Below are 57318 nucleotides of genomic sequence, written 5' to 3'. Positions count from 1 at the left end.
CGATCCCGGAGAACCAGCGCCGTCGTCTTTTCGAATTGGCCCGGGTTTTATCTGACGTCGCTTGAGTTTACCGATCCGCTGCGCTAGCCCCTGAGGCATGGCGCAGCGGAAAGGAAGCGCGACTTGGACAAGACCGACACAACGCAGATCATTAACGTGGCGCACGCGATGGCTGATGCCGCGCGCGATGCGATCTTGCCCTATTTCCGCCAGGCCGGGCTGGCGGCCACTAATAAACTGGAGGACGGGTTTGATCCCGTCACCGAGGCCGACAAGGCCGCCGAACGCGCCATGCGCGCCGTTCTGGCAGAGCATCGTCCAAAGGACGGCATCTTTGGCGAAGAGTACGGTCAGTCCGACGGTACCAGTGGTCTGACATGGGTGCTTGACCCGATCGACGGCACCCGCGCTTTTATCAGTGGCACGCCCACCTGGGGTGTTCTGATTGCCCTGTCTGATGCAAAGGGTCCGATCTTTGGCATTGTTGACCAACCTTTCATCCAAGAGCGTTTTCTTGGCGGCTTTGGCGTGGCAGAGGTACAGGGGCCGCATGGCACGTATCAGCTGAAGACATCGCCTATCTCATCCCTCGAGGATGCCACAATCTTTACCACTTTCCCCGAAGTCGGCACCCCCGAGGAGCGGGCCGGGTTCGAGGCTGTTGCGGGGCAAACCAAGCTGACCCGCTATGGCATGGATTGCTACGCCTATGCGCTGGTGGCCGCCGGACAGGTTGAACTGGTGGTCGAGGCGGGTCTGAATGCCTATGATATCCAGGGCCCGATGGCCGTGGTTCAGGCTGCAGGGGGGGTTGTCACGGACTGGCAGGGCGGGCCAGCCCATCAGGGCGGGCGTGTGATTGCCGCGGCAAATGCCGAAGTACACGCCGCTGCATTGGAAATTTTGCGCCGGTATTGATCCGTTGGCGGGCTGCGGATAAACTCATCAGCGCGTCGAGTCCTTTGCCCGCTTTCTGTCGGCGCATTTCACACTTCAACCGAATCGGGCCACATGAAGTGTGAAAGGACGACTGCATGTCGGAAATACTTATCAAGAACGCCAGCCATGTTTTGACCATGGACGACACGCGCCGAGAGTTGGCCGGGGCGGATATCCGGTTGAAAGAGGGTGTCATCGCCGAGATTGGCCAGGGGCTGACAAGCGACGGAGAGGTGGTGAATGCCGCCGGTTGCGTCGTAACTCCGGGATTGGTGAACACGCATCACCACCTATACCAAACCCTGACCCGTGCGGTTCCCGGTGGGCAGGATGCCTTGCTGTTCGGCTGGTTGCAGACGCTCTATCCAATCTGGTCGCGCTTTGGGCCGGAAGAGATGTTCACCTCGGCGCAGGTCGGGTTGGCCGAATTGATGATGTCAGGGTGCACGCTGACGTCGGATCACCTGTACCTTTTTCCCAATGGGTCGACGCTGGACGACACGATCCATGCCGCCGCCGAGATTGGCATGCGATTTCACCCCACGCGCGGTGCCATGAGTATCGGCGAAAGCGACGGGGGGCTGCCGCCGGACAGTTTGGTAGAGCGCGAAGAAGATATCCTGAATGACGCCATCCGGTTGATCGACCGCTTCCATGACGCCAGCGAAGGGTCCATGTGCCGGGTGGGGGTGGCCCCCTGTTCGCCGTTCTCGGTCAGTCGCGAGTTGATGCGCGATGCCGCCATTCTGGCGCGGGACAAGGGCGTGATGCTGCACACCCACCTGGCGGAAAATGACGAGGACATCGCCTATAGCCTTGAGAAATTCGGCTGCCGTCCGGGGCAATATGCCGAAGACCTCGGCTGGACCGGGGAGGACGTCTGGCACGCCCATTGCGTCAAGCTGGACGGTGAAGAGATCGACCTGTTTGCGCGGTCTCGCACGGGCGTTGCCCATTGTCCCTGTTCAAACTGTCGACTTGGCAGCGGCATTGCACCGGTGCGTGACATGCGGGATGCGGGCGTCAAAGTGGGGCTGGGCGTGGATGGCTCGGCCAGCAACGATGCAGGGAACCTTGTGCTCGAGGCACGGCAATCAATGCTGCTGCAACGCGTCAGCCGTGGTGCCGATGCCATGAGCGCGCGCGAGGCACTTGAGATTGCCACCAGGGGCGGCGCAGAAGTGCTTGGGCGCGACGATTGCGGGCAAATTGCCGTGGGCAAGCGGGCCGATCTGGCGCTGTGGGATGTGAGCAGTTTGGAAAGCGCGGGCAGCTGGGATCCGGCGGCCCTGTTGCTGGCGGGGCCTGTGCAGGTGCGCGACCTGTTCATCAATGGTCGTCAAACCGTGCGGGATGGGCATGTCACAACCGTAGATCTGCCAAAGGTGATCGGCAAACAGAATGCGATGGCACGGAAGCTGGCTGGATAAATCGATGGCCTGAAAAAGACGAAAGGCGCGGGGAAATCCCTGCGCCTTTTCGGTTGGCTTTCTGGAGCGGGCGAGGCGATTCGAACGCCCGACCCTAACCTTGGCAAGGTTATGCTCTACCCCTGAGCTACGCCCGCTTGCAGAAAGCTATGTCTTCAATGGAGCGGGCGAGGCGATTCGAACGCCCGACCCTAACCTTGGCAAGGTTATGCTCTACCCCTGAGCTACGCCCGCATCATTGAGTGAGGCGTGAGATATAAAGAGTCGCGCAAAGCCGCAAGAGGAAAATGGGGCGCGCGGCAAAAAAATCTGATTATGTCGCGACAGAAAATCGTATTCGGGACGTATAGGTTGTTATGAAAACACATTGCCTCACATCACTTTCACGCCGTGCTCTTCTGGTTGGTTTCATCACGGCCCCCACATTGACGTGGGCGCATAGCGGCCACGGGCCAACCCGCATGTCGGCCGAGGTCCGTGTTGGGCGCGTCAAGGACGGCGCGGTGAAACTCGTGCTCACCCTCGTCAATACGGCCAGCACGCCCACCGCGCTGCTTTCCATAACGGCAAAAGGGGCCGATCCGGTGGTTCTGCCACAGCCGTTCGAGGTTGCAGGCTTTGGCACCGGTGAGCTGAAGATCACATTGGTCTTTCAGGGAGAGGTTCCCGGTCGCTTTACCGCCATGCTGGATTTTGGCGATCATGGGCATCGGTCGGTCACGGTGACCCTGTGACCCGATGAGAGGATTGAGAGAGTTTGGGAGGAGTCTCATGCGTTGTTGTGAAAATTTCCGCATAGTTGCCCTGTTGGGCGCGATTATGCTTGGCTTGGTTGCCGAGGCGCACGCCGACCAAGTGATAGGCGGTGAATGGGTGTGTGCGAACGCCCTTTACCAACGCTAATCCGCCACCCCGTTGGTGTAAGCCATCCGTCCGGTCGCGGTGCCGGGATTTTCGTGCAGGATCGGCCCAAGACTCCTATGCCAGCAATCCCAGAAGCAGCGGTGCCCACATGGTGTTTCCTGAGTGCCCCAAGGGCATCTAGCACGATGTCCCGACGCAGACCCAACCGGTGGCCTTCGGCTGTCCGAAGGGCATAAAGTGCAAGAGCTTTGCCAAACTGCACGGCCGCGTTTGACAGGGTTTTCTGGGCCTTTGCCGCGTGCTAGAACCGGCGCAACATCACGTGCTCCGGAGGCTGGACGTTGAGCCGGTACATCGTCAGTCTTTCCTCGATCCCGCCGCGTTTTCCGGGCCTGCCCCGCACGCTGCAAAGTCTTTTGGCGCAATCCGTGGCCCCCGAACGCGTGATCCTGTATCTCAGCCGCCAGTACACGCGATTTCCCGACTGGGACGGAACGCTACCCGAGGTGCCCGAGGGTGTTGAAATTCGCCTGGTGGACGAAGATTTTGGCCCCGCGACAAAGATTTTGCCAGCGCTGAAGGATTTCGCAGGTGAAGACCTCGACATCCTGTTTTGCGACGACGACCAGATCTATCAACCCTATCTGGCCGAGGCATTGCTCGAGGGGCGTCGTCAACATCCCGACGCCTGTATCGCGGCCAGCGGCATGATGGATTACGTCCCCCCCGAAGGGGTTGCTACACGCGATTTTACTCATCATCCGCGCATGATCCATTTCCCCAAGTACCGCAATCCCTGGTACCTGGTTCGGCTCTTGGTCACGCTTGCCTTGCAGGTCGTCACGCGCCGTGCCTGGCCTGAACCCTTGCGCAAACGGGTGCTGCGTGCAGGGTATTCCGACGGGTTCGAGGGTTGGATGGGCGTTCTTGTGCGTCCTGACTTTTTCCCGCCCGAGGTTTTTGACATCCCCGCCTTTGCGCGGCCTGTGGATGATGTTTGGCTTTCGGGCCATGCCACGCGGCTGGGTCATCCGCCTTGGGTCGTTGGAGGGCTGTTTCAACCTACCCTGATGCCGATCTCGACGGACGATCACGACAACCACACCGCGCTTTATCGGTCAGAATTTGGCGGGGTGCGTCGGGACCAATCCAATATCGACACGCTGCGTCACTTTCAAAAGACATACGGGATCTGGAGCTAAGATGCCGGACTATGTGATCACCCTCTCTTCCATTCCGCCGCGCTTTTCCCGGCTGGCACTGACGTTAGAGACGCTTTTGCGCCAGACGGTGCCCGCCCGGCAGATCATTGTATACCTTCCCAAAACCTACCACCGGTTTCCTGATTGGGACGGCAGCTTGCCACAGGTGCCAGAGGGCGTGGAAATCCGTCGGGTGGACGAAGATTATGGCCCCGCGACCAAGCTTTTGCCGGCGTTGCGCGACTTTGGTGCCGATCAGGAAATCCTGTTTTGCGACGATGACATGGATTATCCGCGCGACTGGGCCGTGGCGTTTTTCAAACAACGCGCGCGACAGCCCGACGCCTGCATCACGCTATGTGCCGGGTCGGTCAAAGATCCCCAGCTGAAGGCGCGTCAAAACCTATTACGCCCCCGTGCATGGCGACTATGGCGGGCGTTTGACATGGAGCAGAACCTGCGTGTGATGGTCGAGGCCTTCGGGCGCAAGGCCTTGGGGTGGCCCCACCGGTTTGTCGGGCGCCGCCGTTGCCTGAAAGCGGGCTACATGGACAATTTCATGGGGTTCGGCGGCGTGTTGGTGCGGCCAGGTTTTTTTGATGACGACGTGTTCGACATCCCCGAAGAGGCCTGGTCAGTCGATGACATCTGGCTCTCGGGCATTGCGATGAAGAACGGGCATCCGGTCTGGATGATTCCACGGCGACGCGAGTCCACGTCTCACGCCCACTTCAATCAAGCTGCCCTCACCGATATGGAAGGCGGCAGGCAGGGTCGGGACAAGGCCAATGCCCGGGCAGCTCGGTATCTGCAAGAGCGGTACGGGATTTGGTTGTGAAACTGGCCACTCGCATCCGTGGCAGCATGGTTGCGAGTGGTAGGAACAGCGCGCATGAGATGGGTTAGTTGGGCTAGATTGCGTCTAAACCCATCTTTGTGAGGCGATGGTTCCCTACAAGGCTTTTGTAAAAAATGTGGTGGTTGTCTCTGGGGCAAAGGCCCAAAGGGGATGCCTGACAATGCGGTTCTAAATGTTGCTCTTGAGCTACTGGAAAATTGAGAGGGTATTTGAGCCTCTGGCTGTTTTTTCGCTGGAGACATTGTGCGATTATGCGCTCCCATGAGAGTGGGAAAGCAATATTGATCGGAGTGCCTGATGTGTCGAACCGGTCGTCAACAAAAAGCCCCGCCAGTTTGGCGGGGCTTTGTTTGGTTTACTCCAGTTCGACCAACAGGTCCTTGGCGTCGATCTGTCCGCCGGGGTGGGCGTGGACCGTTTTCACGACAGCATCGCGTTCGGCGTGGATGCCGGTCTCCATCTTCATGGCTTCGATGGTGAGCAAGAGATCGCCCTCTTTCACCGTCTGGCCTGCGGTGACCGCGACCGAAGCAACGACACCAGGCATCGGCGCGCCGATGTGGTTGGCGTTGCCCGCTTCGGCCTTGGGCCGTTGCGCGGTCGAGGATTTCACCAGACGGTTCGGTACGCGGATGACGCGCGGCTGGCCGTTCAGTTCAAAGAATACTTTGACCTCGCCGTTCTCGTCAGTTTCCCCAATGGCCTGCAGGCGGATTTCCAGCGTCTTGCCGGGATCGATTTCGGCGGTGATCTCTTCACCCGGCTCCATGCCGTAAAAGAAGGTGCGTGTCGGCAGTGCCCGAACCGGGCCGTATAGACGGTGACGGCCCATGTAATCGAGGAACACCTTGGGATACATCAGGTAGCCATTGAGGTCCTCGTTATCGACCTTGTAGCCTTCCAGCTCTGCAATCAACTCGGCTCGTGCGGCCTCAAGATCGACCGGCTCCAGATGTTTGCCGGGGCGCTCGGTGTTGGGCTTGTCGCCCTTCAGCACCTTCTTGACGATACCCTCCGGGAAACCACCCGGAGGCTGGCCGAGATTGCCGCGCATCATGTCGACAACGCTGTCGGGGAAGGCCACGTCGGTGTCCTTGTCCTCAACCTGATCGCGGGTCAGACCCTGGCTGACCATCATCAGCGCCATGTCGCCCACAACCTTGGACGAGGGCGTGACCTTGACGATATCGCCAAACATCTGGTTCACGTCGGCATAGGTCTGCGCCACATCGTGCCACTTTTCCTCCAGACCCAGGCTGCGGGCCTGTGCCTTGAGATTGGTGAACTGACCGCCGGGCATCTCGTGCAGGTAGACCTCGGACGCTGGGGCTGCGAGACCGCTTTCGAACGCCGCATATTGTGCGCGCACGCCTTCCCAGTATTCGCTGACATCACGAATGGCCTTGATGTCCAGACCTGTATCGCGCTCGGTGTGGCGCAGGGCTTCGACCACTGAGCCAAGGCAGGCCTGCGATGTGCCGCCACTGAAGGCGTCCATTGCTGCGTCCACAGCATCGACACCCGCATCCGCGGCGGCCAGAATGGTCGCGCCTGCAATGCCACTGGTGTCATGGGTGTGGAAGTGGATCGGCAGGCCGACCTCTTCCTTTAGCGCCTTGACGAGAATGCGGGCGGAGGCCGGTTTCAACAGGCCCGCCATGTCCTTCAGACCCAGCACATGCGCGCCTGCGGCCTCAAGCTCTTTGGCCATGCCGACATAGTAGTTCAGGTCATACTTGGCGCGCGCGGGGTCCAAGAGATCGCCGGTGTAGCAGATCGTGCCTTCGCAGACCTTGCCGCTTTCGACCACTGCATCCATCGCGACACGCATGTTCTCAACCCAGTTCAGCGAGTCAAACACGCGGAACACATCAACGCCGGTCTCGGCTGCCTGCCGGACAAACTCCTGCACCACGTTGTCAGGATAGTTTGTGTAGCCGACGCCATTGCTGGCGCGCAGCAACATCTGGGTCATCACGTTGGGCATCGCGGCACGCAGGTCGCGCAGGCGCTGCCACGGGCATTCCTGCAGGAAGCGGTAGGCGACATCAAAGGTCGCCCCACCCCAGCATTCTACCGAGAACAACTGCGGCAGGTTGGCGGCATAGGCTGGCGCCACCTTGATCATGTCAATCGAGCGCATCCGCGTGGCCAGCAGCGACTGGTGCCCGTCGCGCATCGTGGTGTCTGTGAGCAGCAGTTGTGGCTGATCCTTCATCCAGTCCGCCACAGCCTGCGCGCCCTTGTCTTCCAACAGGTTGCGGGTGCCATAGGCGGGCTCGGCCCGGTTGGCGGGTGCTTTTGGGGCCTTGAGATCAGCGGCAGGCTCCGGACGATCCGTGGTCTCGGGATGTCCGTTCACCGAGATGTCCGCGATATAGGTCAGCACCTTGGTGCCCCGGTCACGGCGCTTGGAGAACTGGAACAATTCCGGCGTCTCGTCGATGAACTTGGTGGTGTACTGGTTGCGCAGGAAAACCTCGTGCTTCAAGAGGTTCTCGACAAAGGCGATATTGGTGCTGACGCCGCGAATACGGAATTCGCGCAATGCGCGGTCCATGCGGGCAATGGCCTTTTCCGGGGTCTGGGCCCAGGCGGTGACCTTGGTCAGCAGCGAGTCATAATAGCGGGTGATTACCCCGCCCGCATAGGCCGTGCCGCCGTCCAGACGGATGCCCATGCCGGTGGCCGAACGATAGGCCGTGATGCGGCCATAGTCGGGGATAAAGTTGTTCTGCGGATCTTCGGTGGTGATCCGGGTTTGCAACGCGTGACCGTTCAGGCGAATGTCATACTGGCTGGCTTTGCCGGTGGCTTCGGCTATCGACTTGCCCTCGGCAATCAGGATTTGCGCCTGCACGATGTCGATGCCGGTGACTTCCTCAGTCACGGTGTGTTCCACCTGAACCCGTGGGTTCACCTCGATAAAGTAGAATTTGCCGGTTTCCATATCCATCAGGAATTCGACCGTGCCGGCGCATTCATAGTTCACATGGGCGCAGATTTTGCGGCCCAGCTCGCAGATCTCTTCGCGCTGTGCTTCTGAGAGATAGGGGGCAGGCGCGCGTTCCACGACCTTTTGGTTACGGCGCTGGACGGAACAGTCACGCTCGTAGAGGTGATAGATGTTGCCCTGCTGGTCACCGAGGATCTGCACTTCGACGTGGCGTGCACGGGTGATCATCTTTTCCAAGTAGCCTTCGCCATTGCCAAAGGCGGCTTCTGCCTCACGGCGGCCCTCAAGCACTTTCTCTTCAACTTCGTCTTCGGAAAGGATCGGGCGCATGCCACGTCCGCCGCCGCCCCACGAGGCTTTCAGCATCAGGGGATAACCAACCTCGGCCGCTTCCTTGCGGATGGCGTCCATGTCGTCGCCCAGCACTTCGGTGGCGGGGATCACGGGCACGCCCGCCTCGATCGCAACCTTGCGGGCCGAGGCCTTGTCGCCCAACGCGCGCATGGTGGCGGCCTTGGGGCCGATAAAGGTGATGCCGTTGTTCGCACAGGCGTCGACAAAATCCGGGTTCTCGGACAAGAGGCCATATCCGGGGTGGATCGCATCCGCGCCGCATTCTTTGGCGACCCGAATGATCTCATCAATGCTCAGGTACGCCGCAACCGGCCCAAGCCCCTCGCCAATGCGATAGGCCTCATCCGCTTTGAAGCGGTGCAACGACAGCTTGTCCTCTTCCGCAAAGACCGCAACAGTGCGTTTGCCCATTTCATTGGCGGCGCGCATCACACGGATCGCAATCTCGCCACGGTTGGCAATCAGGATTTTCTTGAACTCAGGCATGGGCAGGCTCCCCTTTTTGGCGTCTGTCCGGTTTCAGTGCGCGAACCCTAAGGGCATGCCGCAGTGCAGCGCAATACCAATGATTACGGATTCTGTTACATTTCTGTAGGATTCTGTTCCGTTTTCGGACCAATACGCAGGAATCGCCCGCACGACATCGTGTAGAGCGACAGGTTGCACGCCGAATCCGTCCATGGCAGACAGGAAGTAACATTTCTCATTTGGAATATGTCTCATGCTGACTCGTCGTACCTTTGCACTTTCCCTGGTCGCACTTGCAGTGGCCACCACTGCCCGTGCTGAGACCACTTTGACCCCGGAACAGGCTCTTGCAGGGATCGAGGGAAACAAGCTGATCCTGATTGATGTGCGCCGCCCCGAAGAATGGCAGGAAACCGGTGTGGCCAAGGGCGCCTGGCCGCTGGACATGACCCATAAGGAGTTTGGCCCGCGCCTGATGGCAGTGCTTCAGCGCAACCCGGACCATCAGGTTGCCATCATCTGCCGGACTGGCAACCGCACCGGGTATCTGATGAATGTGCTGGCCGAGAATAAGATCAACGGCGTGCTGGACGTGACCGCAGGCATGGCGGGCGGGCCGCGTGGCAAAGGGTGGATTCCCTCCGGCCTGCCCACGGTCAGCGCGCAAGAGGCCTATGACACGATGCCCAGGGACCTCACCAAACAGCCGTAGGTCGGACAAATTTGTCCGACCTACCTGTCGACCAGTGCGCCCTTTAGGTCATTGAAACCCGCGGCGCCGATCTGTCCCATATTGGCTGCCATATCCTTGGTCAGAAGGTCGATCAGATGGTCCGGCCCCGCCGCCCCAAGCGCGGCCAGTGCATAGTGAAATCCGCGGCCCATCATCACAAGATCAGCCCCCTGTGACAGCGCCCGCAGAATGTCGAGGCCGGTCTCGACGCCACTATCCATGATCAGGGGCAGAGACGTGGCTGCCCGGATGTCCGCCAGCACTTCGATCGGCGCGGGTGCGGCGTCAAACTGTCGCCCGGCATGGTTTGACACCCAAATCGCGTCAACCCCCGCCGTTTCGAGCCTTGTTGCGTCTTCCGCCCGCATGACCCCTTTGACGATCAGCGGCCCCTGCCAGTGGTCGCGCAGCCATTGCAGGTAATCCCAATCCGGCGCGGTCCGGAGCTGATACCCTGCATGGGCGTTGGTGCTCAGCCCCGTGACCTTATCCGCATAGTCGTCAATCAATCGCATGCGGGGCATACCCATCCGCGCCATGCCCAACGCCCATCGGGGCCGCATCGCCACCTGGGACAAGATCCGCGGCGTCAGGCGCGGCGGCGTGGTCAGGCCCGAGCGCACCTGCCGTTCGCGGCGGCTGGCCACCGGAATATCTACCGTCAGAACCAGTGTCGAAAACCCCGCCGCCTGTGCCCGTTTCAGAATGTCCTGGCGAATAGCTTTGTCGCGAGGAGGGTAGAGTTGGAACCACGCATTGTCCCCGATGTGCGGCGCCAGATCTTCAGGCGTCTGGCTCGCCACGGTGGACAGGGTATAGGGGATCCCCTGTCGCTTCGCGGCCTGCGCCAACAGCCGTTCCGCGTCAGGCCAGATCAACCCCGACATGCCCACCGGCGCAATGCCCAGGGGCAGGGCATAGTCCTGCCCCAGAAACCGTGTTGCCAGCTGCGGCTCAAACTCTCCGTGCAGGATCGCAGGTCGGAACAACACCTCGTCCAGCGCGGCGCGATTGCGTGCCAGCGTGCGCTCATCGCCTGTGCCACTGGCGAGAAATTCCCACACGAAATGCGGAATCCGCCGTTTGGCCTTGTGTCGTAAATCCGAAAGCGCGGGGTATCTGGTGTGCAAATCCATGGGCCACATGTTCGACGGATCATGGCGTTTGTCCAGCAAAACAACATGTATGGAACATAATGAGAACTTCCCATCCCGAAATCGGCGCGCTACATTGCGCCCCATGAGCAGTTTCGATGAATCCGACGCCTTTGAATCGGCCTCACTGTCGGCCCGCGCCATGGCTGCGCGGCCTTCGCCCTATTTGAATGAGTTGAACCCGGCACAGCGCGAGGCGGTTGAGCGGCTGGATGGCCCTGTCCTGATGCTGGCTGGGGCTGGCACCGGCAAGACCAAGGCGCTGACGGCGCGCATTGTGCATTTGCTGAACACCCAGCGCGCGAGACCCAATGAAATCCTCGCCGTGACCTTTACCAACAAGGCCGCGCGCGAGATGAAAGACCGGGTTGGTCGCATGCTGGGGGGCTCGATCGAAGGGGTGCCATGGCTAGGCACCTTCCACGCGATCTGTGTGAAATTGCTGCGCCGTCACGCCGAACTGGTCGGTCTCAAATCGAACTTTACCATTCTTGATACTGACGACCAGAACCGCCTGTTGAAACAGCTGATCCAGGCCAACAATATCGACGATAAACGCTGGCCCGCTCGGCTGTTGGCCAGCCTGATCGACGGTTGGAAGAACAAGGCACTGACACCGGACAAATTGCCCGCTGCGGACGCGGGCGCGTTTAACCATCGCGGCGGCGAGCTTTATGAGCAGTACCAGAAACGCCTGCTGGAACTGAACGCTGTGGATTTTGGTGATCTGTTGCTGCACGTGGTCACCATCTTTCAGAACAATCCCGATATTCTGGAGCAATACCAACGCTGGTTTCGCTACATCCTTGTCGACGAGTATCAGGATACCAACGTCGCGCAGTACCTGTGGTTGCGACTGCTGGCACAGGGGCATCAGAACATCTGTTGCGTGGGCGATGACGACCAGTCGATCTATGGCTGGCGCGGGGCCGAGGTGGGCAATATCCTACGGTTTGAAAAGGATTTTCCCGGTGCATTCGTTGTCCGGTTAGAGCAGAACTATCGCTCGACTCCGCATATTCTGGCGGCCGCTTCGAACGTTATTCGGGGCAACGAAGACCGGCTGGGCAAGGAGCTGTGGACCGAGGCTGAGGGGGGCGAAAAGGTACGTCTGATCGGCCATTGGGACGGCGAGGAAGAGGCGCGTTGGATCGGTGAAGAGATCGAGGCGATGCAGCAGGGGACGCGGGGCAACGCGCCGATGTCGCTGGATGATATGGCGATTCTCGTGCGTGCCAGCCACCAGATGCGCGCGTTTGAGGATCGCTTTCTGACCATCGGTCTGCCGTACCGGGTGATCGGCGGGCCACGGTTCTACGAGCGGTTGGAAATCCGTGATGCGATGGCCTATTTCCGTGTGGTGGTCAGCCCGGATGATGACCTTGCCTTTGAACGCATTGTGAATACGCCCAAGCGGGGTCTTGGCAATGTGGCGCAGCAGAAAATACAAACCTGCGCGCGCAATAACGGCGTGTCGCTGGTGGAAGGCGCGCGCATTCTGCTTGAGGACAAAGGGATCGGTGGCAAGGGTGCGAAAGAGCTGCAATTGCTGGTCGACAGCATCGCGCGCTGGCGGTCGAAACTGACCACGCACCTGGTCGAGGTGGCCTCGGAGGATGATGTGCTCGAGGCGGCCACACCCCAGCTGATGGAAGGTGCACCAGAGGTCAGCCACATCGAACTGGCCGAGATCATTCTGGACGAGTCGGGCTATACGACCATGTGGCAGAACGACAAGACCCCCGAGGCACCGGGGCGGTTGGAAAACCTCAAGGAACTGGTCAAGGCCTTGGAATCTTTCGAGAATCTGCAAGGGTTCCTTGAACATGTCAGCCTGATCATGGACAATGAATCCGAGGAAGGTGAGCAAAAGGTCACCATCATGACCCTGCACGGGGCCAAGGGGCTGGAGTTCCCGGCCGTGTTCCTGCCGGGGTGGGAGGATGGGCTGTTCCCGTCCCAGCGCAGCATGGATGAAAGCGGTCTCAAGGGGCTCGAAGAGGAACGGCGGCTGGCCTATGTCGGCATCACGCGGGCCGAGGAGCTGTGCACCATATCATTCGCCGGAAACCGTCGTGTTTATGGCCAATGGCAATCGCAAATGCCCTCGCGTTTCATTGATGAACTGCCCGAGGAACATGTTGATGTTCTGACCCCTCCGGGCCTGTATGGCGGTGGTTTTGGGGCGGCGGCAAGCGTTGGGCAACCGGGGCTTGACGAGCGTGTGGCCAAGGCCAATACCTACAACTCTCCGGGCTGGAAACGCATGCAATCCCGCGCCGGGCAGCATGGGTTGTCACAGCCAAAAGAGAGCCGCCAGAGCGCGATTGATGTCACGGCGATTTCGAGTTTCACCGTTGGCGACCGCGTGTTCCACCAGAAGTTCGGATACGGCGAGATTGCTGCGATTGAGGGTGACAAGCTGATGGTGAATTTCGACAAAGCGGGCACCAAGAACGTGGTGGCGAGCTATGTCACGCTGCCGGACGATATCCCCTTTTGACGTGATGAAATCGTCAAACTGACCATGTTGTACATCTTTTTTGGCGCCGTTTCTCCATGTTGTACAACATGGAGAAACAGCCAAATGAGGCGAAAATCGTGGTTAAGACGCGGTTAATTCGTCACCGGGACCGCAAAGAGCCCCTCTTCGATCAAAAAGCGGGCGCTGACCCAGCCTTGGGTGCTGCCCGACTTGATCTGGAAGAACACCCCCTGCTTGTCGCCGGTCAGTGCGCAATTGGTGATCTCGGCAGAGGCCCCTTTGGCAAGCGTGCCGATGGGCGAGGTGCCCAATCCCGGAACCGCGCGAATATTGACCTCGCGTTTTGCGGTGCCGCGGCGGCCCTCGGAGCGCACGAGCCAGTTCGGCTGCCAGTTGTAGGTATCCTCGGGAACCGTGCGCAGCAATGTGCCGCCACTGCATCCCAATGAGTCCGCCAGCAATGGCACGGTCAGTGCATGGGTGGGCGCCGGTTCGCGGGTCGCACACCACCCGAGCATTTGTTTGCTGTTGAGACACTCGGGCTTTGGAGAATAACTGCCGCCAAGCTCGGGATCGATCAGGCCCACGGAGACATCGCCGTTTCTTGACCGGCTCAGGCTGCATTGACCGACGTAGAACGACTCAAATGGAAAGGCCAGCGTGATGTGGTCGCTGCCCAGACCGTCAAAGATGTCTTTCAGTCTGACTGCGGCATCCGGCATTTGGGGGACGCGATCTCCGTATGAGTCCACCATGAAACCGGCACTTTCCGAGAGACGGTCGCGGGACGCGAATAGCAGCGCGCTGCACACGCGAATTGCCGTGCCGTGATCCAGCCCGACGAGGTTGACCGTTGGGCTGGCGTTTGGTCTGGCCACGGGGTCAAACCCCATTTGCCAGCTGCGCATGCCGCCGCGCAGGTAGAAAAAGCTGTCAGAGGTACGATGCCGCAGCGATTCGCGCAGCAACAAAGGCGATTGCCAGCCATCTTCGATCAGGCGGGTGTATTCCAGCACGATGTCATAGGTCAGGTTCATGACATCGCGGACCTTGGCGGTGCTTTCTGCCTGCTCGTCCGGCAGGATTCCCATGTGAAAGCCGACCGTCGCGCCCTGTTCGATCATGGCATTGCCGACGCCTCCGCCCATGGCAAGGATCAGTGCGCAGGCCGAAAGGCATTTATCTCCTTCCAGTACGTAGAAATCGAAAACCGGAGGATCGCTGGCGGCGGGGTCCTGTTGGTTGACCAGCCAGGCCCCGATCTTGAGCGCTTCGAGAAAATTACCGCCTGGGCTGTCGAGGATGAATTTTTGCCCATAGAACCAGTTGGCTTCCATGAAGGCGATGAACCTGTCGGCGTCGCCCTTGTTGATCTGCCCTGACAGGTGAATGACCTCTGGCCGGTCCGAGGCCGGAGGGCCGATTTCGGGCACGGGCCTGTGAGACAGGGCGTCGTAGTGAACCGGGTCCGCAGGTGGGTAAACAAACACAAGCTCTTGAAGGCGTGGCAGAAAATCTTCGCGCGACGTGAATTCCAGGGCGTGGGAGGCGGATGAGACAACTCCGCAAAGAGCCAGGATCAGGGGGAACAGGTTTTTCATCAATGCATCCTTTTTCAATTGCTGACGAAGGTAACGCATCGAAATCGCTTGTCCAAAAAAAAACGGCGGCGCCAAGGGAGGAGAGGCACCGCCGTTCTTTGCGGCAAGACGTCCAGGGAGGAGGAGAGAACGTCTTGCTGTCTGTTGGGGCCGGAGCCCCGAATTTTTGAGCAGCGGCTCCTAAGGGAGGAGAACGGAGCCGCTGCTTTTAACAAGACGTCCACAGGGAGGAGGAAGGAACGTCCTGATCTGGTTGGACCTGTTCAGGCCCGGAATTCTAAGGCGGCAGCTCCTAGGGAGGAGGACGGAGCTGCCGCTTTTTCACAAGACACCTAGGGAGGAGGCGGTGCCTTGATCTGGTTGGGTCGTTGGACCCGGAAACTCGCGACGATAACTAGGGAGGAGAGCGTTACCGTCGCTATGAACAGAAAACCGAGGGAGGAGAGGCTTTCTGAAACTGAATCAGTTTTCGTAAACCGCCTGATAGGCCACACGGCGCAGCATCGAGCGGTGCAGGCCCAGGTCGGCCAGCATGGAGTCGGGCAATTCGCTGAGTTCGTTCAGCGTTTTGCGGTAGCTGCGCGCCTTGTTGAAACGCTCGAGCAGAGAGGCTGCTGCTGCGGCCAGTCGATCTGCGGCGCCTTGTTGCGCGGTGATGTAAGTGCTGGCGTGTGCCATGGTCGTAACCTTCGAATATTGTGAAACGCGTTCGCTGCGTTGTTGTAGTGGTATGGATATAGGTAGATGCTGCAGGTGCACAATGGATAGTCCTGCAATGCTGCTATGCAGCGAGCGAATAGGGGACGTTACGTCATGCGGAAATGCACGCGATTCGGGCAAGTGGCTGAAAAGACGTCACATAAGGAGATTGTGACTTTGGCTGGGGCGCACTAGATACTGAGGGACAGCGAGATTTCAGGAGGCCACCATGTCCGTTACAGAAGCGCAGATTCACGAGGTGCTGAGCCGTTTGGACCTGCCGGATGGCGGCAATCTGGTCTCGCGCGATATGCTGCGCGCGCTGAATATCGACGGCGGGCAGGTGCGGTTCGTGATCGAAGCCCCGAGCGCCGAGATTGCCCAGCGGATGGAGCCCCTGCGCAAGGCTGCCGAACATGCGGTGGGCCAGATTGCCGGGGTCGAGCGGGTGTCGGTTGCCCTGACAGCGCATGGCCCCGCGCCGGCCGCCAAGGCCCCGCCCAGTCTGAAAGTGGGCGGGCACCCCAAGCCACAGGCCGGTCCGATGAAGGTGGCGGGTGTAAAAAGCATCATCGCGATTGCCAGCGGCAAGGGCGGCGTCGGCAAATCCACGGTGTCGTCGAACCTCGCCGTGGCGCTGGCCAAACAGGGGCGTCGCGTGGGCCTGCTGGATGCCGATATCTATGGCCCCAGCCAGCCGCGCATGATGGGGATCAACAAACGCCCGGCCTCGCCCGATGGCAAGACCATCATTCCGTTGGAAAGCCATGGTGTGACGCTGATGTCGATCGGTTTCATGCTGGAAGAGGACAAGGCCGTGGTCTGGCGCGGCCCGATGCTGATGGGCGCCTTGCAGCAGATGCTGGGACAGGTGCAATGGGGCGAGTTGGACGTGCTGTTGGTTGATATGCCTCCGGGCACCGGCGACGTGCAGCTGACATTGTGCCAGAAGACCGAGATCACCGGTGCCATCGTGGTGTCGACGCCGCAGGATGTGGCCTTGATCGACGCGCGCAAGGCCATCGACATGTTCAAGACGCTGAACACGCCGGTTCTGGGGTTGATCGAGAACATGTCGACCTATGTCTGCCCCAATTGCGGGCACGAGTCGCAGATCTTTGGACACGGTGGTGTGGCGGAAGAGGCCAAGAAACTGGGCGCGCCTTTGCTGGGGGCCCTGCCGATTGATCTGGATACCCGGCTGGCGGGTGACGGTGGCACGCCGATTGCCGCCGGAGACAGCGCCATGGCCGAGGCCTATGCCCGCATTGCCGAGGGCATGATCAAGGGCGGGATTGCCTGAGCCTGTCTGGCGTCTGACGTAAGCCATGTGAGGTTGCGGACGGGGCCTGATCCCGAAATCACGAAGATTTTACAGCCCGACGGAGGTCTCTTTTCGTCGGGTGGCGTCGGGCACTTGTGGTTTTTAAGCGATCATTTTAATATTCCCGGATGGGACGACCAAAAACATATTCGCGAGACGCCGTCATCGAAAAAGCCATGGGCGTGTTTTGGCAGAATGGCTACAAGGCCACGTCTGTCAGCGACCTTGTGCGCGAGACCGGGTTGAACACTGCCAGCATGTACAAGGAGTTCGGAGACAAGGACGGATTGTTCTCTGAAGCACTGGAACACTACCGGCTTCATGTCATAGGGCCCAGGTACCAGATCCTCAGGGATAATCCCAACATGTCCGGCATTGAGCTGTTTCTGGGCAATGTGCTGCAGGGCGCGTCCAAAAGCGAATACAAGGGCTGCCTGATGATGAACCATCTGGCGCAGAAGCATGTGATAAACCCGGATGCTGCCGATCAGGTGGGGGCGTTTTGTCAGGAGATCGAATCGCTTTTGGAAAACGCGCTGCGCAATGCGCAGGCCGAGGGCGATATTGCGCCTGACAAGGATGTCCAAAAGCTCGCCAGCTTTATCGTGTTCTGTGTTCACGGGGCGGTTCTCTATGGGCGGCATGATAGCAAAAAGTCCGTGATTCCAAACTTTTATGACATGATCATGCGCGAGCTGCTCAGCTGAAATCGCAGGAAAGTTTATTTTAAAATTGTTTTTTTAAAATAAACGATTTAAAAAGGTCTCATCCACGTTGGTAAAGGCCTGATGGCATGTACCAACCCAAACAGGAGAGGAAACACGCGATGAGTATTTCGGAAACCGCCATGGCATTCTTTGATGCATGTGAAACCGGCAAGGGCTGGGACACCTGCAAGGCCTACTGCCAGGAAGACGCCGCCTTTGCATGTCAGGCCGGGGCCCTGGCGGATATCACGACACTGGAGGGCTACACTGGGTGGACAGCAGGTATCCTGACACCGATCCCCGATGGCCACTATGAGCTGACCTCATTCTCTACCGATCATGAACGGGCCGTGGTGACTGCAACGGCGATTTTCAAAGGGCACCAGACAGGTGAAGGTGGACCGGTTCCGGCGACAGGAAACGCGGTCTCGACCAACTATGCCTATGTCATGGAGTTTGACGGGGACAAGATCGCCCGCATGACAAAAATCTGGAACGATGCCGACGCGCTTGTTCAACTGGGATGGGCGTAATCCCTGCATAGGCGATGCCCCGGACATCCGGGCAGTCGCGCAAAAAGAAAGAGGCCTTTGGAAGGCCTCTTTTTTGTTTTTGAGTCAGGTTCGGAAAGCCAGGATCACCCGGCGATCACCTCGCCGATCAGCATCTGCGGCTGAGAATTGGTAAACTTCGGGATGTCACCAATCACCGGCGCGCCCTTGGCCATGGCGGCATTCATGGCGTCCTGATCGGCAAAGACCAGCGTGGCGATGGCATAAAAGGGCGGTGGCGTGTCGGGGCCACCGGCGAGGCCCTTGGTGGCCTGTGCGGATTGCATGTGGGGGCCAAAGTGTTCGCCCACCAGTGCCATATGGGTGGACAGGTAATAGTCATAGTCGAAATGGGTATCGTCCCCGATGGGGTAAGCCACTTGCAGAGTAACGGGCATTGTCGCGTTCCTTATTGGTTTGGTAGGGTCACTTTAGCAACAATTCGGATGGGTGGGGAAATACATTGCAACTCAGGCATTTTACCCAAACCCATTGCCCGGAACTGGCCGATTTTCTGGATCACTGTTGCGAGGCCCCCTTGCGGTTCGAAGGCGATCATCCGTTGATGCATTCGTCGGACAATCACATCCATCTTTGGGCGTTAGAGTATTGGGCGGACCACCACGGGTGGATTGATACCGGCTATCGGGTGCGGTTTGCCGAGGCAATTTTCGCGCGGTGGCGCGCGAGGTTGAAGGGGATGCGGCCCTATCAGGGGCGGGGGTATCGGCTGTATCTCTATGCCGATCTGGCGCCGACGGTGTCCGTTGTTGCCGAGACCGATGTGGGCTGCCCTTATGGGCTGGCCGAGGCCTTTGCGCCGGATCTGGCGTCCGTGATGCGTCGCTACGCGGGGCAGAGCTGGGCGGCGCATTTTGGTGATGAGGGTGCCGCCCCGACGCCGCAGGCGGTCCTGAAGGCGGTGGAACGGCATCACGGCTCGATCAGCAAGCCCACCGCTCAGGCCCTGGGGATGCAGGTTGGGCATCTGCGGCGGTTCATCGAATGGTTTGAGCTTGCCGATGAGGTGAATGTCCTGCGCAAACGCCACAAACGCAGGCCGGTACAGTTTCGTGAAGAACACGCCGCGCCGCTGGAGATCTGGGAAGAGCGATTGCCCGCGGGTTACTGAGCGTTCACGTCGCGCAGGAACTCATGCAGTTCGGTATAGAGCACCTTGCGTTCGTCCTCGGACAGGAAGCTGCCGATCTCGACCCTGCGGCCGTTGCCGGAGAGGGTCACGTAGTGCGGCACTGGCCCGCCGGTCACATGCATCTCGGCCCGCGCCCAATAGGGGTTGCAGTCCCATGTGCGGGTCTGGCCGCGCGCCGGGCGGTGGCTGAGGGTGAGAGTGTCGTCTTGCAGGCGCAGTTCTTCGAGGATCTCACCATCCTTGTAGCTGCGTTCCAGCCCCCACCACAGGGCGGCAACCATCAAGAGGACAAAGGGCAGGATGCCCCAGAGCAGAACCGTTCCGATCAACCCGTAGAGCGGCACGGTCCCAAGGCCAAAGGCCATCAGGATCATCGCGGCAAACCCGCGACGTGGCAGCGAGCGGTGCGGCCAGAGGGTCAGTACGATGGGCTTTGATTTGGTCCAGAGGTGGGGCATGGGCGGAGGGCTCTTTGCCCCTTGCGGGGCGCATCGCGGCGGGGCGCGCAGATTGGATTGGCACTCAGAAAAAAAAGGGCCCCGGATTGTCTCCGGGGCCCCCTGTTCGATCACATCAGGCGGGGCGCTTTAGTGCGCGTGGCCTTTGTCCCAGTCTTCCTGCTTGGGCAGGATTTCAAAGGTGTGCTCTGGCGGCGGACAGGGCAGTGTCCACTCCAGCGTATCCGCATGCTCGTTCCAGTAGTTGTTCTCGGTCACACGCGCGCCACGCAGGAGCGAGTAGATCACGATGCCGAAGAACAGAATGAAAGAAGCAAAGGAGAGCATCGCACCCCAGGAGCTGATCTTGTTGAAATAGGCGAATGCCTCGGGGTAGTCGATGTAGCGACGTGGCATGCCCTGACGGCCCAGGAAGTGCTGGGGGAAGAAGGTCAGGTTGACGCCGATGAAGAACATCCAGAAGTGCAGCTTGGCCGCAAATTCGGGATACTGACGGCCCGACATCTTGCCGAAGTAGAAGTATATCCCGGCAAAGATGGTAAAGGCCGCCCCCATCGACATGGTGTAGTGGAAGTGCGCCACGACGTAGTAGGTGTCATGGTAGGCACGGTCTACACCGGCCTGAGACAGCACGATGCCGGTCACACCACCGATGGTGAACAGGATCAGGAAGCCCAGAGCAAAGAGCATCGGCGCTTTGAACTCCAGCGAGCCGCCCCACATGGTGGCGATCCACGAGAAGATCTTGACCCCTGTTGGCACCGCGATGACCATCGTGGCCAGCATGAAGTAGGACTGCTGGGTCAGCGACATGCCAACGGTGTACATGTGGTGTGCCCAGACGACGAAGCCCAGTGCGCCAATCGCGATGATCGCCCAGACCATCGGCAAGTAGCCGAAGACGGGCTTGCGCGAGAAGGTGGCGAACACGTGGGATACCAGACCAAAGCCGGGCAGGATCACGATGTACACTTCGGGGTGGCCAAAGAACCAAAGGATGTGCTGATACAGGATCGGGTCACCGCCGCCGGCAGGATCAAAGAAGGTCGTGCCAAAGTTACGGTCGGTCAGCAACATGGTGATCGCGCCCGCCAGAACCGGCAGAGCCAGAAGGATCAGCCAGGCTGTGACAAAGATCGACCACGAGAACAGCGGCACCTTGAACAGGGTCATGCCCGGGGCACGCATGTTCAGGAAGGTGGTGATCATGTTGATCGCGCCAAGGATCGACGAGGCACCCGAAACGTGCACCGCAAAGATCGCGAGGTCCATCGAGTAACCGCCTTCGGTGGTCGACAGCGGCGGGTAGAGCACCCAGCCAACGCCAGACCCCAGCTGGTCATTACCACCCGGAGACAGCATCGAGGCAACGCCCAGCGCGACACCGGTGACATACATCCAGAACGACAGGTTGTTCATGCGCGGGAACGCCATGTCCGGCGCGCCGATCTGCAACGGCATGAAATAGTTGCCGAAACCGCCGAACAGGGCCGGAATCACAACAAAGAACATCATCAGCACGCCGTGATAGGTGATGAGAACGTTCCAGAGGTGCCCGTTGGGGGTACATTCGGCCGACGAAGCAAACAGACGTGCGCCTTCGAGGCACATGTACTGAACGCCGGGTTCCATGAGCTCAAGGCGCATGTAAACGGTGAAAAGGACCGCGATCAGGCCGACGAGGGCCGACACGATGAGATAGAGAATCCCAATGTCCTTGTGGTTGGTCGACATGAACCAGCGGGTGAAAAAGCCGCGCTCGTCTTCATGGTCGTGGCCTTGAATGGCTGCGTCTGCCATGTCCTGCCTCCTGTTGGTGCATTAAAAGGCGCGTGAGATTCCCCCATGCGCCCTGGTTCATCGTCTTTTTTAGATGTGTCGGGGGGGACCCGCAATCACCGTATTTGACGCAGATCAAAAAAAAGTGTCGCACCCGACTTGATTTGGGTCAAATCGGACCGTGTTTTGCGCGGATTGGCCGGGTTTGGGAGGTGCAGACATTGTCAGGGCGCAAAGTTCACAGAATGTTCGCATTTGGCTAGACTTGGGTGGCGAGTCGCAAAATGGAGCCGCGCGAATGTCACGTCAGAGCGAAAACTATCAGACCTTGAAAGCGATGCACGCAAGTGCAGGCGCGTTTGTCATGCCCAATCCCTGGGATGCCGGATCAGCGAAACTGCTGGCGGCGATGGGATTTCAGGCGCTTGCCACGACCAGCGCGGGCTATGCCTTTTCCGCTGGCAAACGGGATGGCGAGGCGGGGTTGTCGCGCGCCGAAGTGCTGGAAAACGCCCGTGCCATCGTTGCAGCGGTGGATTTGCCGGTCACGGCTGATCTGGAAGACGGGTTCGGGTCGGCGCCCGAGGCCTGCAGCGAAACCGTGCGGCAGGCCTGTGCCGTGGGTCTTGTTGGCGGCTCGATCGAGGACGCCACGGGCGATGCGGCGACCCCGATCTATGACTTTGATCTCGCGGTTGAGCGGGTGCGCGCGGCGGCCGAGACAGCCCGTGATCTGCCGTTTCTGCTGACGGCGCGGGCCGAGGGGCACCTGCATGGTCGTGATGACCTGAACGATACGATCCGCCGCCTGCAGGCTTTTGCCGAGGCCGGGGCGGATGTGCTTTATGCGCCGGGGTTGCCCGATCTCGACGCCATTGCGCGGGTGTGCCGCGAGGTGGAAAAGCCGGTGAATGTGGTCATGGGCCTGCGCCCGCCCTATTTCACGGTCGCCCAGTTGGCTGACGTTGGCGTAAAGCGCATCAGCGTCGGCGGGTCTTTTGCCCGTGCTGCCTGGGGCGGATTGCAGACTGCGGCCCGGATGGTTCTGGAAGAAGGCAGGTTCGACTATGCCGAGGCCGCCATGCCGGGGGCAGAGATCGCCGCCGTTCTGGATGCCGGGGGCATTGTGGACCGGAGTTAGCCCGGGAAAAGACAAACCCCGCACCGAGGGGCGCGGGGTTTGGTGTTGTGACGGTTGAGGTCAGAGTTACTCTGTCTTGGTCTCTTCCGAGGTCTCTTCAGTGGCGGCGTCGCCTTCAGCGGCCTCTTCCATCGGTGCCGGGGCAACCGAAGCCAGGTAGGCGGCGACGTGCTCGCCGTTTTTCTTGAGTTTGTAGGTCATCTTGGTCTTTTCGGCGAAGCCGTTTGCCCCAAGCCAGCCCTTGGCGTCCGCCATGTAGGCGGCCAGTTCTTCTTCGGTCCAGACAAAGCCTGCGGCGTTGGCGTCTTTCAGGCCGTCACCGTATTTGAAGTCTGCCGAGCCAGCCACGGCACCGACGACACCATAGAGGTTCGGGCCGGTTTTGCCGCCTTTGAACACCACTTCGCCTTCGGGCGAAACGATGGTGTGGCAGGATTTGCATTTCTTGAATTCTTTTTCGCCCTTGGCTGGGTCACCTTCCGCGAAAGCGGGGGCGGCCAGTGCAACGGCGGCTGCGACTACTGCATATACAGTCTTCATGAGTATAGCCTCTCTCAGGTTCAAACGAGCGTCCGGGCCGCAACTTCTGACATGTGCCCGGTCTGCGCAATGGGCAAATCAGCGCGGTTGGGTGACTGTGAAGGGAATGGGAATTGATGACTTTGAAATAGATCAAACAATTCCCGATTTCGTAAAAATTCTTGAATTATGCGCAATAATCCGGTAATTCGGCGGATATGGATATATTTGACAGGAAAATTGCCAACAGATTGCAGCGATTTGGACGTCTGTCCAGCGCGGATCTGGCACAAGAGGTCGGGGTTTCGGTCTCGACAGCCAACGAACGCGTGCGTCGGATGGCCTCGGGAGGGGAGATTCGTGGCTGGCACGCGCACCTCAACCCCGACGCGGTTGGGGCCGGTTTGTGCTGCTTTGTTCTGGTCGACATGACCTATGACGGCGAGGCTGACGCCTGTGCCGCGCTGGTGACCCATGACGAAGTGATGGAGCTGCACCACGTCGCAGGCGCGCATTCCTACATGATGAAGCTGCGCACGCGGGACACCGCCAGTTTGCAGGCATTTCTGGCGGAACATGTGAAACCCCTGCCTGCGGTCCTGCGCACCGAGACGCTGATTTCACTGGATGCGCTCAAGGAAAGCCCGGTGATGCCGGTGGACGGGCTGGATTAACAACATGCTGTTCGATGTGTTCCTGAAGGGCATCCTGATGGGGTTTGCCGTGGCCGCCCCGGTGGGGCCGATTGGTGTTCTGTGCATCCGGCGCACGTTGAGTGACGGACGTGCCGCGGGATTGGCAACCGGATTGGGGGCCGCGACCGCAGACGGGTTTTATGGCCTGCTGGTCGCCGTAGGATTTGCGGCGACCGGTCTGTTGGTCAGCTATGCAACCCCCATGGCGATTGGCGGCGGGCTGTTGCTGATGTGGCTGGGGGCGATGTCGGTGCGCGGCTTTCTGAGGGCGCGAGGGGCTGGCGAGCCGGTTCAACCGGCCTCGAACCATCGTACGGTGATCACAAGCTGGGCGACGACGTTTGTCCTGACCATGGCCAATCCACTCACGATCCTGACCTTTGTCGGCATGATCGCAGGGCTGGGGGCCGCCGCCGCATCGTCCCCGATGGCGCCCTATTGGCTGGTTCTTGGCGTGTTCATGGGGTCAGCACTGTGGTGGCTGTTCCTGGTGCAACTGGCGCTGATGATCCGCAGCCGCATGACCCCGGCGCTGACACGGTGGTTTGATCTGGCCTCGGGGGTGGTGATCATGGTGTGGGGCGCGTGGATCGCGCTCGGGGTGTTGGTCTAGCGTCCAGACAGGATGTGAAGGCGAGGTTCCGCCTTTGCGATTTGACAGGATGTCGGTGGCTGTGCAGGCTAAAGGCATAGTAACCTGCGAAAGGAGATCGCATGGGACGACTGATTGTTACTGCCGCCGCAGTTTGCCTCTCAGCAGGTCTGGCCGCGGCGCAACAAAGTACAAGTGAACCACAGCCGGCGCCGCCGATCTTGCTGGATACCCCGGAAGGCCGGGGCTGTTCTGGCGGCGATCACGACAAACCTGTCAGCGCCTGACGGTTCGCGGAGCTTCACTTACTCAGCACTTGCGATGGGGTTGGCCTGGGCGGGGTGCCTTTTTGGGGACTACTTGGCGGCAGGTGGATCAAATGGGTTGAGACACTTGGCAAAGGTAATTTCGCGGGTGTGCCCGTCCTGATCTTCAATCACCATGGTCATCAGGTCAGATTTGTCAGGTTGTCTGTTTTGAGGCGCAAAGATGACGCGTTTCTCGTTGTTGCGAAGACCTTCGGTGGTATAGAACGCCTCTCCCCACAGATGTCGAAGGTCCCGCCACATCATGTCTTGCCCGCCATCCTCGGTTGACAGGGCGACGTAGAAAGAGCCGCCTGTTTCGCTGGTTGCGGGCCAGAAGGTGACCTCGCCCTTGGCGGCAGGGGGCAGCCAAAGATTGTCTTGGACCGGCATTGCACGGTCGCACCCGGCCAGCCCCGGAATGAACCCGTAGGTCAGGTCCTGGTCGATCGCAACCCATGACCCCCAAAGCACCGGTGGCGCCAGAGGTAGCAGGCTGCTTGCAAGCGCCCGCATTTCCTCGTGGGTCGGCTGAGTGCCGTTGGCCTCGTGCAAAAGAGTTCTGGCCGCCCGTGGGTAGGTTTTGCTCAGAGGGGAGTAATAGGCCACGGGCTGCCCGACGAGGGGGTCGTTTGTGACAATGGTATAGCCAAGATCCAGGCAATTGCCCGCGGTTGCGCGCTCTTTGAAGACGACCTGATTTTCGGAGGTTTCAGTCGCGAAAAGGTTGGCCTCGCAGCCAGCTTGGCGGTTGATCACTTTGGAAGGAGTTTGGGGATCCACCCTGTCGGCAAAGTGAAACTCCATGGGGAACTCGTACAGTCCGCCAAAGGAGCTGCTCAGGCCCTCGAATGTCTTTCCCGCGATGAACGCAGGCATTGTATCCGCATGCGCAAACGCGCTGCTGGCCAGAACACCACACGTGGCCAGGAAATGTGTGAAACGAGCCATGTACGCCCCCTTTTGCCAATCGGGTTCATTTTGGCGCGGGACGCGGGGCCTGGCAAGTTTGTGACGCAGCTTGAGTGCAATGAGGGGTAGGTCGGACAGTTTGTCCGACCTACGAGGTGGGCGGTGGCCTTAGCCGCCAAACACCTCGACAAATGTCTTCTTCAAGGCGACATCGACGTCGTCCATCGTGACCGGAAGGCCAAGATCGACCAGGGACGTCACCCCGTGTTCGGTGATGCCGCAGGGGACAATTCCGCTGAAATGCTCAAGCTCTGGTTCGACGTTGATCGAGATGCCGTGAAAGCTGACCCATTTGCGCAGGCGGATGCCGATGGCGGCGATTTTGTCTTCGGGTTTTTCTCCGGTGGCGGTCAGCGGTTTGTCATCGCGCACGATCCAGACACCTACGCGGCCACAGCGGATCTCACCGCGCAGGTTGAACTGATCCAGTGTGGCGATCACCCATTCCTCGAGCTGGTGCACGAATTTGCGCACGTCATGGCCGCGTTTTCCGACGTCCAGCATGACATAGGCCACCCGCTGACCGGGACCGTGATAGGTGTACTGCCCGCCGCGTTTGCTGGGATAGACCGGGAAACGATCCGGATCGGTCAGGTCCTCGATCTTGGCGCTGGTGCCCGCAGTATAGAGTGGCGGATGCTCGACCAGCCAGATGCATTCCTCGGCCTCGCCGGTGGCAATCGCCGCGGCGCGGGCCTCCATAAAGGTGACGGCCTCGTCATAATCCAAAAGCCCTTCGTGAACGATCCATTCGACCATGGCGAGTCCTTTGCTGCAGTTTCGGTTTCATACCTGTGTTGCCGCTGAATGAAAACCGGGATCGTCGGGGCGTGGGTGGGGGCGGATGCAGCGGGCGACCTGCCCATTGCTTCCCCAATCGTGCCCAAACTCTGACAGAATGTTGGGGATACTGGCTCAAAATGCTTCAGGAGTTTGCCTCATGTCCATGCAGGCCGAGTTTTCGCAACCGTCGACCCTAGGGACGCCAGATTTCCTGCGTCGCAATCGTTTGTTGATGGCCTGTATCGCGCTGCAGTCCGTGGTGGCGTTTGGGGTCAGCTGGTCGTTGAACATTCCGCTGGACCTGCAGATGTTCCGCATGCTGATGATGGTGTGCTTTCAGCTTGTGCCTGTCACGCTGACGCTTTTGGTGATCTTCCACTTTATCTATCTGGCAACGGTGGTGCGGCCCAAGCGGCCACTGCAGCGCATGATCAGCGATGGCAAACGGGTTTTTCTGGATGCCGACAGAATGGCCAGTGGCGCAGTTGCCCTGTCGAGCTTTGTCTTCTTCATCGGCGCGTTCACCTTTCTAAAAGGGACGATCCCGCTGTTGGTGCCCTTTTCGTGGGACGTGACATTTGCCGAGATGGACCGTGTTTTGCATTTCGGGATGGACCCTTACAAGATCGTTCTGGGCCTGTTCGGCGCGCCAATTGTCGTGAGTGCAGTCAACGTGGCCTACCACTGGTGGTTCTTCATTCTGTACTTTCTGTTGATCCTTGCCTGTTTTTCCAAGTTCGATCGAAAGTCGGCTTACACATTCCTTGTTGGAACGGTTCTTGTCTGGTTCGTTGGCGGAAATGTTTTGGCCACGCTCCTGTCATCCGCAGGTCCGGTCTATTTCGAGCGGCTTGGTCTGGGGGCAGATTTTGTTCCGCTGATCGACACGCTCAAGGCCTATGATCAGCGGTATCCGCTTTGGGCTCTGGATGTGCATGAGCTGCTTTGGGACGGCTACGTGGCTGATGGCAAAGTCAGCGGTATCTCGGCGATGCCGAGCATGCACGTTGCCTCGAGTGTGTTGATGACGTTTTACGCATTCACCATCCGCCGGTGGCTGGGCTGGGCCATGCTTGCCTTTCTGGCGGTGATCATGGTGGGGTCGGTGATGCTCGCGTGGCACTATGCGGTGGATTCCTACCTGGGCGCTGTGATTGCGGTTCTGGGCTGGAAGCTGGCGCGCAAAATGGTTGGGCGGGACAGCGCGATCCGTCAGGATTGAGGGATCCCTTCGCAGGCCGAGGCCTGTGCACCACATCGCAGAAGGCGTGTGGCCGCCCAAAAGTGCGCGGTGAATGTATGACGATTGCGACCCCGCGCCGTGGCAAAACAAATTGCGCAATCCCATGCGTTTTCCCGCTTGGCAATATCGTGGCGACTCGGTATAGACCCCCTCACCAAGCTACAGGCGTGCGGCCGTGGCGGAATTGGTAGACGCGCAGCGTTGAGGTCGCTGTGGGGTAACACCCGTGGAAGTTCGAGTCTTCTCGGCCGCACCATTTTCCCAGAGACATAGCGTTTTTTGCGGGCTTTGAAGCCTGTGTCCGCGTGCCAGACCCCTGCCCTTGCCGTGACTGCATGGACGCGACGTGGTGCGTAGAGTTTAGGCCGCGCCGTGGGATTGCGACAGGTGTGTGAGGACACGGGCAAAGGTTTCCGCACCCTGGGCACCGGACGTGGCGTGTTTGGCGTCAAACACCATTGTCGGCACGCCGGACACACCACGGGATGTCCAGAAGCTCTCTTTGTCCCGCACGGTTTCCGCAAAGCGCTGATCTTTGAGAACCTGCAAGGCCTCGGCGCGGCCAAGACCGATCGAGGCCGCGGTGTCGGCTAGAACATCATGCTGCGAGACATCCAGACCTTTGGTAAAGTAGGCGTCAAAGAGTGCGAGTTTCAGATCCTGCGATTTGCCGGCTTCCTGCGCCCAATGGAGAAGTTGGTGGGCGTCAAACGTGTTGACGATCTTGCTGTCGTCGGCGAACTGAAAGTCAATGTCGAGCGGCGCGCCGATAGCAGACAGCTGGTCGCGCGCCTTTTGCGATTGCTCCGGGGTGCTGCCGTATTTGCGCATGATGTGCTCGCGCAGGTTTTCGCCTTCGGGCGGCATGTCAGAGTTCAGCTCGAACGGATGCCAGTAGGTTTCGATCTCGATCCCTGTTGCCTCGGCGGCCTGCTGCAACTGGCGGAAGCCGACAATGCACCACGGGCAGACAACGTCAGAGATAATGTCGACACGGATTGGATCGGGCATGGGGACCTCCTGTTCTTGCGCGTTTCCAAGATGGGGGTTGGGGCCGGGGAGCGCAAGTCACGGGCGCGCGAGATCAGGGTAGGGCGAATAGCCAGAGCCAGATGGTGAGGATCGACACGGCGGTGGCGATCAGCACGGTCGAGGCGGCGACGCGCTGGGCACGGCCGTACATCGAGGCAAAGAGATAGGCGTTGACGCCGGGGGCCATGGTGGCGGTCAGTACTCCCGAGCGAAAGCTGTCGCGGTCGAGGCCCTGGGCGCTGCCGAGCAACCAGACAATGCTGGGGTGCAGGAACAGCGACACGGCACAACAGTAGAGGATCGTGCGCATGTCGCCTTCGGGGCGGTAGCGGAACAGGACACCGCCCATGGCAAAGAGCGCTACAGGCAGGGCCGAGCGGGCCAGCATGTCGACCGAGACATTCAGCGTTGTTGGGAGCGGGACATTGCCGAGGTTCACGATGAAGCCGAGGGAAATGCCAAGGATCAGAGCATTGCGGAACATCGCTTTCAGAACGGTTGGCACGATTTTAAGGGGCGACTGTCCGCGTGCGCGTACGATCTCCATCAGTGTGATGCCGAGGCCGTAACAAAAGGGGGCGTGAAACGCGACGATGGCATAGTTGCCCGTGAGCGCCTCGGGGCCATAGGCGCGTTCGGTGATGGCAAGACCCAGCAAAAGCGAATTGGAAAAGAGGCAGATAAAGCCGATGGCGACCGCGTCCTCCCAGTCGCGTTTGAACAGAAACCGCGCGCCAAGGATGCCTGCGGCAAAGGCCAGAATGGCACCGGTGTAGAAGCTGCCAAGGAGCGCGCCGTTGAAATCAGCGCTCAGGTCCAGGCGCGAAATGGCGCGAAACAACAGGACGGGCACGGCGAAGTTCGTGGCAAACTTCATGATGCCGTCGATGTGGACTTCGGTAAGGTAGCCGCGCCAGGCCGCGAAATAGCCAAAGCCAATCACGAAAAAAACCGGCAGGATAACGTCGATCAGCGCCTGCATGTCGCGCCCCGGTTATCCCGATCAATCGTCATAGACGATCTGCATTCCATCATAGGCCACGCTGATGTGGTCGGGGGTTTCCTGTTGCAGCGTGTCATAGTCGAGGTCGATATGCATGTTGGTCAGCACCGCGCGTTTCGGCGCGGCCTGTTCGATCCACCTGAGCGAGTTTTCCAGGTGCGAGTGGGTCGGGTGGGGCGAGCGGCGCAATGTATCGAGAACCCAGCAATCCAACCCCTGGAGCTGTGTCCAGGCGTCGTCATAGATCTCGGCGACGTCGGGCATGTAGCATAGGTTGTTCACGCGGAACCCCAGAGCGTCGATGCTGCCATGGCCGACCTTGACCGGGGTCAGGGTGATGGTGCCCCCGTCGCCGGTGATCTCAACATCGTCCTTGATCGTGTGCATGTCGAGGATCGGCGGATAGGGCGAGCCTTCGGGTTGCACAAAGGCATATCCAAAGCGGGAAAACAGCGCGTTTTGCGTGTCGCCATCGGCCCAGACCGGCAGGCGCTTGCGCATGTTGAAGACAATCATGCGCAGGTCGTCAATGCCATGCACATGATCGGCATGGGAGTGCGTGTAGATCACCGCGTCAAGCCGTCCGATCCCGGCGTCGAGCAGCTGCGACCGCATGTCGGGCGAGGTGTCGATCAGGATCGTGGTCTTGCCATCCTGGGTTTCGCGTTCGATCAACATCGAACAGCGGCGGCGGCGGTTCCTGGGGTTGTTCGGATCGCAATCTCCCCAGTGGCCACCGAGGCGCGGCACCCCACCGGACGAGCCGCAGCCCAAAATGGTAAAGGTCAGCCGGGCGCTCATGCGGCCCTCGTGACGTGGGCGGCCTTGGTGAAGAGGCGGTCAAAGTTGGCTTGAGTCTGAGCGGCGAACTCGGGGTAGCTCATGCCGAAGACCTCGGCGCCCACGCGGGCGGTGTGGGCTGTGTAGGCCGGTTCGTTGCGTTTGCCGCGATGGGGCGGCGGCGCGAGGTAGGGGGCATCGGTTTCCACCAGAATGCGCTCGACCGGCGCGGCGGCAAAGATGTCCCGTACCTCTTGGCTGCGCGGGAAGGCGGCAATGCCGGACATCGACAGGTAAAAGCCCAGATCAACGGCGGTTTTGGCCAGTTCGGGACCGGAGCTGTAGCAATGCATGACGCAGGCGTAAGCGCCCTTGGCGTGTTCCTCGCTGAGGATTGCCGCCATGTCGCCATCAGCGTCACGGGAATGGATGATCAGGGGCAGGCCGGTTTCACGCGCTGCCGTGATGTGGATGCGCAGGGATTGCTGCTGAATCTCTTTGCTTTCAGCGGTGTAGTGATAGTCCAGCCCGGTTTCGCCAATGCCGACAAACTTGGGGTGCTGAGCCAGGGTGACCAGCTCTTTCACAGTTGCGAGAGGTTCGTCAGCCGCGCTCATCGGGTGGGTGCCTGCGGCATAGAACACCGGCGCATGGGCCTCGGCGATGGCGCGAACCTGCGGCTCATTGCGCAAGCGCGTGCAGATGGTGACCATGCGGGTCACGCCCGCCTCGGCGGCACGGGCGACAATCTCGTCCAACTGCCCGTCAAAGTCGGGAAAATCGAGGTGGCAGTGGCTGTCGGTGATCTGGGGGGTGTCGGTCATGGTCTGCCAGATGCGGTTTCAGTGATCTTGAAAACCGTATCTAGAACTAGGGCGGCGGGGTCAAGGTTGACCGCCTGACCATGTCGTGTGCGCCCGGAGATCTCTTGCGCGATGTTGGCCCAGGCGCGGGCCTTGTGCGGGGTGTCCGACAAGCGCAACAACAGTTGAGTTTCGCCCTCGGCGGCCTCGGGGACCGGGGCGCTGCCGGTGGCACCGGTGCGCGCCAGACGCGCCAGAAAGGTGTCAAACATCGTCAGCAGCATTTCGAACCGGGTGTCTGCCCCGCGTGTGGCTGCGGCCTCGGCCAGTTTCAGGGCGCGGGTGCGATCCGGGCGCGGCAGGCCGGCAAAGATCGAGACGATCTCTTGATACATCGCGAGACCGCCAAGTTGTGTCAGGCGAATGGCTTCGCCGACGGAACCGTCCGCCAGGGCGGTCAGTTCCGCCGAAGCCTCGGCACCCATGCCAGCCTGGTCCAGCGCCGCGGTCATGGCCTCGGGTGAGAGAGACGCGAGACGCAATTCGCGGCAGCGCGAGCGGATGGTGGGCAAGAGGCGCGAGGGCTGATGCGAGATCAGGAGCATGGTGGTCAGCGCGGGCGGCTCTTCGAGCATCTTCAACAACGCATTGGCGGCATTGGTGTTCATTTCGTCAGCGGCATCCACAATGACCACGCGACGGCCACCCTCGGTTGCGGAAAGTGTCAGGAAATGGGTGAGGCCACGAATGTCATCGACCACGATCATGTCGCGCAGTTTGCCGGTTTTCTCATTGACGCTGCGCGAGATGGGGAAAAGACCGGGTTCGGACTTGGCGAGGATGCGGTGCGCGACCGGATGCTCTGGCGGGATATCGAGAGTTTCATGCGCCGGAGGGGCGTCGCCGAAAAGCCCGCCACCCTGTTCAAACGGGGTTGCGAGCAGGAACCGGGCAATGCGCCAGGCAAGCGTCGCCTTGCCGACGCCGCGCGGGCCGGTGATCAACCAGGCATGGTGCAGGCGATTCGAGTTGTAGGCTTCGAGAAAGTCGCGCTGGGCGTCATCCTGACCAAAAAGCAGCGCGGTTTCACGCGGATGCGGCGCGCCCTCGATGCGGTCGGCTTCTGGCAGGTCGCCTGTGTTGCTCATGCCAACTCTGCCAGCACGGTGCGGGCGATGTCTGACGCAACATCGTCGATATCCTGTGCCCCGTCGATCACGCGGAAACGGTCTGCATATTGGCGGGAGAGGTCGAGAAAGCCCTTGCGCATCTGCTCTTGCAGACCCTGGCCAAAGTCTTCGAAACGCTCTTCGGCGGTCTGGCGCGATTTGGCGCGCGACAGCCCCGTTGCGGGATCCATGTCGATCAGGATGGTCAGGTCCGGTTCGCGTCCGATCATCAGGGAATGCAGTTGATCGACGATGGCGCGCAGGTCGCCCCGAGACAGGCCCTGATACATGCGCGTACTGTCTGCGAAACGGTCGCACAGCACGATCTTGCCAGCGGCGAGCGCAGGCAAGATGGTGCGCTCCAGATGGTCGCGACGCGCGGCGGTAAACAAGAGGATTTCGGTTTCGGCAGACCAGCGGTCGGGGTCGCCTTCGAGCACCAGTTTGCGGATATCCTCGGCCCCCGGAGAGCCGCCGGGTTCGCGGGTCAGGACAACGTTGTGGCCCGCATTGCGCAGGGTTTCGGCCAGCCGGTGAATCTGGGTGGACTTGCCCGAACCATCAATGCCTTCGAAGGTGATGAACCGGCCGATCCCGCTCACGAAGCGCCCTCGGGTTCGGGTGTTTCCTGGCCAAGGCCAAACTGTTGCATCAGGACGGCGGCAGCAGTTTTCAGACGCACGCCAAAACCTCCGGCTGCGACGTCCTTTTCTGCGACCAACGGCACGCGGATCTCAGGCAGACCCTCGGGGCGGATGATCAGCCGGGCCAGTTCCTGCCCCTTGGCGATCGGCGCCTCAACCGGGCCATGATAGATGATTTCCGATGGAATCTCATCGCCACTCAGCACTGGTAGAAGGATCGTAAGGTCGTTTGCCGCCACCAGCGGGACGCGTCCCGACTTTCCCATCCAGACGTCTGCCTCCCCCAGACGTTGTCCCTGTTCCAGCACCTGCGTTTCCGAGAACTGGCGGAAGGACCAGTTGACGATCTGTTCGGACACCTCGGCGCGGTCCTTGGCGCTGTCGAGGCCGGACACCACGAAGATCACGCGGCGGTTGCCCTGACGGGCCGAGCCGACAAGCCCAAAGCCCGCTTCGCTGGTGTGGCCGGTTTTCAACCCGTCTGCGCCGATGCCTGCAGTCAAAAGAGGGTTGCGGTTGCGGGTGTTGCCGGGTGCGCGGCCATCAAAGGCAAACTCGGTCTCGGCGAACATCGGGTAGAATTCGGGGAATTCGGTGATCAGCGCGTTGGCAAGAATGGCAAGGTCGCGCATCGACATGCGATGGCCCGGCGCCGGCCAGCCGTTGGAGTTGGCAAAGGTTGAGCTGTTCATGCCCATCTGACGTGCCTTGCGGGTCATCAGGCGGGCGAACCCGGCCTCGGTCCCATCCGGCGAGAGCGCTTCGGCAATCACGGCGCAGGCGTCATTGCCAGACAGCACGATGATGCCGCGGATCAGGTCCACCACTTTGACCTTGTCGGTGGTGTCGAGGAACATCGTGGAGCCGCCATAGTTCATCGCATGCTGCGAGACCGAAAGCGTTTCTTCCATGGACAGGCGCCCATCGCGCACCGCTTCGAACGCCATGTAGAGCGTCATCAGCTTGGACATCGACGCAGGTGGCAGTGGCTCGTCGGCGTTCTTGGACAACAGCACCGTGCCTGTGCCCTGATCCATGACAAAGGCAGCGCCCGCCCGGGTTTCAAAGGCTGCACCCTGTGCAACCGTCAGAACCAACGCGAAGGCGGCGGCGATTAGGCTGTGAAAGACCCGGGGCATCTGAGACTCCGTCACTCTGAGTTAGCCGGACACCGCATATGCGTCGGTAAATCCGGTGGCATGGATTTGTTTGATAAGCTGGCTGCGCTCGGATTTGGAAGACGCAGGACCGACGATCACACGCCAGAAGGTTTTGCCCTTGCTTTCCATTTTCTTGATCAGCGGCACCATGCCATTGTTGCGCATCTGGTCCGCAGCGTTCTTGGCGTTGACCTCAACCGAGAAGATGCCGATCTGGACATAGGGTTTGTCGAGCGACGAAGACTGCGGTTTGGGCGCGGTTTCCGTGGTCACCTCCTGGGCCGGTGGCTTGTTGGCCTCTTCGACGCTGGCCACGGCCGCGCTGGCTGCGGCGATAGGGTCAAGGGCCTCTTCTTCGACAGCGGCCACTTCGGGTGTGGCAGGCTCTTCGGGCACTTCTTCGCGGCGCAGGGCGGTGACGTTCAGCTCAACAGGTTGGCCGGCCAGCATGCCGAGCGCATCCGCGGCATCCGCCGAGATCTGCACGCGCGGCCCGGGCATGTCACGTTCCCTGCGGAACAGCGCACCGATTACGAATTTGCCGTTGCTCTGGTTGCGGATGATCACACGCTCGGGGTCTTTGACATCCGGATGCGCAGCCCAAACACCACCAAGCGACGGCCGCCCGTCCCAAAGACCGGCTTCGGTGACCGAGAAGACATCCGGCGCTTCGACGTCACGCTCGACGAGCTTTGTGGTCTGGGTCTCAGCCACCTCCGAGTCGCCATTGGACTGTGGTTTCAGGAGGGAAAAGTCCATGCCCTCTTCACAGGCAGAGAGCGTCACTGCAGCTATCAATATTGTGCCAAGTCGAACGGCGCCTGTCCGTTTGGAGGTGCTGGAAAACTTCATATCTTGCCCTTTGCCTGACAGCGATCTCTGTCGCCTTTTGCGCCGTTCCCCGGCTGTCTTTTGCCCCATGCAGGGCCTGTTCCTGCGCGCAGTGTAGCGATATGGCGGCTGCAATAAAAGTCCACGTTCCGCCATAGGCGAAATTTCCCACCTTTCGGGGTTTCAGAATCAAATCTGGCGGATTAAGCATCCCGGGTCGGAGGAGTGGCAGAGTGGTTGAATGCACCGGTCTTGAAAACCGACGAAGGTTAACGCCTTCCGTGGGTTCGAATCCCACCTCCTCCGCCACCGACCCCGGTCTGTGTTTTCCCTGTAGATATTGCTGTGATTAGTGCCGACATTTCCGTCGGTTATACGGCGCGTTTTTCGACTGAGACTCACCGTGTGAGCGCAATTCACTGCAAGGTGATGTAAGAAGAAACACGGTTGTGAAGGATAGGGTGGCGAACTAGCGTCGCCGAATGACAAAAAATCTCTCCTTTTAGGTACTTCAAAACCAGCCCAGAAATCATCCGTCTTGCGGTGATGATGTATGTCCGGTTTCCGCTATCGCTTAGAAACGTGGAAGATCTGCTGCACGAACGGGGTATCGATGTCAGCCACGAAACTATCAGGTTTCGGTGGAACAGATTTGGCCCACTGTTCGCGGCAGAGATTCGTAGAAAACGGGTCAGTCGGATGCGGTGTTACTCGAACTGGCATTGGCACCTCGACAAGGTTTTCGTGAAGATCAAAGGTGAACGGCACTACCTTTGGCGGGCCGTGGATCACGAAGAGGAGGGGTTGGAAAGCTATGTAACGAAGTGCCGAGATAAGGTTGCTGCCCCCAAATTTATGAAGAAAGCGATGAAAAGGTACGGCAAGCCTGCGGCTGTTGTCACTGACAAATTGCGTTCTTATGGCGCGGCAATGAAAGTCATCGGGAATGTGAAGAAGCAGGAAGCCGGACGTTGGAAAAACAATCGAGCCGAGAATTCTCACTTACCTTTTCGAAGGCGAGAACGAGCCATGCAACGGTTTCGCCAGTTGCGAAATTTGCAGAAATTCGTTTCCATACACGCCTCCGTCTTCAACCACTTCAATCAGGATCGTAGCCTTTCCCAAAGAGATCATTTCAAGCCGAATCGCACCGCCGCTCTCGTTGAGTGGCGCGGTCTTTGCGCGGCATAAAGGACAGTCATGTTGGCCTAGTAGCGACCAGTTCGAATTCGTCTGACAGCACCTAACAATGAGATAAAGGCGCAACCCCGATCGCACTTTCGCCACCTGCGGCAAAGAACAAATGGTCGCGGAACGGGAATGGATCACGCAACGCATGTTCCATCGGCTGTGCTGAGCCAACACGAGATTTTTCGATGGGGGTACTCGCGCCTTCCCAGACCTTCGTGGGCCGCAGGACTTCTACCGGTGTAGATGTGCGCCAGTTGTGCCAGTTCTCAGAGAGTGTGCAGGTTGACCTGAACACGCGCTCGGGAGCATCCCCAATGCGCGTGAAATATATGGATAGCTGGTTGCCGTCCACTTGAACGCCGCAATGGCGCGGCACTTCGTTGTCCGCGCCAAACATCGCTCTGGCGAACTCTTCCGGAGCGTCCTGGAACGGACCAGCCCAAGTGTCCGCCCGATGCAACCGTCCGCCCCAAGTGATACCGTAGATGGCGCTCTCAAACACAAATCCGGCGAAGTATTGGTTAACCAAAGGTTCCGAATGATTTTCAAACGACAATCCGTCCGATGAGAAGCAGACGCGCGTAGGTTGCGAGCCATCCACTTCAAGTCCATGATAATACATGACTATTTGTTCGGCTTCGGAATCGATATGAACGTTTGGCGAGGCAATATGCGCATAGCTGAAATCATAGCCAGGACCGGCAGCTAAGTCGGACTGAGCATAGGGCGTTTCCTGCAGGCCCAGAACGCCCGGTGCATAGATCTGCCATGGGCCGGTCAGGGCATCGGCATAAGCCATTCGGATAAAACGCCCCTTGTGGTGCGCGAAATACATGTAGAATCTTGCGAGGGGCGAATTGATCCATTCCGGAACTTCAATGATGCAGGGACCGTTCAGGTTGTCACCTAACGTGGAATGGCTTGTGGGGGAAAGGATGCAGCGTGATTCTGACATTTTTTGTTCAATCCTAAGTAGTTTTGGATCCCAAACTCCCGGCTGAGGTTCGCGTTCGCAATTGTTCATTTCTTGGTGCTGCATCCATAACTTTTGGCTCGTCGCAGTTGTTAAAATTTCGATTTATCAAGCATCTGGACCCACAAGCGTTGACGTCAGACTAGGCTGATTTGCGCGGCACAAATAGACAGCTACGCCGGCCTTGTAAGAACTGGATTGGTTTTGTCTGACATCGCCTCATGAAACATCAATAGGTGGCAATTGATTTGCCACCGGCATTGGCCAAAGGTGGGAATTCGGCGGTGATCTGGTCTGTAAGTGCCCGTCTATCCGCAAAGTAGGCGTCGGCAAAAAAAAGGTTCAGATGTTCCCCTGGGTCATTTCTGAGGTCGAACATTTCGCCCCATTCGGAGTTCTCGGGATAAATTGTGATCCGCCAATCATCGGTCACCAATGTTTGGTTATACGTGTCCGATCGTGTGCGTGGATGATACTCGGCGAAAAGGTGAGAGCGTCCGTCGGCATCCGGGTCTGCCAACACATCATCAAATGAGCAGCCGTCTGTTGGGTCAAGGTCAAGGTCAAGAAAGGCGCTTATTGTTGCTCTCAGGTCCAGGTGCGAGGTGATCGCATCGCGCGGTCCCGGTGTGACGCCAGGCCCAGCGGCAACAAACGGAACGTGGAGCAATGACCGATAGGGGCTTGGCCCCTTACGGATCAATCCGTGGTCTCCCAACAGCTCACCATGATCCGATGTAAAGATGATAAGGGTGTCCTGTGTCAGGCCACTTGCTTCAAGCTGCGCAAGCAAACGTCCCACGCAGTCATCAATCATCGACACCATTCCATATGTGTGAGCTAAGGCCTGGCGCATGGTGGCCTCGGAAAATCGCTGGGTCGTTTGCAGGAAGCCTTGCTCGCGTGGGGGGCCAGGATTTCGCAGGAAATCCACATAACTTTTGGAGGCTTCCTCGCGATCACCCTCCACGATGTAGGACGGCATTATTGCCAGTTCACCGGGCTCCTGCTTGGGGGCTGGCATATCATTGGGATCGTACATGTCACACCAAGGTGCAGGCGGCGAGAAAGGATGGTGTGGATCGGGGTAAGAGACGAAAAGGAAGAAGGGCTGTGATGTGTCCTGCTCCTCAAGGAACGCACAGGCCCGGTCTGTGATCCAGGTATTGTAGTGCAGTTCGGACGGGATAGCTGACTTCCAAATCTCGTCCATGTCGTCAGGCTGGGGTTCCAGCGCATTTTCAGGCAGATACAGTTCTGCTGCTTCAGGTGCAGTTTCTTTCAACCATTTCGCATAATGCCCGCCCTCGGTGGCGCTCACGGATTCACCAATGAGAATGTCAACTGTATCAAAACCGTAGAATGGGCCCGTCCAGCCCGCACTTTCCGGTAACTTCCAAAACGCATTCGAATCCGGCATCGCGTGCTCGGAACCGGCCAAAATGGGTTGAAAGTGGAACTTACCCACCCCGTGGGTACGGTATTGCGCATCTTTCAGATCATGAGTGATCAGAGGCAAATCCTCTGATAAGGCAACACCGTTGCGGGTCAGGCCATGATTGCGGGCATAGAGACCGGAAAACACTGTAGCACGGCTGGGGGAACAAATTTGGTGTGGCGTAAAATGTTGCCGAAACACTGCGCCGCGAGACGCGAGGGCGTCGATGTTTGGGGTTTTTGCAACCGGGTTTCCGGTACAGCCCAAGCTGTCGGCTCTTTGCTGATCCGTCATGATCAGGATGACATTTTTCGACATCAATAATGCCTCCAGAGTGCATGCGCAAAAGAGTACCGGGGTTTGATACACGGAAGAAGTAATATTATTTAGCTAAGCTATTTGAAAATTGGATGGCATGACCGTGAAGGCTTTATAAGCCAGAGCAAATCCCGGTTGGTGTCGGTTGGGTCTGCGAGGCACAGCTTTGGGTGCTGACAAAGTGTTTTCGGAATGGAAATGAAGACAGGTTGTCGCCAAACCTAACGGCTATCGTAACGCCTCTTTGAGAACTGAGACGGCAAAATGGAGGGGGCTGGAAAGCCACCTGTGCCAATTTTTTGCTTTGACCACGCTTCGCGTTTTTTTTTGGGGGGGGTGACCTCTCAGCGAAAACTCTTGCATGAGCAAAGGCGCGGCAACATTGAGCTGAACCGAAAATGGAACGAAGATCGTAAGAATGCTCAGGCTTCGGCGGTGCACATCCATGGTCGACCAGGATTACACAAGCTAAATGCCTGTGGCATTCAGAGCTCTGTCGCCCAGCTTGCTGTTTGGTCCAGCGTCTGCACTAAAGATTCAAGCAATTTTTGCGCGATCTGTGATTTCTGAGTTTCTGTAGGCGCAAGCAAGGCATAATTGAAACCTGGAAGGTCGTTTAAGACGTGGGCAACACCACCGTTTTTTGTGATCCAGTTTCGCGCTATGAAGGCGTCCACGATAGGCACCGCGCCAGTGCAAACCGCCACTTCAAGTGCCGCCAAGGAGACACCAGAGACAATCTGATGCTCAGGGTATCGCCCGATGCGACGTGCTTTAATTACTTCGGACACCGCCCCGTCAGGCCCTGAAAGTCTTTCATTTTTTAAGGCCTCTAAGTTCAGTTTATCATTTGACTTTGTGAGCGCGTGATGTTCCGGCAGAATTGCCACATATGGGACTTCTCCTTTTTTTAAAACCTCAACTCCTAATGGAACATCCGTGGCGTGCACGAGTCCCAGTTCAACTAGGCCGCTGCGCACGTAGTCGATTACTCGCTGCGATGATTTTACGAGAATGTCGACTGATATCGGCTTGTCCAAGACGTTCAAAAACTTCACGGCTTGAGGTACGATTGAAACAGAAAACCCTGCGTTTGTCCCAACGACAAGCCCGCCTTGGTCCTTGTTAGCAATCTGCGACGCCAGATCCTCAAGAGACGTCATAACCATCAGTTTGCGCTCTACTTCGACCAAGAAAGCTTTCGCTTCCGGAGTCGGGGCCATGCCGCGGGCATGTCGAACAAACAGCCTGCATCCAAATTTAGCTTCAAGCTCGCTTAGCAAGCGGCTGACGCTAGGTTGGGAGAGATTCAGCCGGCTACCCGCTGCGGAAACGGACCCGGTCGACATGATTGCCTGAAAAACACTGATTTCGCGATCGGAGAATTTCACATGATATCCGAATTATAAATAATAGTTCCAAAAAATGATATTAGCCTAAATACCGTGCGGTTGCTACCTTTTGATTCTGAGAAAGTGCAATGCTGCTTGAGAGAGCTCTTTACCTTTAACCATCGTACGCTCTGCCGGGGATTCAAATGAACACGTCGTTTATGACAGACATAGTAAAAAGATATGCCTCGTTTGGCTGGCATCGAACCGGTTGGGCGCAGATGGATCAATGTGCTGAGTGGTTGCGTTGTCTTCTTCAAGAACAAGGCGCAGCAGTTGACTTCCTCCCATTTGACTATCCGTTTTTTAAGTCGGTAGTGAACAGCGAAAGAGGTACATCTCCCGGCAGTGTTGAAATGCTGTACTTTTGCTGGACCGGAGAGACGATAATTTCCAACCCGATGATTTCGGGCATAGATATTGCTGGTTCAGACACGGAAATCTCTGACACCCTCAATGCGCTTACAGGCCGCGCGCAGCTCCAGGGCAATGACGGTTTGATTTTGTCCACGGACAGTTCTGTTGCTGGTTTGTGTGGAATCAACCGCAAAGAGGGGGCGGGTTTGGATTTTCCAACCGTGCTTGCCAGTCCCGAGTTTAGGAAAGAGATCTCAAAGGCTCCAATCCCACTACATTGCCAAGCTTCAATCGAAACGCGCAGGTCAGAGTGTATTCGGGCTATTTTCCAAGGCCCAAACCCAGAGTATCCTCTGGTCGTCACGACACCGGTGTCTGGATGGTTTGAGTGTGCCGGCGAACGCGCCGCAGGTTTGGCTATTGCAATAACGGTTGCTCGTGAGATGTCCAAAACTAGAACGGTCCATTTGTTGCTGGCACAAGGGCACGAAATAGGAAGCCTGGGCGGTTATCAGATGAACACGATCTACCAAGGTGCTTCTTTGTCCGGAGTTCTTCACATTGGCTCGTGTGTTGGAAATACTGACGCCGATTTGGTGGCCGTTTGTTCCGCCCCATCTCCAAATTACAATGAAATCTCCGAGGCATTGCTGCAATTGGACTTAGTTCCCGAGATTCCAAAGGATCCTTCGAATCCTGAATTCTGGCTGGGTGAAGCGCAATGCTGGGCGTCAAATGAGTACCCAATGCTGTCGATCGCAGGCCAAACAAAGCTGTTTCATACGCAGGCAGATTTGCCGGATGCTGCTACCAATGGTCAGTCGCTGGCAACAGCCGCGCACTGCCTTTTGAACGCCGCAAAGTCACTCACTCGGTTTCCATCTGGCCAACACACTAACAAGATGCCAGCTTAAATGACCAAAAGCCAAGGTGCCAAAAGGCTGATGATAGAAATCATGATAAACAGGATTGAATGCCTCTCGGATCGGTTGGCTTCTGGCTCAAATCAGAAGCACAGGCTCTGAGGTCGCCCATGTCAGTTGCTAAGAACACGCTTCGAACCATTGAGGAATGGCCAGACCTAGGCATAGTTTTGCCAGATGGCTGCCGTTTGTCTGCGCGGGTTTGGTTGCCAAAAGACGCGTCTGCTGATCCGGTTCCTGTCATCCTTGAGTACCTTCCTTACCGCAAGCGTGACGGCACCACAGCGCGTGATGCCTTGACGCATCCCTGGCTGGCGAAACGTGGCTACGCTTGTGTGCGCGTTGATATGCGTGGAAATGGAGATAGCGAAGGCCTCATGCAGGATGAGTACTCTCCCCAAGAACTCGCTGATGCGGTCGATGTCATCACTTGGCTTGCGAGTCAGCCTTGGTCCACCGGAAACGTCGGGATGATGGGCATCAGCTGGGGCGGTTTCAACAGCTTGCAGGTGGCTGCACTGCAACCGGAACCTCTCAAGGCCATTATCTCGCTTTGTGCGACGACAGACCGATATCACGATGACATTCATTACAAAGGTGGCTGTCTGCTGAATGAAAACTTCGGTTGGAGTTCGCAGATGTGGGCCTATTCTTCTCGACCGCCCGATCCGGCACTGCGCCCGAACTGGCGTGAGCTTTGGCTTGAGAGGCTTGAAAACGAACCTTTTCTGATCTCCACATGGCTGCGGCACCAGCGTCGGGATTCCTATTGGAGGCACGGATCCGTTTGCGAAGACTATGCCGCAATCAAGGCCAAGGTTTTGACCATAGGTGGCTGGGGTGACGGGTACAAAAACACTGCTCCAACCTTGGTGCAAAATGTGCCCGGAGCCAAAGGGATCACCGGACCTTGGATTCACAAGTATCCTCATTTCGCTATTCCAGAGCCACGTATCGGTTTTCTGCAAGAAGCTCTGCGCTGGTGGGATCGGTGGCTCAAGGGCGAGCAAAACAATGCTGAAGATGACCCTGCTTATCGGCACTACCTGATCGAAGGCGCCCCGCCTCAGCGCTCATACAGCCACCGTCCGGGTATTTGGCTCGCTGACGACGCGATTGGTTGGCCTATGCAAAGACTGCCACTATCTGATCTGGGTCTTGCCCAAGGCTCTGAGGCTTTCGAGCGCCGAGTAGCGTCGCCCCAGCATTGCGGTCTTGAAGGCGGAGAGTATTTTGCCTTTTCCCCCGGACCCGAGATGCCCGGTGACCAAAGGGCGGATGACGCCCTTTCAGCTTGCTTTGACACGCTGCCGGTGGATGAGGATGTAGACGTCACCGGCGCGCCTGTTGTTTCATTAACATTGGTGCCCGAGGGATCGCAGGCCCAAATTTCGGTGCGCTTGAACCATGTGCTGCCCGATGGAGCCAGTACACGGATCAGTTTTGGCCTGTTGAATTTGACTCATCACAAGTCGCATGCTGCCCCCTCGGCTCTGGAGCTGGGTAAGCCGATCACAGTCGAGGTGAAACTCGACCATTGCGCTTACAGGGTTCCCAAGGGGCACAAATTGAGAATTGCCATAAGCAACACCTATTGGCCGCTCGTCTGGCCAATGCCGGAACCGGTTCCCGTTATGCTGCAAAAAGGCCATGTTGATCTACCTGTGAGACCTACTTCTGAAGGCGCAGAGTGGGTGTTTCCCGAGCCTGTTTCAGAGGCTCCGTGGGATGTTGACGTGCTTCGAGAAGAGCGTCAGTCGCAAGTTGTCGAAACTGATATGGGCTCTGGCAGGGTGACGGTGCGGATCGAACGTGACAATGGCAAACGTCGGGATCGTCAGCATGGTTTGATAAGTGGCAGTGTTTCGCGTGAATGGTGGGGCATACATCCTAACGACTCGCTCTCTGCCACGGCGAAAACACACTGGACTGAAGAAATTGAGAGAGGCGGCATCCACTTACGGACCGAAACCTATTCGGAAATGTGGTCTGATGCCGCCGCGTTTTATGTCACTGGAAAAGTGACTGCCTTTGCCAATGAGGAACTCATCTACGAAAGGAGTGTTAAGGACAGTATTTCACGCGATTTTTTGTGAGTTTTCAAAGAGTTCACATATTGCGCTGAGATAGAGTGGACTGACGATGTTCGCGGTTGTCAGATAGATTCACACTTAGTCGTGCCAGACGCCTAAGTGAATGCAACAAAAGGTGCAGGGCGAGAATTGTTTCTTGATTGTCAAGGAATTACCGTCATTCTGCTTAGGGAAAAATGCGCAGTAGAGCCTGTGCTGTAATCAAGGGAGTTAGAAATGAAAGACCAGATTGAATATTACAAGATGCGTGCCGCGCTTGGGAAAATGAGCCGCCGCGAGTTCTTTGGCCGTGTCGGAGCTGTGGGTGTGACCGCTGCGGTCGCTAACACGATGCTGGCCGACGCTGTGCGGGCTGCTGGCCCACAAAAAGGCGGAACTATCAAAATTGGCATCAGCGGTGGCGGTTCCTCGGACAGTCTTGATCCGGCTCTTACATCAAACTCCACGGCCGGAATGGTAACCCGGATGTGGGGTGAAACACTTGTTGGGCTGGCGCCCGGCGGAGGTCTTGAATTCCACCTCGCTGAAAGCGTGAGCTCGTCCCCAGACGCTAAAACCTGGACGTTCAAAATCCGTTCCGGCGTTTCGTTCTCCAACGGCAAACCGCTGACCGCAGAGGACGCTATGGCGACCTTGGAGAGGCATTCGGGTGAAGATACCAAGTCAGGTGCCTTGGGCATCATGCGCGGTATCAAAATGGTTCGTACCGACGGTATGGATCTTATTGTTGAACTTGAAACGGCAAATGCCGATTTGCCGTTCCTGTTGACTGATTATCACCTCATGATTCAACCAAACGGCGGCAAAGATGATCCGACTGCGGCCATTGGTACGGGCCCCTATTTGCTGAAGTCTGCAGAGCCCGGCGTGCGCTTTGTTTTTGAGAAAAACCCAAACAACTGGAGAGACGAGGGCCATGCATCAACAGTCGAGATGCTGGTGATCAATGACGACACGGCTCGCATGGCGGCGCTGCAGTCTGGACAGGTGCATGCTGTTAACCGTGTGCCGCCGCGCACTGCCGACCTTGTTGGTCGGGCACCCAATATCACAGTCCATTCTCGTTCCGGTCCTGCGCACTATGTGTTCGTTGCGCATGTGGACACCGATCCATTCTCGAATCGCGACGTGATGTTGGCGCTGAAGTACGGCATGAACCGTCAGGAAATGGTTGACAAGATTTTGTTCGGTTATGGATCTCTCGGCAATGATACTCCGATCAACTCCTCTTATCCGTTGTTCACCGAGATGCCTCAGCGCGAGTACGACCCTGAAAAAGCTGCGCATCACTGGAAGAAATCTGGGCATGACGGGCCGGTTTTGTTGCGCACCTCAGACAACTCGTTCCCCGGTGCACCAGACGCTGCGGCCCTGTTCCAGCAATCTCTGGCTGCAGCGGGTGTCCCTCTGGAAGTAAAACGGGAGCCGAATGACGGGTATTGGTCAGAAGTCTGGAACAAACAGCCGTTCTGCACCAGCTATTGGGGCGGACGTCCTGTACAGGATCAGATGTATTCGACAGCCTATCTGTCGACTGCTGACTGGAATGATACTCGCTTCAAGAACGAACAATTCGATCAACTGCTGGTCGGTGCTCGTGCAGAACTGGATCAGACGAAACGCAAGCAAATGTATGCCGATATGGGTACCATTTTGCACAATGAGGGCGGTTTGATTTGCCCGATGTTCAACGACTTGGTTGAAGCCACAAGCGATGCTGTCGCTGGTTGGGAGCAATCGGCTGGCTTTGAGTTGATGGATCTCAAAGCACCAATCAAATTGTGGGTAACTGCCTGATATGAACCTCGCACTTAAACTTGTTGCCCAGCGTCTTGCGCTGGGCATCATCCTGCTACTTCTCGTTTCCGTTCTAATTTTCACTGGAACGCTGATTTTGCCCGGCGATGTCGCTCAGTCGATTCTCGGGCAGTCGGCTACGCCCGAGGCATTGGCCAACCTTCGCGAAGAACTTGGCCTAAACGAACCCGCCGTCGCAAGATACTTTGATTGGCTCGGTGGTCTTTTGACCGGCGATCTTGGCACAGCGCTGACAAATGGTCAGGACATTGCCTCAAGCCTCGGTACTCGCCTTAAGAATACCCTGTTTCTGGCCTTCTGGGCAGCCATGGTTTCCGTTCCATTGGCCATTTTCCTTGGCCTCGTCGCCGTACGTTTCCGTGATCGCTGGCCGGACAAACTGATCTCGGGCTTAACCCTATCGACAATCTCTATTCCCGAATTCCTGATCGGCTATGTTCTTATGTACTTTGTCGGCGTGAAACTTGGGTGGGCCCCAACGGTTTCTACGATTTATGATTCGATGACCCTCGTTGAAAAACTGAATGCAATTGCTCTGCCTGTCACAGTCCTCACGCTAGTGGTTCTGGCGCACATGATGCGGATGACGCGTGCGGCCATTCTGAATGTGATGCAGTCGCCCTACATCGAGACCGCCGAACTAAAAGGCTTGACGATGTTTATCATCATCTGGCGCCATGCTTTTCCGAATTCGGTCGCACCTATTGTCAATGTGGTGATGCTCAACCTCGCCTACCTTGTGGTTGGTGTAGTGGTCGTCGAAGTCGTGTTCACCTATCCCGGTATGGGACAATACCTTGTCGACCACGTCAGCAAGCGAGACCTGCCGGTTGTGCAGGCCTGTGGTCTGATCTTTGCGGCCGTGTACATAGGGTTGAACATGATCGCCGACATCGTATCGATCCTGTCGAACCCACGCTTGAGGCATCCGAAATGATTAAAAATATTCCTCTAGCCGCGGCAGTCGGTTTGTTCTTCACCGGGCTCTACTTTTTAGTGGCGATCTTTGCTCAATGGATTGCACCTTATGGTATGGCTGAAGTTGTCGGTGGAGTCTGGGAACCCCCTAGTGCCAAGCACTGGCTTGGCACAGACAACATCGGGCGCGATCTTCTGACCCGCATGATTTACGGTGGCCAAACTACCATTTTCATCGCGACCATGGCGACGGTCATCTCTTTCACCACGGGATCGGTCCTTGGATTCCTGGCTGCCGTACTTGGTGGATGGGCAGACCAGTTGCTCAGCCGTTTTGTAGACCTGGTGATGTCCATTCCTTCACTGATCCTGGCGCTGGTCATCCTGTCGGTCATGCCGGTAACAGTACCGATCCTGATTGTGGTGATGGGCTTGTTGGATTCAACCCGAGTTTACCGCTTGGCCCGAGCGGTGGCCGTTGATATCGCGGTCATGGACTATGTCGAAGCAGCCAAGCTGCGCGGAGAAGGCCGCGCCTGGTTGATCTTCCGTGAAATCCTGCCCAATGCGCTCAGTCCGCTGGTGGCGGAAATGGGACTGCGCTTTATCTTTATGGTGCTGTTCATCTCGACTCTGTCGTTCCTTGGCCTTGGGGTGCAGCCGCCGATGGCTGACTGGGGCGGTATCGTGAAAGAAAACAAGGACGGCATCGTCTATGGCATTGGTGCTGCGCTCTGGCCAGCCGTTGCGATTGCGACATTGGCCATCAGCGTGAACCTCGTGGCGGATTGGATTTTGAACCGTACCACATCACTGAAGGGAGGTCGGGGATGAGCGATCAACTAGTCAAGGTGCGTGATCTAAAGATCGGCGCCACTGTTTTTCCCCCGAATGCCAAACCGCATGATATCGAGATCGTGCATGGGGTTTCCTTTGATTTGGAACGTGGCAAGGTTCTCGGCCTCATTGGTGAGTCCGGAGCCGGGAAATCGACCATTGGATTGTCGACCATGGCCTATGGTCGCGGAGGCGTGCGCATCACTGGCGGTGAGGTGTGGATTAATGGGCGTGACATTCTGCAAACCAAGAATGCGGACCTTCGCGCTCTTCGCGGCGGAGAAGTAACGTATGTTTCGCAATCGGCGGCGGCCTCTTTCAACCCGGCGCGTCCGATCGTGGAGCAAATCGTGGAAGCGGCTGTGCGGCACAAGAAATTCTCCAGATCCGAGGCGGAAAAACGCGCGGTGGAATTGTTTCGTAAGCTCGGCCTACCCGAGCCAGAAACAATAGGTGAGCGGTATCCGCACCAGGTTTCAGGTGGTCAGCTTCAGCGTTGCATGACAGCCCTTGCGTTGTGCCCGGAGCCTGACCTTGTTGTCTTTGATGAGCCCACAACCGCATTGGACGTCACAACGCAAATTGACGTTCTGATGGCCATCAAGGCCGCCATTCGTGACACTGGTGTTGCGGCACTCTATATTACTCACGACCTGGCCGTTGTGGCGCAGGTTAGCGATGATATCATGGTGCTAAAGCTTGGCGATACGGTTGAGTATGGGTCAACGGATCAGATCATCAACAACCCGCAGGAAGACTACACCAAAGCTTTGGTTTCGGTGCGTTCGATTGATCACGAAGAAAAGCAACCAACACCGGATCCGCTTTTGAGGGTTGAGAATGTAACAGCGCGGTACAAGGGCACCAAATTCGATGTCCTAAAGGATGTGAATGTCGAGTTGCATCCTGGGCAAACCCTGGCTGTGGTTGGTGAAAGCGGGTCTGGCAAATCCACACTGGCACGGGTGATCACCGGACTTCTGCCGCAGCGCGAGGGTCAGATCACCTTTGATGGTCGTCAACTGACTCCAGAGCAATCGGCGCGTAGCCGTGAAGACCTGCGCGAATTGCAGATGATCTATCAGATGGCTGATGTGGCGATGAACCCACGCCAGACCGTTGGGACGATCATTGGTCGCCCGCTGGAATTTTATTTCGGTGTCAAAGGGGATGAAAAACGCAAGAAGATCATCGACCTTCTGGATGAGATTGAAATGGGAAAGGACTTCATCGATCGATATCCGGCCGAGTTGTCTGGCGGTCAAAAGCAGCGCGTCTGTATTGCGCGCGCTCTGGCGGCCAAGCCCAAAATGATCATCTGCGACGAAGTTACCTCGGCGCTGGATCCTCTCGTGGCCGATGGCATTCTGAAACTACTCCTCGATCTTCAGAAAATCGAGAATGTGGCCTATTTGTTCATTACACATGATCTGGCAACCGTGAAGGCCATCGCGGACAGCATCGCTGTGATGTACCAGGGCCAGGTAGTGCGCTATGGCTCCAAAAGCGAAGTGTTGGCGCCTCCGTTTGATGACTACACCGACCTTCTGCTCAGCTCAGTGCCTGAAATGCGGCTGGGTTGGCTCGAAGACGTTGTGGCGCATCGTAAAATGGAAAGCGCAGGAAACTAGACCAGCGGATCAATCGATCGAACCTTGGATAAACCGGAGCAAGGCCCGCGAGAGCGGGCCTATTCTGCTTTAGTTGCGGGCACTTTGTGCCAGCCTGGTCACATGCTCGACGATCATTCCAGGCACCGCACCTTCCAGATCATGCCCCATTCCCTCAATTTCGATGAATTCGGCACCGGGAATACGAGCCGCGACGTCGCGACCATGGGCGATGGGCAACAATGCGTCGCCAGTGCCGTGAATGACCAAAACCGGGAGATCAATTCTGCCGAGATCAGATGCGCGCCCTCGCGATGCAATCACGGCGGCATATTGCCGTGTCGCGCCTTCGGGATTGTAACACCGATCAAAAGCGCGGCCGATCAACTCGCTTCGATCTTCTAGGTCAAAGGGGTAGCCTGGGCTACCAAAGGCTCGATCGCAAATCAGAGTATGGGCAATGACATCTTCACGGCTATGCGACGCGGGCTGAGAGAACATCAATTCCCAGACCTCCGGTTCAGCTTGGGGGAGATCCGGTGCCCAGCTTGAGGACATGACTATGGTTGCGCTGAGCAATCGGTCCGCATGATCCAAGGCCATGTGTTGAACAATCCCACCGCCCATTGAGATGCCCATCACATGGGCTTTGTCGATTCCACAAACATCAAGCACCGCAATTGCATCGTCTGACATATTCCTCAGTGTATAGGGCACGTCGACAGGTTCGTTCGCAGCAACTTTCGTTTCAAGCTCTGCAATATCTGGAACTCCGAATTCCGTGAACTTCTGCGTCAACCCCATATCTCGGTTGTCAAAAGTTACGACACGAAATCCTTTCTCTACGAGACCTTCGATCAGAGAATTCGGCCAATGTATGAGTTGAGAACCCAATCCTCGAACCAATAATATAGCTGGCGCATCTTTGGTGCCGTGCTGTTCCACTTCGATGCTTATTCCGTTTGCTTTACAAGTAGGCACAGTAAACTCCCAAATCTCTGTACTTCATGCAGATGCGCCACAAGGCAGTTGCAGCCCCGCTGTGTGAGCAGTGAAGGTGCAGGACACCAATTACTGCGCGTTCAAAATCGAGCATAACGTAGTTTTACGCCTGCCTCCACATGCATGGCTGAAAAAGGGCGGCAGAGATCGAGCAGTCAGGCGCATATGTGCTTGGTCATGACAGAAGAAGTTGGGTTGAGTTGGGCAGCGCGGTCACTTTCTACAACTTCCACAGGCCGCATGGAGCACACAACGGAAAAACGCCTTACGAAGCTCTCAGAGAAAAGCTATAACGGTAACCCGAAATGTCCCACGGGTAGCCGCACCTTACAGGCCCATTGTTTGTGGCCGAGATCAGAAGAAAACCGGCCAGCCGAACGCGGTTTTACCTGAACTGACAATGGCACCTGGACGAGGCCTTCGTGAACATTAGTGGCGCCCAGCATTACCTCTGGCGGGCGGTTGATCATGAGGGCGAGGTGTTGGAAAGCTCAGTCACGAAACGTCGAGACCGCACCACAGCCCTTAAATTCTAGAAGAAAGCAAAAAAACGCTACGTCCAACCGGAGGGCGTCGTCACCGACAAATTGCGTTCCTATGGCGCTGCGGTAAAGGTCATCGGAAATGCGGAGTAGCAGGAGCCGGGTCTCTGGAAGCGCAATTGCGCCGAGAACTCCCACCTACCCATTTGACGAAGAGAGAGGGCCATGCACCGCTTTCGACGCATACGAAGTTTACAGAAATCTGTTTCCGTCCATGCATCCGTTCTCAATCACTTCAATCAGGGCCCGCTAGAAGTCGTCTTGTGAGATTTGTACAGCATGGTTGCGGGGTTCCCCAACCTCTTGCGCATCTGGGCCAATGTGCTGAGGCCCAGATCGTCCAGAATGGCGTAAATTGCCGGAAGCGCGAACAGCACAATCAGGCTGGCAGTGAGCAGGCCGAACATCAGACTGGTGACCAGCGGGATCAGGACTTGCGCCTGAAGACTGGATTCCGTCAGGATCGGTAAAAGCCCGGCCGCCGTTGTCATAGTGGTCAGAAAGATGGCCCGGAAGCGGGCGCGAGCGGCCCGGGCTGCCGCCACGGCCACCGTTGTCGCATCGCCGTGTTCGCGTTTGACAAAATCCACCAACAGGATCGAGTTGTTCACGACCACGCCGGCAAGGGCCACAAACCCAAGCATGCTGGGCATTGAGAAATCCAGCCCCATGGCCATATGCCCAAAGATTGCCCCGGTCAGGGAAAGGGGGATGACCAGCATTACCACGACGGGTTCGACGTAGGAGCGGAACAGAAAGCTGAGCATGAGGAACACCCCTATCAGCCCAAGCAGAAACCCCTTTAGCATGGATTTCTGGGTTTTGCCTGCTTCAGCATTTTGACCTTCAACATCCAAAGCGATACCGGGGTGGCGGGCCAGCAGATCGGGCACAAAATTGGTCAGAACATCTCCGACAATTGCGTTTGCATTTGCAATGCGGGTGTCGATCGTGCCCTGAACAGTGACCGTGCGTATGCCATTTTCACGATTGATCCGGTTGTAGCCCTGTCCGGTCTCGACATCTGCGACAACGCCAAGTGGGATAGTGGACCCATCTGCGCGGGCGACATGGAAATCATCGAATGACCTGAAGGTATCCTGAAATCCAGGTGTGAACTGCGCGGTAACTTCCAGAAGGTTGCCCTTGACCTGCAATTCACTCACGGTCGTACCAAAATAGGCTGCCCTGAGTTGATCCGCGACCATCGCCGCTGAGATCCCCATCGGACCGGCGGCATCGTTCAGCGTCACACGCAATTCGCGTTTGCCCGGTCGCAGATCATCGAGCACGGATGTGACTCCGGCATATTGCCAAATCCAGTCCTGAAGCTCTAGTGACGCGGATTTGAGTTCGGCCAAATCGCCGCCTTTCAGCCGCATATCGATGGCGATCCCGGCCGGTCCGATGGTCGATTCCGCGTATTTCAAGCTGATCACATCAGGCACCGGTCCGACGATATCGCGCCAGAGTTCCATAATGGCGTCGGGTCGGTGCACTCGGTTGGACGAGGGCAAGAGATCTACGCTGAGTGTCGCCACGTGGGCGCCGGTTTCGAACGCATCCCGGTTCTCGCCGTAATAGACGGAGACGTGTTTGACCAGATTCGCCTCCCCTGGCTGTTCGGGCGAGAGTTGCTTGTTGACCTGCTCCAGCCCGTCTTCCAGCTGCGCCACGATCTCTTCGGTCCGTTTGAGCGGCGTACCCTGTGGGAGCAGCACCCGCGCCACAATTGTATCGCCGTCCAGTTCTGGGAAGGCCGTGAACTTGAGGTAGCCGCCCGCCAACATGCTGGCCGATACCAGAAGCGCAGCAAAGCTCAGGCCAGCCGTCACATAGCGCCAGCGAATCGCCAGATCGACAAGTGGGCCGACCAGCCGTTCGCGAGCCCAGACAACAAAGGCTTCGACACGCGCGGTCACGCCCGTTTTTGTTGGCGGCCGGTCGAGGCTGTGGATCAAGTGGTGCGGAAGGATCAGGAAGGCTTCGACCAGCGATACCGCGAGCACAAACATCATGACCACTGGAACGACGCGAAGGACCGCACCGATATCGCCCTTCAGAAAAGCCAGAGACCCGAAGATCAGAGCGGTCGTAGTGAAAGAAGCAAGGACATTGGGAAGGACCTGGGTCGCCCCTTCGACAGCAGCATCCATGGCGCCAAGGCCTTTTTCGCGCTGGCGGGCGATGTTTTCGGCAATGACGATGGCGTCATCCATCAGCAGGCCTATCACGATCAAGAGACCGAGTGTCGTCATCAGGTTCAACGAGTAACCGACCATCCACATCAGGGCGATGCCGCCCATGAAGGACACCGGAAGGCCCATGGCTACCCAGAACGAGAACCGGAACCCGAAAAACAGCCAGAGGACAAGGAACACCAGCGCCAGCCCCTGCAGGCCGTTGACCACGACCAGTGTCAGCCGGTCGCGCACGATTGAGGCCGCGTCGGCGGTAACTTCCATCACCACGCCGGGCGGCCCTTGCTGCCGCTCGGCTTCGATGAAAGCTTTCACCTCGTCAATGACCGTCAGCGTATCTTCGGACCGGGTTTTGCTGATGTCCAGAACGGCCGCGGGCCGCCCGTCAAAGGTGATGATGTCCTCGTCGCTTGAAAACTGTTCGGTGATCGTTGCAATGTCGCCCAGATGGACCTGCCCACCAGAAGCCGAAGACCGCACGACCAGAGCGGCCAAATCGTCGACCGTCCGCCGTTCTTCAGCCACGCGTATCAGCAGGGTCTCGGTCGGGGTGGCGATGTCCCCAGCGGGCAGGTCGACACTGCCCAATTGCACCAGGCGGGCGACTTCTGCGACTGAAATACCAAATTGCAGGAGCGCATCGGGTTTGAGGCCAATGTGTAATTCGCGGGTGGAGAACCCTCGGATGTCGACCTTCGGAATGCCGCCCCAAACCAGCATGCGTTTGCGCGTGTCTTCTGCAAGGTCCTTAAGGTCGGTGCGACGTTCGGGGCCGGTCACGGCGACCGAGGCAACGAAGTCGGTCTGCCCCATGGCGCGGACACGGGCTGTTTCGGTGCGCTCTGGCAGATCGGTAATTCCGTCAATTTCGGATTTCACATCGGCAAGGAAAGCCTGATAATCCTCTCCTTCGCGCATCCTTACAACCGATCGCGCCAGGCCCTCGCGCGCCTCGCATGCCCGGTGGTCAATTCCTGTCACCGCATCAAGCGCATTCTCGATACGTTCGCAGATGGCGGTTTCTACTTCCTCCGGGCGGGCGCCGGGATAGGGCACGGTGATCTCGACTTCGTTTTGCGCGGCACGCGGAAAGGTTTCCCGTAAGAGTGTCGGGGCGACAAATATTCCAGAGATCAGGAAGGCGATCATCAAAAGATTGGCAATGGTCGGATGGCCAGCAAAAAACCGGATCATTCCAATCGCCCCTCTGTCGCCAGCCAGTCCGCCAACGCTCTGTCTTCGGTCACGTCAAGCAACATGCCGTCCACGACGTTGCCCGGCTGGCTGAAGAGAATTCGCGCACCTGGGGCAACATCGCCCGAGATCAAGGCTATCCCGTCCTGCACCAGCATTGTTTCGACCTCAGTCGCCCGCAACCGGTCCTCTGCATCGGCTAGCAAAAGCCGACCTTCGCGCACTGCACTTCGCGGCACCCAGATGCCGCTCTCTGGTTTGCCCTGTAACGAAACCTCAACAAACATTCCCTTAGTCAGAGGGGGCCGTTTCCCGGGTTCGACCTCGGAGTAGGCGGTGTCAACACGCACGATCACCCCCAGGGTTCCGGATTTCGGATCGATAGTGTCGCTGATCCGGTCGACCTTGGCGGGCCACTTGATAATCTCGTCTTCAAGCCGAAGATGAACTTCGGCAGAAAGACCCAGGTTGCGCAGAACTTCCGTCATCGTGGCGGAATCAAGGGCAACCGTTTCTTGACTGCCAAACGAATACTCGAGCAGCGTCTTGAGCGCGGCGATCGGAACTTGGGCTTCGACCTCTGCGGCATCAATACCATCCAGGACGGCGGCAGTTTGACCTGAGCGCAGGAACTGCCCTGTCTCAACGGACACAGAGGCGACGCGCGCGGCGAAAGGCAGGGTCAACTCCGTTCGGGCCAGGTTCAGCTTGGCAGTCTCCAAGGCGGATTGATAGACGGCGATTTGCTCGGTTTGAACGGCCCGTTGCGTCGGGACGAGTGCCAGCGCACTTTCCAACGATTGCATCTTCTGGCGTTGCGCCAGATGGGCGGTGCGCGCGGCATCCAAGCCTGTTTGCGAAATCGTGCCGTTTCGAAGCAGCGTCTCAGCCCGTTCCAGATCAGCGGCCCGCAATGCCAAAACTTCTCTTTCGATCTCAAGCGCTTCGGCCTGGTTGGTTTCGGAGACTGCAATCTCCGATAGCCGCGCTTCGGCGGCGCGGATGTTGGCGTTGGCTTGTGCAATGGCTAGGGTGAAATCGGCGGGCGATATGCGCAACAGAACCGAACTTGCGGGCAAAATAGCACCCTTCTCTAAACCCGCATTGATGTGTTCGATGGTTCCCCCGACCTGGGCAATGGCCTCGTAGGTTCGGGAGGGCCGAGCAAAGCCGAACCCAACCACGCGAGGGGCCACTGCCGTTGTCTGGGCCGTGATCACCCGCACCGGTGTTGCGCGTTCGGTGAGCGGGATGCGGTCTGGCGGGGCGCCGTTTGCGATGACATAGACAAGTGCGGCCACTCCGAGAGCACTGATGGGTAGAGTAATCAGAAGGACCTTTAGACCAGGTCTCATTGGAGTTCTCCGTGTTCTGTTAAGAGTTTAAGCTGGAGGTCCAGCAAACGGGCGCCGGTTCTCAAGAAGTTTTCAGGCTCGCGAAACCGCAGCAGCCTCAGAGCCATTCCCTGGACAACACCGACCAGCAGGTTGGTACAATCCTCGGCATCAAGGTCGGATCGGATTTTGTCTACGGCCTGCGCTTCGGAAATGGCCCGGTGAATGGCCGCACGAAGTCCCCCCATGCAGGTCGTGACCCGTGTCCGAATCGCGGTGGCGTCGACGTTGGGATCGCGCATCACCATTATCTCGGGCAAGGCAGGGTGGTCGTGTAGCAGTTGAAGCTGCCCCATGATCAGTCGCCGCAGACGGTTGAAAGGCTCGGGCTGGCCGTTTGCTGCATGGATGTTGGTATCAATGCGCTGGCACAGGTCGTCGGTGACCGTGTTCCAGATATCGTCCTTGTTGGGGAAATGCTTGTAGATCGCAGGCTGCGTCAAGCCCAGGCGATCGGCGATCATAGCGGTCGTCACGCGATCCGGACCAACCTCGAATGCTAGCTCAAGGGCAGCGCGTGTTATTTCCGCTTTTCGGACGGATGCAGGCTTCCGGGTTCTCATCATCGTGTTTTGGCGCGCCATAAGGCCAAGGCAATTGCTACCCAAAATCCGGTTCGAAGCGTCAATGCGCCGACGGTTCGCAACTCGTAGGCGCCGCCGACTGCCACCCAGATACCGAACCCTATCGTCACCGCACAAGCCACCACGGCGATGGCAATCGACAAGCCCAAGGCCCAAGGAAGAGCGCGCCAAATGGCCAAGCCGGCGGCAATGTAGGCAAACCCGGAAAAAAAGTTGATCCAGACAACAAAAGGCACGACGCGGCCTGCCATCTCTCTCACTGCATCAGGTCCAAACAGGACCTTACCCCCGGAAATGATCGTCGCCGATCCGAACACTATCGCCAAAAAAGCAATGCCCTTTAGACGTGGCCGCGGCCTCAAGGCCTGAAAACTCTCCGTCGTCATCATTGCGCCCCGCAAGTATTGTGAACGACTCATTTAATTTAGTTATTTCTCTATAACTAATACGCCCCACTTGTTGATTTTGTCAAAGCAAACCACTTTGAGGTGTGGAGGTCGGGGCTCATAATCCTTCACTATGACCAGGCGATGGCCACTTCGCTGTTTTTTTGACCAGTCCACAGGTCATCCGCCCGCCGGTCGTGATGAATGTTCGTTTTCAGCCCCATCGATTCAGCCACATCGATCATGAGCGCAGCCATTGAAGGTGAAATCACTTTCAGCTCAATCGCACCACCTGGTGGGGGCGATAGGCCATTTCGAAGGGATGCGTGATATGTGTTTTCAGTCTTTGAGCGGTAGAAGGCGCACTGTACGGTGCATTTCGGACAGGATTTCGACGCCGTCAGCATGCAGGAACGCCACGTCCTCGAGCCGGATACCAAATTCCCCTTTTAGATAAACGCCCGGTTCAATGGAAAACACGTTTCCGACCCTCAAGGGTTTGCGATAGTTCGCCGCAATATATGGGGCTTCATGCACGTCGACGCCCAGGCCATGGCCGGTGCGGTGTAGGAATTCCGGACCGTAACCGGCCTCCTCAATCACCGTACGGGCGGCCTTGTCAACGTCGCTGCATAAGGTGCCTGGCAGTGCGACGGATTTTGCGGATTGCACAGCCTCTTCAACGATTCCTGCAACTTCTATAAGCCGGGCATTAGGCTTATCCCCGTACCAAGCGCACCGTGTCATGTCCGAGGGGTAG

The 57318-nt window shown here is 58.0% G+C and carries 52 protein-coding genes, 4 tRNA genes and 1 pseudogene (2 of these 57 running past the window's edge); 27 read left to right on the top strand and 30 right to left on the bottom strand.

Annotated features, from left to right (window positions below; genetic code table 11):
• From EK369_RS05355 to EK369_RS05345, 3 genes are all read left to right on the top strand, one after another.
• Positions 1–65, top strand: the end of a protein-coding gene (locus tag EK369_RS05355) for a helix-turn-helix domain-containing protein (RefSeq protein WP_127112669.1). The gene continues 304 nt to the left of window position 1, outside the view; only the last 65 of its 369 coding nucleotides appear in the window; its start codon lies beyond the left edge, outside the window; its stop codon occupies positions 63–65.
• A gap of 58 nt (positions 66–123) precedes the next feature.
• The gene (hisN, locus tag EK369_RS05350; protein ID WP_127112668.1) at positions 124–918 is read left to right on the top strand and encodes a histidinol-phosphatase; all 795 of its coding nucleotides are present in this window, start codon (positions 124–126) and stop codon (positions 916–918) included.
• Positions 919–1034: 116 nt separating this feature from the next.
• The gene (locus EK369_RS05345) at positions 1035–2369 is read left to right on the top strand and encodes an 8-oxoguanine deaminase (RefSeq protein ID WP_127112667.1); all 1335 of its coding nucleotides are present in this window, start codon (positions 1035–1037) and stop codon (positions 2367–2369) included.
• Between the two features lie 62 nt (positions 2370–2431).
• Here EK369_RS05345 and EK369_RS05340 read toward each other — a convergent pair.
• Positions 2432–2506 (bottom strand) — tRNA-Gly (locus EK369_RS05340).
• A gap of 22 nt (positions 2507–2528) precedes the next feature.
• A tRNA-Gly gene (locus EK369_RS05335) sits at positions 2529–2603 on the bottom strand.
• A 227-nt stretch (positions 2604–2830) separates the two neighbouring features.
• Between EK369_RS05335 and EK369_RS05330 the strand changes: the two genes are divergently transcribed.
• The 3 genes from EK369_RS05330 (at position 2831) to EK369_RS05320 (ending at position 5273) form a co-directional block, all read left to right on the top strand.
• A complete protein-coding gene (locus tag EK369_RS05330) occupies positions 2831–3103 on the top strand; it encodes a hypothetical protein (protein ID WP_127112666.1) in 273 nt (90 codons plus the stop codon).
• A 471-nt stretch (positions 3104–3574) separates the two neighbouring features.
• Positions 3575–4435, top strand: a complete 861-nt coding sequence (locus EK369_RS05325; RefSeq protein WP_127112665.1) for a glycosyltransferase family A protein — start codon at positions 3575–3577, stop codon at positions 4433–4435.
• Position 4436: 1 nt separating this feature from the next.
• Entirely contained in the window at positions 4437–5273 is an 837-nt protein-coding gene (locus EK369_RS05320) for a glycosyltransferase family A protein (protein WP_127112664.1), read from the top strand.
• Between the two features lie 376 nt (positions 5274–5649).
• On the opposite strand, the gene EK369_RS05315 is transcribed toward EK369_RS05320, so the two are convergent.
• On the bottom strand, positions 5650–9090 hold the full coding sequence (locus EK369_RS05315; protein WP_127112663.1) for a pyruvate carboxylase: 3441 nt from the start codon (positions 9088–9090) through the stop codon (positions 5650–5652).
• A 235-nt stretch (positions 9091–9325) separates the two neighbouring features.
• Here EK369_RS05315 and EK369_RS05310 point away from each other — a divergent pair, with 235 nt between their 5' ends.
• A complete protein-coding gene (locus EK369_RS05310; protein WP_127112662.1) occupies positions 9326–9784 on the top strand; it encodes a rhodanese-like domain-containing protein in 459 nt (152 codons plus the stop codon).
• 20 nt (positions 9785–9804) lie between these two features.
• On the opposite strand, the gene EK369_RS05305 is transcribed toward EK369_RS05310, so the two are convergent.
• The gene (locus EK369_RS05305) at positions 9805–10950 is read right to left on the bottom strand and encodes an alpha-hydroxy acid oxidase (protein ID WP_127113261.1); all 1146 of its coding nucleotides are present in this window, start codon (positions 10948–10950) and stop codon (positions 9805–9807) included.
• Between the two features lie 94 nt (positions 10951–11044).
• Between EK369_RS05305 and EK369_RS05300 the strand changes: the two genes are divergently transcribed.
• On the top strand, positions 11045–13462 hold the full coding sequence (locus EK369_RS05300) for an ATP-dependent helicase (RefSeq protein WP_127112661.1): 2418 nt from the start codon (positions 11045–11047) through the stop codon (positions 13460–13462).
• A 113-nt stretch (positions 13463–13575) separates the two neighbouring features.
• On the opposite strand, the gene EK369_RS05295 is transcribed toward EK369_RS05300, so the two are convergent.
• Together EK369_RS05295 and EK369_RS05290 are read right to left on the bottom strand one after the other, a co-directional pair.
• Entirely contained in the window at positions 13576–15045 is a 1470-nt protein-coding gene (locus tag EK369_RS05295; protein WP_127112660.1) for an SH3 domain-containing protein, read from the bottom strand.
• A gap of 462 nt (positions 15046–15507) precedes the next feature.
• Positions 15508–15723 carry a DUF1127 domain-containing protein gene (locus EK369_RS05290; protein WP_127112659.1) on the bottom strand — a complete coding sequence of 72 codons (216 nt, stop codon included), beginning with the start codon at positions 15721–15723 and terminating at the stop codon, positions 15508–15510.
• A 250-nt stretch (positions 15724–15973) separates the two neighbouring features.
• Here EK369_RS05290 and EK369_RS05285 point away from each other — a divergent pair, with 250 nt between their 5' ends.
• The 3 genes from EK369_RS05285 to EK369_RS05275 all read left to right on the top strand — a co-directional run bounded on the left by EK369_RS05285 (position 15974) and on the right by EK369_RS05275 (position 18308).
• The gene (locus EK369_RS05285; protein WP_127112658.1) at positions 15974–17047 is read left to right on the top strand and encodes an Mrp/NBP35 family ATP-binding protein; all 1074 of its coding nucleotides are present in this window, start codon (positions 15974–15976) and stop codon (positions 17045–17047) included.
• 149 nt (positions 17048–17196) lie between these two features.
• Positions 17197–17775, top strand: a complete 579-nt coding sequence (locus EK369_RS05280) for a TetR/AcrR family transcriptional regulator (protein WP_127112657.1) — start codon at positions 17197–17199, stop codon at positions 17773–17775.
• 119 nt (positions 17776–17894) lie between these two features.
• Positions 17895–18308, top strand: a complete 414-nt coding sequence (locus EK369_RS05275; RefSeq protein ID WP_127112656.1) for an ester cyclase — start codon at positions 17895–17897, stop codon at positions 18306–18308.
• Between the two features lie 104 nt (positions 18309–18412).
• Here the strand turns inward: EK369_RS05275 and EK369_RS05270 are convergent, their stop codons facing one another.
• Complete coding sequence (locus EK369_RS05270) at positions 18413–18724, bottom strand: EthD family reductase (RefSeq protein ID WP_127112655.1); 312 nt, start codon at positions 18722–18724, stop codon at positions 18413–18415.
• Positions 18725–18789: 65 nt separating this feature from the next.
• On the opposite strand from EK369_RS05270, the gene EK369_RS05265 reads away from it, so the two are divergent.
• A complete protein-coding gene (locus EK369_RS05265) occupies positions 18790–19458 on the top strand; it encodes a hypothetical protein (RefSeq protein WP_127112654.1) in 669 nt (222 codons plus the stop codon).
• Here the strand turns inward: EK369_RS05265 and EK369_RS05260 are convergent.
• Together EK369_RS05260 and EK369_RS05255 are read right to left on the bottom strand one after the other, a co-directional pair.
• Entirely contained in the window at positions 19452–19937 is a 486-nt protein-coding gene (locus tag EK369_RS05260) for a DUF2244 domain-containing protein (RefSeq protein ID WP_127112653.1), read from the bottom strand. The two genes, EK369_RS05265 and EK369_RS05260, sit on opposite strands and share 7 nt — an antisense overlap.
• A 129-nt stretch (positions 19938–20066) precedes the next feature.
• Positions 20067–21737: a cytochrome c oxidase subunit I gene (locus EK369_RS05255; protein WP_127112652.1), complete on the bottom strand. Its 1671-nt coding sequence runs from the start codon at positions 21735–21737 to the stop codon at positions 20067–20069.
• 277 nt (positions 21738–22014) lie between these two features.
• On the opposite strand from EK369_RS05255, the gene EK369_RS05250 reads away from it, so the two are divergent.
• Complete coding sequence (locus EK369_RS05250; protein ID WP_127112651.1) at positions 22015–22857, top strand: isocitrate lyase/PEP mutase family protein; 843 nt, start codon at positions 22015–22017, stop codon at positions 22855–22857.
• Positions 22858–22923: 66 nt separating this feature from the next.
• Here EK369_RS05250 and EK369_RS05245 read toward each other — a convergent pair whose 3' ends face one another.
• Positions 22924–23397 carry a c-type cytochrome gene (locus tag EK369_RS05245; RefSeq protein ID WP_127112650.1) on the bottom strand — a complete coding sequence of 158 codons (474 nt, stop codon included), beginning with the start codon at positions 23395–23397 and terminating at the stop codon, positions 22924–22926.
• A 197-nt stretch (positions 23398–23594) separates the two neighbouring features.
• Between EK369_RS05245 and EK369_RS05240 the strand changes: the two genes are divergently transcribed.
• From EK369_RS05240 to EK369_RS21745, 3 genes are all read left to right on the top strand, one after another.
• Positions 23595–24050, top strand: coding sequence for an Lrp/AsnC family transcriptional regulator (locus tag EK369_RS05240; protein WP_127112649.1), 456 nt, complete (start codon positions 23595–23597; stop codon positions 24048–24050).
• Positions 24051–24054: 4 nt separating this feature from the next.
• Positions 24055–24684: a LysE family translocator gene (locus EK369_RS05235; RefSeq protein WP_127112648.1), complete on the top strand. Its 630-nt coding sequence runs from the start codon at positions 24055–24057 to the stop codon at positions 24682–24684.
• Between the two features lie 101 nt (positions 24685–24785).
• A complete protein-coding gene (locus EK369_RS21745) occupies positions 24786–24950 on the top strand; it encodes a hypothetical protein (RefSeq protein ID WP_164726884.1) in 165 nt (54 codons plus the stop codon).
• Between the two features lie 69 nt (positions 24951–25019).
• Here the strand turns inward: EK369_RS21745 and EK369_RS05230 are convergent, their stop codons facing one another.
• Complete coding sequence (locus EK369_RS05230; RefSeq protein ID WP_127112647.1) at positions 25020–25919, bottom strand: hypothetical protein; 900 nt, start codon at positions 25917–25919, stop codon at positions 25020–25022.
• Positions 25920–26048: 129 nt separating this feature from the next.
• A complete protein-coding gene (lipB, locus tag EK369_RS05225; RefSeq protein WP_127112646.1) occupies positions 26049–26699 on the bottom strand; it encodes a lipoyl(octanoyl) transferase LipB in 651 nt (216 codons plus the stop codon).
• Between the two features lie 181 nt (positions 26700–26880).
• On the opposite strand from lipB, the gene EK369_RS05220 reads away from it, so the two are divergent.
• Positions 26881–27945: a phosphatase PAP2 family protein gene (locus tag EK369_RS05220; RefSeq protein ID WP_164726882.1), complete on the top strand. Its 1065-nt coding sequence runs from the start codon at positions 26881–26883 to the stop codon at positions 27943–27945.
• 190 nt (positions 27946–28135) lie between these two features.
• Positions 28136–28222, top strand: a tRNA-Leu gene (locus EK369_RS05215).
• A 104-nt stretch (positions 28223–28326) separates the two neighbouring features.
• Here the strand turns inward: EK369_RS05215 and EK369_RS05210 are convergent.
• The 8 genes from EK369_RS05210 to EK369_RS05175 form a co-directional block, all read right to left on the bottom strand.
• Positions 28327–28977, bottom strand: coding sequence for a DsbA family oxidoreductase (locus tag EK369_RS05210; protein WP_127112644.1), 651 nt, complete (start codon positions 28975–28977; stop codon positions 28327–28329).
• 73 nt (positions 28978–29050) lie between these two features.
• Positions 29051–29980 carry an AEC family transporter gene (locus EK369_RS05205; protein ID WP_127112643.1) on the bottom strand — a complete coding sequence of 310 codons (930 nt, stop codon included), beginning with the start codon at positions 29978–29980 and terminating at the stop codon, positions 29051–29053.
• Positions 29981–30001: 21 nt separating this feature from the next.
• Positions 30002–30802: an MBL fold metallo-hydrolase gene (locus EK369_RS05200; RefSeq protein WP_127112642.1), complete on the bottom strand. Its 801-nt coding sequence runs from the start codon at positions 30800–30802 to the stop codon at positions 30002–30004.
• Positions 30799–31605 carry a TatD family hydrolase gene (locus EK369_RS05195; protein ID WP_127112641.1) on the bottom strand — a complete coding sequence of 269 codons (807 nt, stop codon included), beginning with the start codon at positions 31603–31605 and terminating at the stop codon, positions 30799–30801. Before EK369_RS05195 ends, EK369_RS05200 begins: the two co-directional genes overlap by 4 nt.
• A complete protein-coding gene (locus tag EK369_RS05190) occupies positions 31602–32732 on the bottom strand; it encodes a DNA polymerase III subunit delta' (RefSeq protein WP_127112640.1) in 1131 nt (376 codons plus the stop codon). The genes EK369_RS05195 and EK369_RS05190 overlap by 4 nt, the downstream gene beginning before the upstream one ends.
• Positions 32729–33355, bottom strand: coding sequence for a dTMP kinase (gene tmk / locus EK369_RS05185; protein ID WP_127112639.1), 627 nt, complete (start codon positions 33353–33355; stop codon positions 32729–32731). The genes EK369_RS05190 and tmk overlap by 4 nt, the downstream gene beginning before the upstream one ends.
• Entirely contained in the window at positions 33352–34536 is a 1185-nt protein-coding gene (locus EK369_RS05180) for a D-alanyl-D-alanine carboxypeptidase family protein (protein WP_127112638.1), read from the bottom strand. The genes tmk and EK369_RS05180 overlap by 4 nt, the downstream gene beginning before the upstream one ends.
• Positions 34537–34557: 21 nt before the next feature.
• On the bottom strand, positions 34558–35409 hold the full coding sequence (locus EK369_RS05175) for an SPOR domain-containing protein (protein WP_127112637.1): 852 nt from the start codon (positions 35407–35409) through the stop codon (positions 34558–34560).
• A gap of 198 nt (positions 35410–35607) precedes the next feature.
• On the opposite strand from EK369_RS05175, the gene EK369_RS05170 reads away from it, so the two are divergent.
• A tRNA-Ser gene (locus tag EK369_RS05170) sits at positions 35608–35697 on the top strand.
• Between the two features lie 183 nt (positions 35698–35880).
• Positions 35881–36579, top strand: a complete 699-nt coding sequence (locus EK369_RS05165; protein WP_127112636.1) for an IS6 family transposase — start codon at positions 35881–35883, stop codon at positions 36577–36579.
• A gap of 52 nt (positions 36580–36631) precedes the next feature.
• Here EK369_RS05165 and EK369_RS05160 read toward each other — a convergent pair whose 3' ends face one another.
• The 3 genes from EK369_RS05160 to EK369_RS05150 all read right to left on the bottom strand — a co-directional run bounded on the left by EK369_RS05160 (position 36632) and on the right by EK369_RS05150 (position 40699).
• Positions 36632–37618, bottom strand: a complete 987-nt coding sequence (locus tag EK369_RS05160) for a hypothetical protein (protein ID WP_127112635.1) — start codon at positions 37616–37618, stop codon at positions 36632–36634.
• A gap of 163 nt (positions 37619–37781) precedes the next feature.
• Positions 37782–39308 carry a sulfatase family protein gene (locus EK369_RS05155; RefSeq protein WP_127112634.1) on the bottom strand — a complete coding sequence of 509 codons (1527 nt, stop codon included), beginning with the start codon at positions 39306–39308 and terminating at the stop codon, positions 37782–37784.
• Between the two features lie 485 nt (positions 39309–39793).
• Entirely contained in the window at positions 39794–40699 is a 906-nt protein-coding gene (locus tag EK369_RS05150) for a LysR family transcriptional regulator (protein ID WP_127112633.1), read from the bottom strand.
• Between the two features lie 146 nt (positions 40700–40845).
• Here EK369_RS05150 and EK369_RS05145 point away from each other — a divergent pair, with 146 nt between their 5' ends.
• The 6 genes from EK369_RS05145 (at position 40846) to EK369_RS05120 (ending at position 49276) form a co-directional block, all read left to right on the top strand.
• The gene (locus tag EK369_RS05145) at positions 40846–41970 is read left to right on the top strand and encodes a hypothetical protein (protein ID WP_127112632.1); all 1125 of its coding nucleotides are present in this window, start codon (positions 40846–40848) and stop codon (positions 41968–41970) included.
• Positions 41971–42089: 119 nt separating this feature from the next.
• On the top strand, positions 42090–44075 hold the full coding sequence (locus EK369_RS05140; RefSeq protein WP_127112631.1) for a CocE/NonD family hydrolase: 1986 nt from the start codon (positions 42090–42092) through the stop codon (positions 44073–44075).
• A gap of 213 nt (positions 44076–44288) precedes the next feature.
• On the top strand, positions 44289–45869 hold the full coding sequence (locus EK369_RS05135) for an ABC transporter substrate-binding protein (protein ID WP_127112630.1): 1581 nt from the start codon (positions 44289–44291) through the stop codon (positions 45867–45869).
• Position 45870: 1 nt separating this feature from the next.
• Positions 45871–46827 (top strand): ABC transporter permease, encoded by a 957-nt coding sequence (locus EK369_RS05130; RefSeq protein WP_127112629.1) that lies wholly within the window; start codon positions 45871–45873, stop codon positions 46825–46827.
• Positions 46827–47642 (top strand): ABC transporter permease, encoded by an 816-nt coding sequence (locus tag EK369_RS05125; RefSeq protein ID WP_127113259.1) that lies wholly within the window; start codon positions 46827–46829, stop codon positions 47640–47642. Before EK369_RS05130 ends, EK369_RS05125 begins: the two co-directional genes overlap by 1 nt.
• On the top strand, positions 47639–49276 hold the full coding sequence (locus EK369_RS05120; RefSeq protein WP_127112628.1) for an ABC transporter ATP-binding protein: 1638 nt from the start codon (positions 47639–47641) through the stop codon (positions 49274–49276). The genes EK369_RS05125 and EK369_RS05120 overlap by 4 nt, the downstream gene beginning before the upstream one ends.
• Before the next feature lie 69 nt (positions 49277–49345).
• Here EK369_RS05120 and EK369_RS05115 read toward each other — a convergent pair whose 3' ends face one another.
• On the bottom strand, positions 49346–50200 hold the full coding sequence (locus tag EK369_RS05115; protein ID WP_164726880.1) for an alpha/beta fold hydrolase: 855 nt from the start codon (positions 50198–50200) through the stop codon (positions 49346–49348).
• Positions 50201–50589: 389 nt separating this feature from the next.
• Between EK369_RS05115 and EK369_RS05110 the strand changes: the two are divergent.
• A pseudogene (locus EK369_RS05110) lies at positions 50590–51042 on the top strand (DDE-type integrase/transposase/recombinase); the annotation flags it as partial.
• Here EK369_RS05110 and EK369_RS05105 read toward each other — a convergent pair.
• From EK369_RS05105 to EK369_RS05085, 6 genes are all read right to left on the bottom strand, one after another.
• Positions 51039–54149: an efflux RND transporter permease subunit gene (locus EK369_RS05105; protein WP_235871369.1), complete on the bottom strand. Its 3111-nt coding sequence runs from the start codon at positions 54147–54149 to the stop codon at positions 51039–51041. The pseudogene EK369_RS05110 and the gene EK369_RS05105 sit on opposite strands and share 4 nt — an antisense overlap.
• A 41-nt stretch (positions 54150–54190) precedes the next feature.
• Entirely contained in the window at positions 54191–55549 is a 1359-nt protein-coding gene (locus EK369_RS05100; protein WP_127112625.1) for an efflux RND transporter periplasmic adaptor subunit, read from the bottom strand.
• Entirely contained in the window at positions 55546–56151 is a 606-nt protein-coding gene (locus tag EK369_RS05095; RefSeq protein WP_268920609.1) for a TetR/AcrR family transcriptional regulator, read from the bottom strand. The genes EK369_RS05100 and EK369_RS05095 overlap by 4 nt, the downstream gene beginning before the upstream one ends.
• Positions 56151–56561: a hypothetical protein gene (locus tag EK369_RS05090; RefSeq protein WP_235871347.1), complete on the bottom strand. Its 411-nt coding sequence runs from the start codon at positions 56559–56561 to the stop codon at positions 56151–56153. The genes EK369_RS05095 and EK369_RS05090 overlap by 1 nt, the downstream gene beginning before the upstream one ends.
• Positions 56562–56689: 128 nt before the next feature.
• On the bottom strand, positions 56690–56815 hold the full coding sequence (locus EK369_RS22280; protein WP_268920604.1) for a hypothetical protein: 126 nt from the start codon (positions 56813–56815) through the stop codon (positions 56690–56692).
• A gap of 82 nt (positions 56816–56897) precedes the next feature.
• On the bottom strand, positions 56898–57318 hold the end of the coding sequence (locus EK369_RS05085) for a M24 family metallopeptidase (RefSeq protein WP_127112623.1). 695 nt of this gene lie beyond the right edge of the window; 421 of the gene's 1116 nt are visible here — the last part of the coding sequence; the start codon falls outside the window, past its right edge; its stop codon occupies positions 56898–56900.

The sequence above is a fragment of the Shimia sediminis genome (genome assembly GCF_003990645.1).
Classification (GTDB): domain Bacteria; phylum Pseudomonadota; class Alphaproteobacteria; order Rhodobacterales; family Rhodobacteraceae; genus Shimia; species Shimia sediminis.
Note: the sequence above shows the minus strand (reverse complement) of the source record. Positions and strands in the feature narration are given on the sequence as shown.

Coding starts and splice junctions, on each gene's coding strand:
- EK369_RS21745 (WP_164726884.1), top strand. CDS start 24,786: ATGGGACGACTGATTGTTACTGCCGCCGCAGTTTGCCTCTCAGCAGGT.
- EK369_RS05275 (WP_127112656.1), top strand. CDS start 17,895: ATGAGTATTTCGGAAACCGCCATGGCATTCTTTGATGCATGTGAAACC.
- lipB (WP_127112646.1), bottom strand. CDS start 26,699: ATGGTCGAATGGATCGTTCACGAAGGGCTTTTGGATTATGACGAGGCC.
- EK369_RS05280 (WP_127112657.1), top strand. CDS start 17,197: ATGGGACGACCAAAAACATATTCGCGAGACGCCGTCATCGAAAAAGCC.
- EK369_RS05230 (WP_127112647.1), bottom strand. CDS start 25,919: ATGGCTCGTTTCACACATTTCCTGGCCACGTGTGGTGTTCTGGCCAGC.
- EK369_RS05160 (WP_127112635.1), bottom strand. CDS start 37,618: ATGCAGCACCAAGAAATGAACAATTGCGAACGCGAACCTCAGCCGGGA.
- EK369_RS05255 (WP_127112652.1), bottom strand. CDS start 21,737: ATGGCAGACGCAGCCATTCAAGGCCACGACCATGAAGACGAGCGCGGC.
- EK369_RS05290 (WP_127112659.1), bottom strand. CDS start 15,723: ATGGCACACGCCAGCACTTACATCACCGCGCAACAAGGCGCCGCAGAT.
- EK369_RS05195 (WP_127112641.1), bottom strand. CDS start 31,605: ATGACCGACACCCCCCAGATCACCGACAGCCACTGCCACCTCGATTTT.
- EK369_RS05145 (WP_127112632.1), top strand. CDS start 40,846: ATGAACACGTCGTTTATGACAGACATAGTAAAAAGATATGCCTCGTTT.
- EK369_RS05095 (WP_268920609.1), bottom strand. CDS start 56,151: ATGAGAACCCGGAAGCCTGCATCCGTCCGAAAAGCGGAAATAACACGC.
- EK369_RS05200 (WP_127112642.1), bottom strand. CDS start 30,802: ATGAGCGCCCGGCTGACCTTTACCATTTTGGGCTGCGGCTCGTCCGGT.
- EK369_RS05190 (WP_127112640.1), bottom strand. CDS start 32,732: ATGAGCAACACAGGCGACCTGCCAGAAGCCGACCGCATCGAGGGCGCG.
- EK369_RS05300 (WP_127112661.1), top strand. CDS start 11,045: ATGAGCAGTTTCGATGAATCCGACGCCTTTGAATCGGCCTCACTGTCG.
- EK369_RS05305 (WP_127113261.1), bottom strand. CDS start 10,950: ATGTGGCCCATGGATTTGCACACCAGATACCCCGCGCTTTCGGATTTA.
- EK369_RS05140 (WP_127112631.1), top strand. CDS start 42,090: ATGTCAGTTGCTAAGAACACGCTTCGAACCATTGAGGAATGGCCAGAC.
- EK369_RS05135 (WP_127112630.1), top strand. CDS start 44,289: ATGAAAGACCAGATTGAATATTACAAGATGCGTGCCGCGCTTGGGAAA.
- EK369_RS05105 (WP_235871369.1), bottom strand. CDS start 54,149: ATGATCGCCTTCCTGATCTCTGGAATATTTGTCGCCCCGACACTCTTA.
- EK369_RS05235 (WP_127112648.1), top strand. CDS start 24,055: ATGCTGTTCGATGTGTTCCTGAAGGGCATCCTGATGGGGTTTGCCGTG.
- EK369_RS05330 (WP_127112666.1), top strand. CDS start 2,831: ATGTCGGCCGAGGTCCGTGTTGGGCGCGTCAAGGACGGCGCGGTGAAA.
- EK369_RS05345 (WP_127112667.1), top strand. CDS start 1,035: ATGTCGGAAATACTTATCAAGAACGCCAGCCATGTTTTGACCATGGAC.
- EK369_RS05205 (WP_127112643.1), bottom strand. CDS start 29,980: ATGCAGGCGCTGATCGACGTTATCCTGCCGGTTTTTTTCGTGATTGGC.
- EK369_RS05130 (WP_127112629.1), top strand. CDS start 45,871: ATGAACCTCGCACTTAAACTTGTTGCCCAGCGTCTTGCGCTGGGCATC.
- EK369_RS05285 (WP_127112658.1), top strand. CDS start 15,974: ATGTCCGTTACAGAAGCGCAGATTCACGAGGTGCTGAGCCGTTTGGAC.
- EK369_RS05240 (WP_127112649.1), top strand. CDS start 23,595: ATGGATATATTTGACAGGAAAATTGCCAACAGATTGCAGCGATTTGGA.
- EK369_RS05175 (WP_127112637.1), bottom strand. CDS start 35,409: ATGAAGTTTTCCAGCACCTCCAAACGGACAGGCGCCGTTCGACTTGGC.
- EK369_RS05315 (WP_127112663.1), bottom strand. CDS start 9,090: ATGCCTGAGTTCAAGAAAATCCTGATTGCCAACCGTGGCGAGATTGCG.
- EK369_RS05310 (WP_127112662.1), top strand. CDS start 9,326: ATGCTGACTCGTCGTACCTTTGCACTTTCCCTGGTCGCACTTGCAGTG.
- EK369_RS05320 (WP_127112664.1), top strand. CDS start 4,437: ATGCCGGACTATGTGATCACCCTCTCTTCCATTCCGCCGCGCTTTTCC.
- EK369_RS22280 (WP_268920604.1), bottom strand. CDS start 56,815: ATGGCTGCGCTCATGATCGATGTGGCTGAATCGATGGGGCTGAAAACG.
- EK369_RS05245 (WP_127112650.1), bottom strand. CDS start 23,397: ATGAAGACTGTATATGCAGTAGTCGCAGCCGCCGTTGCACTGGCCGCC.
- EK369_RS05210 (WP_127112644.1), bottom strand. CDS start 28,977: ATGCCCGATCCAATCCGTGTCGACATTATCTCTGACGTTGTCTGCCCG.
- EK369_RS05090 (WP_235871347.1), bottom strand. CDS start 56,561: ATGATGACGACGGAGAGTTTTCAGGCCTTGAGGCCGCGGCCACGTCTA.
- EK369_RS05295 (WP_127112660.1), bottom strand. CDS start 15,045: ATGAAAAACCTGTTCCCCCTGATCCTGGCTCTTTGCGGAGTTGTCTCA.
- EK369_RS05155 (WP_127112634.1), bottom strand. CDS start 39,308: ATGTCGAAAAATGTCATCCTGATCATGACGGATCAGCAAAGAGCCGAC.
- EK369_RS05270 (WP_127112655.1), bottom strand. CDS start 18,724: ATGCCCGTTACTCTGCAAGTGGCTTACCCCATCGGGGACGATACCCAT.
- EK369_RS05260 (WP_127112653.1), bottom strand. CDS start 19,937: ATGCCCCACCTCTGGACCAAATCAAAGCCCATCGTACTGACCCTCTGG.
- EK369_RS05250 (WP_127112651.1), top strand. CDS start 22,015: ATGTCACGTCAGAGCGAAAACTATCAGACCTTGAAAGCGATGCACGCA.
- EK369_RS05100 (WP_127112625.1), bottom strand. CDS start 55,549: ATGAGACCTGGTCTAAAGGTCCTTCTGATTACTCTACCCATCAGTGCT.
- EK369_RS05180 (WP_127112638.1), bottom strand. CDS start 34,536: ATGCCCCGGGTCTTTCACAGCCTAATCGCCGCCGCCTTCGCGTTGGTT.
- EK369_RS05220 (WP_164726882.1), top strand. CDS start 26,881: ATGTCCATGCAGGCCGAGTTTTCGCAACCGTCGACCCTAGGGACGCCA.
- EK369_RS05120 (WP_127112628.1), top strand. CDS start 47,639: ATGAGCGATCAACTAGTCAAGGTGCGTGATCTAAAGATCGGCGCCACT.